The sequence below is a fragment of the Arthrobacter sp. AFG7.2 genome, from assembly GCF_002892835.1.
In the GTDB taxonomy this organism is placed as follows: Bacteria; Actinomycetota; Actinomycetes; order Actinomycetales; family Micrococcaceae; genus Arthrobacter.
This window is the reverse complement of record NZ_PJMB01000011.1, coordinates 57,672-114,296: the sequence shown is the minus strand read 5'-3', so window position 1 is coordinate 114,296 and position 56,625 is coordinate 57,672. Positions and strand designations below refer to the sequence as shown.

Annotated in this window: 54 protein-coding genes and 3 tRNA genes (2 of these 57 running past the window's edge); 16 read left to right on the top strand and 41 right to left on the bottom strand. The window is 65.5% G+C overall.

The window, feature by feature from the left end:
- From CXX84_RS16665 to CXX84_RS16655, 3 genes are all read left to right on the top strand, one after another.
- Positions 1–475: the final stretch of a DUF4439 domain-containing protein gene (locus CXX84_RS16665; protein ID WP_223253131.1), read on the top strand. 668 nt of this gene lie to the left of the window's left edge; 475 of the gene's 1,143 nt are visible here — the last part of the coding sequence; its start codon lies off the left edge, out of view; it ends in the stop codon at positions 473–475.
- A 154-nt stretch (positions 476–629) separates the two neighbouring features.
- A complete protein-coding gene (locus CXX84_RS16660) occupies positions 630–1,331 on the top strand; it encodes a VIT1/CCC1 transporter family protein (RefSeq protein ID WP_223253133.1) in 702 nt (233 codons plus the stop codon).
- Positions 1,332–1,399: 68 nt separating this feature from the next.
- Positions 1,400–2,446, top strand: coding sequence for an aminoglycoside phosphotransferase family protein (locus CXX84_RS16655; RefSeq protein WP_102977836.1), 1,047 nt, complete (start codon positions 1,400–1,402; stop codon positions 2,444–2,446).
- A gap of 34 nt (positions 2,447–2,480) precedes the next feature.
- Here the strand turns inward: CXX84_RS16655 and CXX84_RS16650 are convergent, their stop codons facing one another.
- From CXX84_RS16650 to CXX84_RS16595, 12 genes are all read right to left on the bottom strand, one after another.
- On the bottom strand, positions 2,481–3,872 hold the full coding sequence (locus CXX84_RS16650; protein WP_102977835.1) for a pyridoxal phosphate-dependent decarboxylase family protein: 1,392 nt from the start codon (positions 3,870–3,872) through the stop codon (positions 2,481–2,483).
- A 74-nt stretch (positions 3,873–3,946) separates the two neighbouring features.
- Entirely contained in the window at positions 3,947–4,741 is a 795-nt protein-coding gene (locus CXX84_RS16645) for a sulfite exporter TauE/SafE family protein (RefSeq protein ID WP_102977834.1), read from the bottom strand.
- Positions 4,742–4,748: 7 nt separating this feature from the next.
- Positions 4,749–6,560, bottom strand: a complete 1,812-nt coding sequence (locus tag CXX84_RS16640) for a proline--tRNA ligase (RefSeq protein WP_102977833.1) — start codon at positions 6,558–6,560, stop codon at positions 4,749–4,751.
- Between the two features lie 320 nt (positions 6,561–6,880).
- On the bottom strand, positions 6,881–7,771 hold the full coding sequence (locus tag CXX84_RS16635; protein WP_102977832.1) for a DUF4081 domain-containing GNAT family N-acetyltransferase: 891 nt from the start codon (positions 7,769–7,771) through the stop codon (positions 6,881–6,883).
- Entirely contained in the window at positions 7,734–8,900 is a 1,167-nt protein-coding gene (gene ispG, locus CXX84_RS16630) for a flavodoxin-dependent (E)-4-hydroxy-3-methylbut-2-enyl-diphosphate synthase (RefSeq protein WP_066274770.1), read from the bottom strand. Before ispG ends, CXX84_RS16635 begins: the two co-directional genes overlap by 38 nt.
- Before the next feature lie 36 nt (positions 8,901–8,936).
- Positions 8,937–9,230, bottom strand: coding sequence for a YciI family protein (locus CXX84_RS16625; RefSeq protein WP_102977831.1), 294 nt, complete (start codon positions 9,228–9,230; stop codon positions 8,937–8,939).
- A gap of 97 nt (positions 9,231–9,327) precedes the next feature.
- Positions 9,328–9,843 carry a hypothetical protein gene (locus CXX84_RS16620; RefSeq protein ID WP_102977830.1) on the bottom strand — a complete coding sequence of 172 codons (516 nt, stop codon included), beginning with the start codon at positions 9,841–9,843 and terminating at the stop codon, positions 9,328–9,330.
- Entirely contained in the window at positions 9,840–10,505 is a 666-nt protein-coding gene (locus CXX84_RS16615) for a MarR family transcriptional regulator (protein WP_102977829.1), read from the bottom strand. The genes CXX84_RS16620 and CXX84_RS16615 overlap by 4 nt, the downstream gene beginning before the upstream one ends.
- A gap of 99 nt (positions 10,506–10,604) precedes the next feature.
- Positions 10,605–11,936 (bottom strand): M50 family metallopeptidase, encoded by a 1,332-nt coding sequence (locus CXX84_RS16610; protein ID WP_102977828.1) that lies wholly within the window; start codon positions 11,934–11,936, stop codon positions 10,605–10,607.
- Between the two features lie 17 nt (positions 11,937–11,953).
- Complete coding sequence (dxr, locus tag CXX84_RS16605; RefSeq protein ID WP_102977827.1) at positions 11,954–13,138, bottom strand: 1-deoxy-D-xylulose-5-phosphate reductoisomerase; 1,185 nt, start codon at positions 13,136–13,138, stop codon at positions 11,954–11,956.
- 36 nt (positions 13,139–13,174) lie between these two features.
- On the bottom strand, positions 13,175–14,263 hold the full coding sequence (locus CXX84_RS16600) for an NAD(P)/FAD-dependent oxidoreductase (RefSeq protein ID WP_102977826.1): 1,089 nt from the start codon (positions 14,261–14,263) through the stop codon (positions 13,175–13,177).
- Between the two features lie 42 nt (positions 14,264–14,305).
- Complete coding sequence (locus CXX84_RS16595) at positions 14,306–15,049, bottom strand: TSUP family transporter (RefSeq protein ID WP_102977825.1); 744 nt, start codon at positions 15,047–15,049, stop codon at positions 14,306–14,308.
- Positions 15,050–15,099: 50 nt separating this feature from the next.
- Between CXX84_RS16595 and CXX84_RS16590 the strand changes: the two genes are divergently transcribed.
- Complete coding sequence (locus CXX84_RS16590) at positions 15,100–16,569, top strand: lipase maturation factor family protein (RefSeq protein WP_102977824.1); 1,470 nt, start codon at positions 15,100–15,102, stop codon at positions 16,567–16,569.
- Positions 16,570–16,574: 5 nt separating this feature from the next.
- On the opposite strand, the gene CXX84_RS16585 is transcribed toward CXX84_RS16590, so the two are convergent.
- Genes CXX84_RS16585 through CXX84_RS16555 form a run of 7 tightly spaced genes read right to left on the bottom strand, consistent with a single transcriptional unit; the run spans position 16,575 to position 24,513 of the window.
- Positions 16,575–17,414 (bottom strand): HpcH/HpaI aldolase/citrate lyase family protein, encoded by an 840-nt coding sequence (locus CXX84_RS16585; RefSeq protein WP_102977823.1) that lies wholly within the window; start codon positions 17,412–17,414, stop codon positions 16,575–16,577.
- On the bottom strand, positions 17,411–17,953 hold the full coding sequence (locus CXX84_RS16580; RefSeq protein WP_102977822.1) for a MaoC family dehydratase: 543 nt from the start codon (positions 17,951–17,953) through the stop codon (positions 17,411–17,413). The genes CXX84_RS16585 and CXX84_RS16580 overlap by 4 nt, the downstream gene beginning before the upstream one ends.
- Positions 17,950–18,717 (bottom strand): CoA transferase subunit B, encoded by a 768-nt coding sequence (locus tag CXX84_RS16575; RefSeq protein ID WP_102977821.1) that lies wholly within the window; start codon positions 18,715–18,717, stop codon positions 17,950–17,952. Before CXX84_RS16575 ends, CXX84_RS16580 begins: the two co-directional genes overlap by 4 nt.
- A gap of 2 nt (positions 18,718–18,719) precedes the next feature.
- Positions 18,720–19,520 (bottom strand): CoA transferase subunit A, encoded by an 801-nt coding sequence (locus CXX84_RS16570; protein ID WP_102977820.1) that lies wholly within the window; start codon positions 19,518–19,520, stop codon positions 18,720–18,722.
- Between the two features lie 39 nt (positions 19,521–19,559).
- Positions 19,560–20,723 carry an acyl-CoA dehydrogenase family protein gene (locus CXX84_RS16565; protein WP_102977819.1) on the bottom strand — a complete coding sequence of 388 codons (1,164 nt, stop codon included), beginning with the start codon at positions 20,721–20,723 and terminating at the stop codon, positions 19,560–19,562.
- A 2-nt stretch (positions 20,724–20,725) separates the two neighbouring features.
- Positions 20,726–22,897 carry an acetyl/propionyl/methylcrotonyl-CoA carboxylase subunit alpha gene (locus CXX84_RS16560; RefSeq protein ID WP_102977862.1) on the bottom strand — a complete coding sequence of 724 codons (2,172 nt, stop codon included), beginning with the start codon at positions 22,895–22,897 and terminating at the stop codon, positions 20,726–20,728.
- Positions 22,898–22,905: 8 nt separating this feature from the next.
- Positions 22,906–24,513, bottom strand: a complete 1,608-nt coding sequence (locus CXX84_RS16555; protein WP_102977818.1) for a carboxyl transferase domain-containing protein — start codon at positions 24,511–24,513, stop codon at positions 22,906–22,908.
- 146 nt (positions 24,514–24,659) lie between these two features.
- Between CXX84_RS16555 and CXX84_RS16550 the strand changes: the two genes are divergently transcribed.
- The gene (locus CXX84_RS16550; RefSeq protein WP_189337628.1) at positions 24,660–25,301 is read left to right on the top strand and encodes a TetR/AcrR family transcriptional regulator; all 642 of its coding nucleotides are present in this window, start codon (positions 24,660–24,662) and stop codon (positions 25,299–25,301) included.
- A 76-nt stretch (positions 25,302–25,377) separates the two neighbouring features.
- On the opposite strand, the gene CXX84_RS16545 is transcribed toward CXX84_RS16550, so the two are convergent.
- Genes CXX84_RS16545 through pdhA form a run of 3 tightly spaced genes read right to left on the bottom strand, consistent with a single transcriptional unit; the run spans position 25,378 to position 28,981 of the window.
- Positions 25,378–26,805 carry a dihydrolipoamide acetyltransferase family protein gene (locus CXX84_RS16545; protein WP_102977816.1) on the bottom strand — a complete coding sequence of 476 codons (1,428 nt, stop codon included), beginning with the start codon at positions 26,803–26,805 and terminating at the stop codon, positions 25,378–25,380.
- Positions 26,802–27,812 (bottom strand): alpha-ketoacid dehydrogenase subunit beta, encoded by a 1,011-nt coding sequence (locus CXX84_RS16540; protein WP_102977815.1) that lies wholly within the window; start codon positions 27,810–27,812, stop codon positions 26,802–26,804. The genes CXX84_RS16545 and CXX84_RS16540 overlap by 4 nt, the downstream gene beginning before the upstream one ends.
- Positions 27,812–28,981, bottom strand: a complete 1,170-nt coding sequence (gene pdhA, locus CXX84_RS16535; protein ID WP_102977814.1) for a pyruvate dehydrogenase (acetyl-transferring) E1 component subunit alpha — start codon at positions 28,979–28,981, stop codon at positions 27,812–27,814. Before pdhA ends, CXX84_RS16540 begins: the two co-directional genes overlap by 1 nt.
- 193 nt (positions 28,982–29,174) lie before the next feature.
- On the opposite strand from pdhA, the gene CXX84_RS16530 reads away from it, so the two are divergent.
- Together CXX84_RS16530 and CXX84_RS16525 are read left to right on the top strand one after the other, a co-directional pair.
- Positions 29,175–29,648 carry an Lrp/AsnC family transcriptional regulator gene (locus tag CXX84_RS16530; RefSeq protein WP_102977813.1) on the top strand — a complete coding sequence of 158 codons (474 nt, stop codon included), beginning with the start codon at positions 29,175–29,177 and terminating at the stop codon, positions 29,646–29,648.
- Positions 29,649–29,822: 174 nt separating this feature from the next.
- Positions 29,823–30,377, top strand: a complete 555-nt coding sequence (locus CXX84_RS16525; protein WP_223253129.1) for a hypothetical protein — start codon at positions 29,823–29,825, stop codon at positions 30,375–30,377.
- Positions 30,378–30,480: 103 nt separating this feature from the next.
- Here the strand turns inward: CXX84_RS16525 and CXX84_RS16520 are convergent, their stop codons facing one another.
- On the bottom strand, positions 30,481–32,097 hold the full coding sequence (locus tag CXX84_RS16520; protein ID WP_102977811.1) for a cation acetate symporter: 1,617 nt from the start codon (positions 32,095–32,097) through the stop codon (positions 30,481–30,483).
- Entirely contained in the window at positions 32,094–32,474 is a 381-nt protein-coding gene (locus CXX84_RS16515) for a DUF485 domain-containing protein (RefSeq protein ID WP_102977810.1), read from the bottom strand. Before CXX84_RS16515 ends, CXX84_RS16520 begins: the two co-directional genes overlap by 4 nt.
- Before the next feature lie 182 nt (positions 32,475–32,656).
- Here CXX84_RS16515 and CXX84_RS16510 point away from each other — a divergent pair, with 182 nt between their 5' ends.
- From CXX84_RS16510 to CXX84_RS16495, 4 genes are all read left to right on the top strand, one after another.
- Complete coding sequence (locus tag CXX84_RS16510) at positions 32,657–33,853, top strand: sensor histidine kinase (protein WP_102977861.1); 1,197 nt, start codon at positions 32,657–32,659, stop codon at positions 33,851–33,853.
- A gap of 66 nt (positions 33,854–33,919) precedes the next feature.
- On the top strand, positions 33,920–34,636 hold the full coding sequence (locus tag CXX84_RS16505) for a LytR/AlgR family response regulator transcription factor (protein WP_102977809.1): 717 nt from the start codon (positions 33,920–33,922) through the stop codon (positions 34,634–34,636).
- Positions 34,633–34,983 carry a DUF485 domain-containing protein gene (locus CXX84_RS16500; protein ID WP_102977808.1) on the top strand — a complete coding sequence of 117 codons (351 nt, stop codon included), beginning with the start codon at positions 34,633–34,635 and terminating at the stop codon, positions 34,981–34,983. The genes CXX84_RS16505 and CXX84_RS16500 overlap by 4 nt, the downstream gene beginning before the upstream one ends.
- 7 nt (positions 34,984–34,990) lie before the next feature.
- The gene (locus CXX84_RS16495; RefSeq protein ID WP_102977807.1) at positions 34,991–36,457 is read left to right on the top strand and encodes a cation acetate symporter; all 1,467 of its coding nucleotides are present in this window, start codon (positions 34,991–34,993) and stop codon (positions 36,455–36,457) included.
- A gap of 22 nt (positions 36,458–36,479) precedes the next feature.
- Here CXX84_RS16495 and CXX84_RS16490 read toward each other — a convergent pair whose 3' ends face one another.
- From CXX84_RS16490 to rpsB, 6 genes are all read right to left on the bottom strand, one after another.
- Complete coding sequence (locus CXX84_RS16490) at positions 36,480–37,064, bottom strand: DivIVA domain-containing protein (protein ID WP_102977806.1); 585 nt, start codon at positions 37,062–37,064, stop codon at positions 36,480–36,482.
- Positions 37,065–37,153: 89 nt separating this feature from the next.
- Complete coding sequence (locus CXX84_RS16485; protein ID WP_102977805.1) at positions 37,154–38,077, bottom strand: phosphatidate cytidylyltransferase; 924 nt, start codon at positions 38,075–38,077, stop codon at positions 37,154–37,156.
- Positions 38,077–38,634, bottom strand: coding sequence for a ribosome recycling factor (gene frr, locus CXX84_RS16480; protein ID WP_066274709.1), 558 nt, complete (start codon positions 38,632–38,634; stop codon positions 38,077–38,079). Before frr ends, CXX84_RS16485 begins: the two co-directional genes overlap by 1 nt.
- Positions 38,635–38,761: 127 nt before the next feature.
- Positions 38,762–39,499: a UMP kinase gene (pyrH, locus tag CXX84_RS16475; RefSeq protein ID WP_102977804.1), complete on the bottom strand. Its 738-nt coding sequence runs from the start codon at positions 39,497–39,499 to the stop codon at positions 38,762–38,764.
- Between the two features lie 125 nt (positions 39,500–39,624).
- Positions 39,625–40,461, bottom strand: coding sequence for a translation elongation factor Ts (gene tsf / locus CXX84_RS16470; RefSeq protein ID WP_102977803.1), 837 nt, complete (start codon positions 40,459–40,461; stop codon positions 39,625–39,627).
- 129 nt (positions 40,462–40,590) lie between these two features.
- On the bottom strand, positions 40,591–41,463 hold the full coding sequence (gene rpsB / locus CXX84_RS16465; protein WP_102977802.1) for a 30S ribosomal protein S2: 873 nt from the start codon (positions 41,461–41,463) through the stop codon (positions 40,591–40,593).
- Between the two features lie 455 nt (positions 41,464–41,918).
- On the opposite strand from rpsB, the gene CXX84_RS16460 reads away from it, so the two are divergent.
- Positions 41,919–42,476: a M23 family metallopeptidase gene (locus CXX84_RS16460; protein ID WP_102977801.1), complete on the top strand. Its 558-nt coding sequence runs from the start codon at positions 41,919–41,921 to the stop codon at positions 42,474–42,476.
- Positions 42,477–42,528: 52 nt separating this feature from the next.
- Here CXX84_RS16460 and CXX84_RS16455 read toward each other — a convergent pair whose 3' ends face one another.
- Positions 42,529–43,719 carry an acyl-CoA dehydrogenase family protein gene (locus CXX84_RS16455; RefSeq protein WP_102977800.1) on the bottom strand — a complete coding sequence of 397 codons (1,191 nt, stop codon included), beginning with the start codon at positions 43,717–43,719 and terminating at the stop codon, positions 42,529–42,531.
- Positions 43,720–43,938: 219 nt separating this feature from the next.
- On the opposite strand from CXX84_RS16455, the gene CXX84_RS16450 reads away from it, so the two are divergent.
- Positions 43,939–46,728, top strand: a complete 2,790-nt coding sequence (locus CXX84_RS16450) for an AAA domain-containing protein (RefSeq protein ID WP_102977799.1) — start codon at positions 43,939–43,941, stop codon at positions 46,726–46,728.
- 23 nt (positions 46,729–46,751) lie between these two features.
- Here the strand turns inward: CXX84_RS16450 and CXX84_RS16445 are convergent.
- The 5 genes from CXX84_RS16445 to CXX84_RS16425 form a co-directional block, all read right to left on the bottom strand.
- Positions 46,752–46,825: transfer RNA gene (locus CXX84_RS16445), tRNA-Ile, on the bottom strand.
- 71 nt (positions 46,826–46,896) lie between these two features.
- Positions 46,897–48,093, bottom strand: a complete 1,197-nt coding sequence (locus CXX84_RS16440; RefSeq protein ID WP_102977798.1) for a glycosyltransferase — start codon at positions 48,091–48,093, stop codon at positions 46,897–46,899.
- 124 nt (positions 48,094–48,217) lie between these two features.
- Positions 48,218–49,126, bottom strand: a complete 909-nt coding sequence (locus tag CXX84_RS16435) for a DMT family transporter (protein ID WP_102977797.1) — start codon at positions 49,124–49,126, stop codon at positions 48,218–48,220.
- Positions 49,126–49,749, bottom strand: a complete 624-nt coding sequence (locus CXX84_RS16430) for a CDP-alcohol phosphatidyltransferase family protein (protein WP_102977796.1) — start codon at positions 49,747–49,749, stop codon at positions 49,126–49,128. The genes CXX84_RS16435 and CXX84_RS16430 overlap by 1 nt, the downstream gene beginning before the upstream one ends.
- 89 nt (positions 49,750–49,838) lie before the next feature.
- Positions 49,839–50,690, bottom strand: coding sequence for a phage holin family protein (locus tag CXX84_RS16425; RefSeq protein WP_102977795.1), 852 nt, complete (start codon positions 50,688–50,690; stop codon positions 49,839–49,841).
- A gap of 176 nt (positions 50,691–50,866) precedes the next feature.
- Between CXX84_RS16425 and CXX84_RS16420 the strand changes: the two genes are divergently transcribed.
- The 3 genes from CXX84_RS16420 (at position 50,867) to CXX84_RS16410 (ending at position 52,777) form a co-directional block, all read left to right on the top strand.
- Positions 50,867–52,090: a multidrug effflux MFS transporter gene (locus CXX84_RS16420; protein ID WP_189337627.1), complete on the top strand. Its 1,224-nt coding sequence runs from the start codon at positions 50,867–50,869 to the stop codon at positions 52,088–52,090.
- Between the two features lie 4 nt (positions 52,091–52,094).
- Positions 52,095–52,283, top strand: a complete 189-nt coding sequence (locus CXX84_RS16415) for a hypothetical protein (RefSeq protein ID WP_102977794.1) — start codon at positions 52,095–52,097, stop codon at positions 52,281–52,283.
- Between the two features lie 86 nt (positions 52,284–52,369).
- Complete coding sequence (locus tag CXX84_RS16410) at positions 52,370–52,777, top strand: hypothetical protein (protein ID WP_102977859.1); 408 nt, start codon at positions 52,370–52,372, stop codon at positions 52,775–52,777.
- A 53-nt stretch (positions 52,778–52,830) separates the two neighbouring features.
- Here CXX84_RS16410 and CXX84_RS16405 read toward each other — a convergent pair.
- From CXX84_RS16405 to dusB, 5 genes are all read right to left on the bottom strand, one after another.
- A tRNA-Asn gene (locus CXX84_RS16405) sits at positions 52,831–52,903 on the bottom strand.
- Positions 52,904–53,027: 124 nt separating this feature from the next.
- Positions 53,028–53,100 (bottom strand) — tRNA-Asn (locus CXX84_RS16400).
- Between the two features lie 91 nt (positions 53,101–53,191).
- Positions 53,192–55,129 carry a DNA primase gene (gene dnaG, locus CXX84_RS16395; RefSeq protein WP_102977793.1) on the bottom strand — a complete coding sequence of 646 codons (1,938 nt, stop codon included), beginning with the start codon at positions 55,127–55,129 and terminating at the stop codon, positions 53,192–53,194.
- Positions 55,130–55,196: 67 nt separating this feature from the next.
- Positions 55,197–56,495 carry a deoxyguanosinetriphosphate triphosphohydrolase gene (locus CXX84_RS16390; protein WP_102977792.1) on the bottom strand — a complete coding sequence of 433 codons (1,299 nt, stop codon included), beginning with the start codon at positions 56,493–56,495 and terminating at the stop codon, positions 55,197–55,199.
- Positions 56,479–56,625, bottom strand: partial view of a tRNA dihydrouridine synthase DusB gene (gene dusB / locus CXX84_RS16385; RefSeq protein WP_102977791.1) — the end only. 1,032 nt of this gene lie beyond the right edge of the window; only the last 147 of its 1,179 coding nucleotides appear in the window; the start codon falls outside the window, past its right edge — the gene reads right to left on this strand; its stop codon occupies positions 56,479–56,481. Before dusB ends, CXX84_RS16390 begins: the two co-directional genes overlap by 17 nt.

Below are 56,625 nucleotides of genomic sequence, written 5' to 3'. Positions count from 1 at the left end.
TGCGGAAACCGGGGCCGCGCTGGGCAACATGCTGGCGGCAGCTGTGGCGGCGGAGCAGCAACGCATCTACGCCTACCAGGCGGCACTCTCCCGGCTTGGACCCGATGATGCCCGGGCCGCCGCCACCTTCCTTGGGCAGCACGAGGAACTTGCTGCCGAAGCCGCGGTGCACTCCCGTGCCGCCTGTACTCCCCCGCCGGCGCAGCAGCCGGGCTTTGTGCTGGCTCCGGGATTCCTGGCCGCACCGGTTGACGGGCTGGGAAGCCTGGAACTGGCAGCGTTGCCCGCCTACGGGGACATCGTTGCCCAGGCTGAGGGCCACATGCGCACCTGGGCAATCGCCGCCCTTCAGTCAGGCGCACGGCGCGCTGTCCACTGGGGCAGCGCCCTGGGGCCTGTTCCCGGAGTCGTCCTTGACCAGGGCAAGCTCCCGGAACTTCCACCCGGTCCCACAGCCCGGCCAACTGGAAGCTGACAATCCGGCCGCTGCCGGTGCCGGTGGCCGCGCGTCGTTACTGCCGGAGGTGCTGGTCCGGCGGCGGTTCTGATGGTTTGCTGAAGGCATGGATGCACATGACGCGGCCGAACCTGCAGGAGCGGATGCCCAGAGTCCCGGGCTTCGCCGCCATATGGAGACCGAACCGCACGGCACGGATATTGCCCAGCGGCTGAACTGGCTGCGGGCCGGGGTCCTGGGCGCCAATGACGGCATCGTCTCCGTCGCGGCCATCGTGGTGGGTGTGGCAGGGGCCACCGCCGATTCCGGTCCCATCCTCGCCGCGGGGGCTGCCGGGCTGGTAGGCGGAGCGGTGTCCATGGCACTGGGTGAGTACGTTTCAGTGAGCAGCCAGAGCGACAGCCAGCGGGCTTTGATCGAGAAAGAGCGCCGGGAACTCGCCGAGGAGCCGGAAGAGGAACTGGCCGAACTCACCGCCATCTATCTCGCCAAGGGCCTTACCCCGGCAACAGCAGGCAAGGTTGCTGAAGAACTCACAGCCCACGATGCTCTGGCAGCACACCTCTCCGCCGAGCTCAACATAAACGAGACAGACATCGTGAGCCCCTGGCATGCAGCGTTCGCTTCGGCTGTGGCCTTTGTCATCGGCGCCATCCTCCCCATGCTGGCCATCCTCCTTCCGCCGCCGGACATTCGGGTCCCCTTGACGTTCGCTGCCGTTCTGGTGGCTCTTGCGCTGACGGGAGCACTCGGGGCGTGGATCGGCGGCGGGTCAAAGACCAAGGCCGCAGTGAGGGTGGTAGTGGGTGGCGCCCTGGCTCTCGCCGCCACCTTCAGCGTCGGCACCCTGCTGGGCGCCACGGGGGTGGTGTAGGGAACCCGCCGTCCGGGGGGACGCCTGGCAGAACAGGCAGCAGGGCCATTGCACCTAGGCTGGAACTGATGTTTCCCTCAACGGCAATACCTGTTCCGCCGGACCTCGCGGCGCGCTACACCCGGACTCCGGCAGGGCGGGCATGGCTGGCGTCCCTGCCCGCTATTGCCGGGGACCTGATGGCGTTGTGGCGGCTGGTGCCCGATCTCGCTCCCGGCGCCCTGCCCTGGAACGGCCACGGCGCCATGGTGGTTCCGGTGCTGCAGGAGGATGGCCTTCCCGCGGCCCTCAAAATCGCGTTCCCCCACGAGGAGGCGCGTGTTGAACGCCATGCGCTGGACCTGTGGGCCGGGCGGGGCGCCGTCGCCCTGCTGGCCTCGGATGCCGGTAGGTGCTCCATGCTCCTCGAAAGGCTCGACGGGACACGTTCCCTCGTGACCGCCCCTATGGATGAGGCCGCGGCTGTGTGGGGCGGACTGGTCCGGCAGTTAAGCCTCGTTCCCGATGACCGGCCCCAATGGCGGGAGTTCGATCACATCGCCGCGCGTGCCGAGCAATGGAGCGACGACCTGCCCGCGGATTGGGACCAGCTGGGACGCCCCTTTCCCCGGTGGCTGCTGGAAGCGGCCCTTGAGGTGTGCCAGACCCGGGGCGCGGTAGGGCGCCGCTCGGCACGTGACGTCCTGGTCCATACGGACCTGCACTATCTCAACATCCTTGCCGCGCCGGCCACTGGTGCCACAGCTGAAAGGCCGACGCCGGACGGTTACGCCGCCATTGATCCCCAGCCGATGATCGGCGAACCGGAGTTCGCCGTGGCGCCGCTGTTATGGAACCGCCTGCAGGACCTGCCGCTGAACCAGCCGGAATCCGGGCTGCGCCGGCGCTGCGCTGATTTCAGCACCGCTGCAGGGCTGGACCCTGAGGTTGCCCGGCAGTGGGCCCTGGCGCGGGAAGTGGCCAATGCGCTGTGGTATGCAGGGAACCCGGGCCATCGCGGAGACCTGGCACGGTCGCTGTGGGTGGCCAGCACCCTCGCCGGCCGCACCCTTGAGGGGCTGCCGCCGGCGCATGCCTTGCCGGAGCCCGGGCGGACGTACAGCGACGCAGGCTGAGCGAAGGGCCCTGCCCGGCGCTCCGGGGGCAGGATCAGATCCCGCGCACGCTGGAAAGTGCAGAACTGACCGCGTCCACTGCCGTGCGGACCTCATCCCCCGCAGTGTGCCAGTTGCTCACCGAGACCCGCAGGATATCCCGGTCCTGCCAGCGGGAGCCTGACATCCATACCTTGCCGTCCTTGATGATCTGCGCCGTCACAGCCCTGGTTGTCGCGTCGTCGCCGAACGCCACGCACACCTGGGTGTAGCCGACGTCGTTCAACACCTCCACGCCGTCGAGTCCGGAAAGGCCGGCGGCGATATCCGAAGCGGCCGCAGCCATCCCCCTCACCTGTGCCGCCACACCATCGCTGCCAAGGCTCTTCAGTGCCGCCCAAACCGGCACGCCGCGGGCGCGCCGGGAAAGTTCCGGGACTTTCTCGAACGGATCGCCGGGGCCCTCGGTGTCGTGCACGAGGAAACTGGTGTGCAAGCCCATGGCGGAACGGAGGGCGGAAGCGTCCCGGACGACTGCTATGCCGCAGTCGTAGGGCACGTTGAGTGTTTTATGAGCGTCTGTGCCCCAGGAATCGGCGTCCTCGCAGCCGCGCGTCAGGCCGCGCAGTTCCGGCACTGCAGCTGCCCACAGGCCGAACGCGCCGTCCACATGAACCCAGGCTCCATGCTTCCGGGCAACGCGGACGGCTTCGGGGAAGGGGTCAAAAGCACCGGAATGGAGGTTCCCCGCCTGCAGGCAGACCAATGCCGGCCCTGAACCTCCAGCCAGCGCCGCGTCCAGGGCATCCGGGATCAGGCGCCCCTGGCCATCGGCCGCCACGGCGACGGGCTTGCCCAAGCCCAGATAGCGCAGGCCCAGATCCACGCTGTCATGGCGTTCCCGCCCCACAAAACAGCGGATCCGAGGAGCCCCGAACAGCCCGTCGCGGTCCAGGTCCCAGCCTGCGTCGCTGAGAAGCCGCCACCTGGCGGCGGCCATCCCGGTGAAGTTGGCCATCGTGGCACCGGTCACGAAGCCGACGTCGGATCCCGCCGGCAGTCCAAGCAGCTCCAGGAGCCAGGTGCCGGCGCTCTCCTCGATGGCGGCCATGGCGGGAGTGGCATACCGCAGTCCGGCGTTCTGGTCCCAGGCGCTCACCAGCCAGTCCGAGGCCAGTGCGGCAGGCAACGTCCCCCCGATCACCCAACCGAAGAAGCGGCCGGAGGACATGGCCATGAGTCCTGGTTCGGCCGTTGCTGCCAGCAGGTCCACCACCTCCTCTGCGGGCATGCCGCCCCGTGGCAGCCGCCCGCCAAGGACCTCAGTAAGGTCATGGGCGGCCACTTCCGGCCGCACCGGCCGGCCGGGGAGGCTTTGGAGCCAGGCTGTTGAGTGGCGGGCCGCTGCTGCCAGGGCCTTGGCGTACTCCTCGCCGCCGTGTGACATACCTGCATGCTACGCCTGACCGTCTGCCGCCACGAGCCCTGGTTTCCGTACAGTGTCAGGGCGTTCGGGCGTCGTCAGGCGAAGTTTTCCTGCCAAACGTCGTAACCGAGCTTGATGATGAGCGCAGAAACCACCAGCAGGAAGACCACCCGGACAAAACGGCTCCCCTGCTTCACTGCCGTCCTGGCTCCGAGGTAGCCGCCGGCCATGTTCGCGACCCCCAGCAGCAGCCCCACGCCCCACAGGAGTGAGCCATGAGGCAGGAAAAACAGCAGCGCCCCGGCGTTGGTGGCCATGTTGACGATCTTGGCTTTCGCGCTGGCTTCGAGGAAGGCATACCCCATGGCCGAGACCAGGGCGATGACCAGGAAGGATCCTGTCCCCGGCCCGATCAGGCCGTCATAGAAACCAATGACGGCCCCAATCAGGCACGCCACCACGTAGTGCTTGTGCCCGTCGTGGCGAAGCGCCGTGATGCCCCCGACATCCGGCTTCAGGGCCGTAAAGAGCGCGACGGCGACCAGCGCCGTGACGATGATCGGCTTGAAGACACTGGCGGGCAGGTTTGCCGCAAGAACGGCGCCGCCGAAGCTGCCGGCCAGGGCAATCACGGCCATCGGCAGCGCCGTTTTCAGGTCCGGCCCAACCCGCCGGTAATAGGTCGCAGCGCTGGTGGCGGTGCCGAAGATGGACCCCATTTTGTTGGTGGCCAGGGCCTGGACGGGGGTGATCCCGGGGACCAGCAGCAGGGCGGGGAGCTGGATCAGCCCGCCCCCGCCCACCACTGCGTCAACCCACCCGGCGGCAAAACCGGCCAGCACGATCAAGAGGAGCGTTGCCAGCCCGAGGGATTCGAGTCCGAACTCCACCGTCGCGTCAGTTGCTGCGGACGGCGTTGACTACATAGTCAACAGCCTTGTCCACCGCCACGTTCTCGGCGTCGCCGCTGCGGCGGTCCTTGATCTCCACGACACCGTCCACCAGGCCGCGGCCGACGGCCAGGATGGTGGGAACGCCCACCAGCTCCGCGTCCCCGAACTTGACGCCGGGAGAGACCTTGGGCCGGTCGTCAAGGAGAACGTCAAGCCCGGCTGCTTCAAGATCGGCCGCCAGGCGCTCGGCGGTGGCAAAGATCTCTTCGCCCTTACCCACTGCCACCACATGGACATCAGCCGGAGCAACAGCCCGCGGCCAGACGAGGCCCCTGGCGTCGTGGTTCGACTCGGCCAGCGCTGCTACGGCGCGGGTGACCCCCACACCGTAGGAGCCCATAGTGACCGTAACCTGCTTGCCGTTCTGGTCCAGGACCTTCAGTTCCAGGGCTTCCGCGTACTTGCGGCCCAACTGGAAAATGTGTCCCATCTCGATGCCGCGGGCAGTCTCCAGCGGGCCGGAACCGTCCGGGGCAGGATCCCCTTCGCGGACTTCGGTGCACTCGATGATGCCGTCCCAGGTGAAGTCCCGCCCGGCCACCAGGCCGTAGACGTGCTTGCCGGCCTCGTTGGCGCCGGTGATCCAGGCCGAGCCGCGCACCACGCGGGGATCCACCAGGTACAGGAGCTTCGTTGAGCTTTCGGCCCCCAGCAGCGGCTCGTCAACAGACAGGCCGGGCCCAAGGTAGCCCTTGACGATGAGGGGCTGCTTCCTGAGGTCGTCGTCGTTGGCGGCCTCCAGGCCGATTTCGCCGCCAATGGGCAGGAACGCCCCGATGTTGGCCTCAACTCGTTTCAGGTCCACGCCGCGGTCGCCCGGAACGCCGATGACCACCAGCTGGCGTTCCCCGGTGGGCAGGGTGACGGCGAGCACTACATTTTTGAGTGTGTCAGCGGCAGTCCACGCGCCGCCGTCGGCCTCGCTCCTCGGTGCAAGTTCGTTGGACGCTGCCACCAGGGTGTCGATGGTGGGGGTGTCCGGGGTGTCCCGGACGACGGCGGACGGGGCACTGCTGAAGTCGGTCTCTGCCGGAACAACGGTGGTGACTGCCTCGACATTGGCTGCGTAGCCGCCCGCGGAACGCACGAAGGTGTCCTCGCCGATGTCCGTGGGGTGCAGGAACTCCTCGCTCCTGGACCCGCCCATGGCGCCGGCCGTCGCCGTGACGGGAATGACCTCCAAACCCAGGCGTTCGAAGATGCGCAGGTAGGCGCCGCGGTGGGCGGCGTAGCTGGCGTCCAGCCCGGCGTCGTCCACGTCGAAGGAGTAGGAGTCCTTCATGATGAATTCGCGGCCGCGCAGGAGGCCCGCGCGGGGACGCGCCTCATCGCGGTACTTGTTCTGGATCTGGTAGAGGCTCAACGGCAGGTCCTTGTAGGAGGAGTACAGGTCCTTGACCAGCAGCGTAAACATTTCCTCGTGGGTGGGGGCCAGCAGGTAGTCGGCGCCCTTGCGGTCCTGAAGCCTGAAGAGGCCCTCGCCGTATTCCGTCCAGCGGTTGGTGGCCTCGTACGGTTCGCGCGGGAGGAGGGCCGGGAAGTGGACTTCCTGCGCCCCGATGTTCGCCATTTCCTCGCGGATGATGGCTTCGACCTTGCGGAGGACGCTCAGTCCCAGCGGCAGCCAGGTGTAGATGCCCGGGGCGGCGCGGCGGATGTATCCCGCGCGGACCAGGAGCCGGTGGCTTGCCACCTCGGCATCGACGGGATCTTCACGCAGGGTGCGCAGGAACAGCTGGGACAGTCTTGTAACCACGGGTGGGTTTCCGTTTCTGGGGAGGTGCTGGAGCAACAGCAGGCCGGGCATTTCGTCTGGGTACTAATCTACCGGCTGGCGGAGCCATTGCCGGCGGCCGTTCCCTGATGCCGCTGCCCGGAGGACAGCACTCCGAAAGCAGTTGAGCCACGCCCGGACATGCAAAGCCCCTGGCCCCCCAAGAGGCTGGTCATCGCATCCGGGCGTGGCTCGACGCCGTTATCGCCTAAGTACTGGTGAGGACTGGTGAGACCGCCCACGCCACTCCAGCGCAGCTAGATCGAACCTATGTGATGCTGCGCACGTTGACAAGTGGCGGGCTAGAAAAGAACAGTCGCGAAGGTCCCTACCTGGCGGAATCCCACCCGCTCATAGGTGGCCCGCGCGCGGGTGTTGAAGCCGTTGACGTACAGGCTTGTGACGGGGGCAATCTTCCGCGCCTGCTCCACCACTGCAGCCATGTAGCCGGGGCTCAGCCCCTGTCCCCGGTAGGCCGGATTCATCCAGACGCCCTGGATCTGGGTGACGCCAGACGTGACGGCACCGAGTTCGGCCTTGAACACCACGTCCCGGGCTTCGTTCAGATGCACCAGGGAATGGCCCTGGCGGATCAGGCCTTCCACGCGGCGGCTGTAGAACTCCCTGCCCCCCAGGAAAGGTGAGTAGCCCACTTCCTCTTCAAACATGGCCGCGCATGCCGGCAGGATACGGTCAAAGTCTGCAAGGTTCCCCAAGCCCAGCCCCGGGTTGGGCTCCACGGACGGCGCCTGGTCAATCGTCATCAGAGGCTGGTCCGGCCGCACCTCATGTGCCCGGTGCCCCAGGTCAGTGAGCTCGGCATGCAGGGCCAGCACCGCAGCGGCCGGCCCGAAAGCTGACGCGTAGCGGCGTCCCGAGGTGTTGGCGGCGGCAGCCACCACGCCGGCAAAGGCTGGATCCAACTGGACGGGGACCAGATTGGCGCCGGCCCAGCACGCACCCGCCAGCACGCCGTCGTCGAACACTCCAAGCACTCCGGCGCCACCGCTGGTGGGAGCGGCGGTGCCGGCAGCCCGCAGGTGGGCGAGGATGAAGACGTTGGAGACCGGATCCTGCTGTGCGAGCAGCCGAAGGGCGGCGGTGTCGTCCCCGTCCAGGGTGCGGACGGAAATCCCGGGAGGAGCGGGGACGTCCTTACGAGACGCTAACCACGGGGCTACCCTTGACAGCATCTTCGCCATCGGCCTCCCCCATCTCTTCAGCGATACGCATGGCCTCTTCGATCAGTGTCTCAACAATTTGGCTCTCGGGGACAGTCTTGATGACTTCGCCCTTCACAAAGATCTGGCCCTTGCCGTTACCGGAGGCAACACCAAGGTCCGCTTCGCGGGCCTCACCGGGTCCGTTCACCACGCAGCCCATAACCGCCACGCGCAGCGGGATCTCCATGCCTTCCAGTCCGGCGGTGACCTGCTCGGCCAGCGTGTACACATCCACCTGGGCGCGGCCGCAGGAGGGGCAGGAAACGATTTCGAGCTTGCGCGGGCGCAGGTTGAGGGACTGCAGGATCTGGTTGCCCACCTTGATTTCCTCTACCGGCGGAGCCGAAAGGGAGACCCTGATCGTGTCGCCAATGCCCTTGGACAGGAGGGCGCCGAAGGCCGTGGCGGACTTGATGGTCCCCTGGAATGCCGGTCCCGCCTCCGTGACACCGAGGTGCAGGGGCCAGTCGCCTTTTTCTGCCAGCATCTCGTAGGCCGCCACCATGATGACGGGGTCGTTGTGCTTGACAGAGATTTTGAAGTCGTGGAAGCCGTGCTCTTCAAAGAGGGACGCCTCCCAGACCGCGGATTCCACCAGTGCTTCAGGTGTGGCTTTGCCGTACTTCTTCAGGATGCCGGGCTCGAGGGATCCGGCGTTGACGCCGATGCGGATGGACGTCCCGTGATCCCTGGCGGCTGCAGCGATTTCCTTGACCTGGTCATCAAACTTGCGGATGTTTCCCGGGTTTACCCGCACTGCGGCACAACCGGCTTCGATCGCCGCGAAGACGTACTTGGGCTGGAAGTGGATGTCCGCGATCACCGGAATCTGGGACTTCCGCGCGATGATGGGCAGCGCCTCGGCGTCGTCAGCGGAAGGGCAGGCCACGCGCACGATGTCACAGCCGGAAGCCGTCAGTTCGGCAATCTGCTGCAGGGTGGCGTTGATGTCCGTGGTGGGGGTGGTGGTCATGGACTGCACGCTGATGGGTGAGTCCGATCCCACTCCCACGGATCCAACTTTGATTTGCCGCGTCTTGCGGCGAGGGGCAAGAACGGGGGGCGGTGCTGAGGGCATTCCCAGGCTGACCGAGGTCACGAGGACTCCTAGAGATTGAAAAGGATTGTGAAGAGGCTACGCGGTGAGGCCCGCGAGCACGCCGATGATGGGTGACCACTCCGTGATACGGGTCCCGGCGATGACTCCGGCGGCGGCGAAGGGATCCTGCTTGAGGATCGAGTTGAGGGCAGCCTCGTCTGCTGTCTTGAAGATCAGGAGCGCTCCGGCGCCGTCACCGTATGGACCGCTCGCAAGGACGGCACCGTCCTCCGCAAGGCCCGCGAGCCATTCGCGGTGCGCTGGCCGGGCCCCGTTGCGGGCTTCGGTGGAATCGGCGGCATAAACGTACTCAACGGCAAAAACTGTCATACCGCTACCCTATCGCCCTGCCTGCCCCCGCACCCATCCGGCGGAAGGAAGAGCCCGTGCAGCCGGCGGGTTTGCACCCGAAGGCCTGCGCAGGCGGTCAGGCCATGAAGAGCACCTTGATGGCGGCAGCTGTCCCGGCCGCCCAGAGCATGGACGTCAGGGTTCCGATAATGAAGCGCTCAGCCGCCACAGGTGTTTCCTTAAGCTCCGCGAACCTGCCCAGACCCTTGATGGCCACGATGTAGGCAATGGCCACTGGCTGGCCGGTGAGGATGGCAAGGCAGACCCCCAGCCGCTCCAGGATCCCGATGATGGCACCGCCCCGAAGGATCCGCTGGGTGGGAACGGGCGGCGCGTGGCCTGCACCCCCCGACGACGGCGGCTCCGCAGCAGCGGTCAGCTCACCGTTGACGCTCTGGGCTTCGTCCCCCGCCGGCAGGTCCACGGTCACATCGGCAGAAGGATCTTCGGCCGCTCTTTTGGCCTCCGCCGCTGCCTTGGCGGCGTCGGCTTTGTCATCGATGGTCTTGGCCAGCCGGAACACCAGTGCGGTCACGGGCCACCCGGCGAATCCTGCCACCAGCAGTGCAACCGCGATCCAGACTGCGTTCACCGGGTTCCTTCCATCGGGGCGGCCAAAGAATGCGCGTACTCCAGGAGCATTGCCGCCGCCGGCCTTGCCGCCCATTCTTCCTGCCAGCCGGACCTGAGCAGGGCACGGCTCACCGATTGCTCCGATATTCCCAACTCCCGGGCCACCTGCTTCTGGGTCCCATGCCTGCCCTCGCCGTCGATTGCCCGCAGCCGGTCCACCACCCGCCATTGGGCCTCCGTGCGCTGTTGCACCAGGCGTCCGATCAGGCGGAGCACTGCCTCTGCGTTTGCACAGGCCACAACGCTTTCCTGCTGCTGAACGTCCCTTCCGCGGACCATAGTGCCGGATACCACCGACAGTGGCACCTGGCCTGCCGCTCCCTTGGCACGTTCCACGGCTTTTCGGGCCGCCACAAAACCGCTTCCGGAGCCTTCGCGCGGGCTGTCCCCCGGGAGAAGCCGGACCGCGCCGATCCCTATCCCCACATACCAGTGCCCGCTGCGGAGTGCGTGCAGTGCGATGTCCACCACCTCGTGGGGATGATCCACCACGCCTTGGAGTTCGTCCCCTACCGTCCGGTCAAAGGGCACTGGAGCCAGATCCCCCAGCGCGGCGGTCAGTTCCGGAACGCGGTCGATATCGGACCTGCTGCCCTGCTGGTCAATCGTGAGAACGTACATTCCCCAACCATACGCAGGTGATCCATCATAATCAATCATAAACGGCTGATAACTAATAATCAGCCAATGCGGGCTGATCGATCAGAAGCGTCAGCGGCCTCAGCCGAAAAGGTTCACCGGCTTCACAATGTCCGCATAGATAAGCAGCGCACTCATGCCCATCAGCAGCACTGCCACCACGTAGGTGACCGGCAGGAGCTTGGCAATGTCAAAGGCGCCCGGGTCCGGCTTGCCGAACAGCTTGGCCACCCGGCGCCTGGCGCCCTCGTAGAGGGCACCGGCAACGTGTCCGCCGTCCAGTGGCAGCAGCGGGATCAGATTGAAGACGGCGAGGGCGAAGTTCAGCCCGGCCAGCAGCCCGATCAGTGCGGCCAGCCGCGACTGCACCGGGATCTCTTCCATAGCGGCCACTTCCCCGGCCACCCGGCCTACCCCCACCACGCTGATGGGTCCGTTGGGGTCACGGGGTTCCTCGCTGAAGGCAGCCTTGGCCACGCCAACAACGCGTGCGGGCAGGTTGAACACCACCCCTGCCACCTGCCGGATGTTCTCGCCCGCCATGGGCAGGACGGACGACGCCGGCTGGGCCACCAGTTCGGTCCGGGAACCGATGCCCAGGAAGCCGACGTCCTGGTATAGGAGGGTGCCGGCGTCGTCAGTTTCCTGGCGCCCGTCAGCCCCGACAACCGGCCGCGCAGACAGCACCGGAGTTACGGTGGTGGACACCTGCGTGCCGTCCCGCTCCACGGTAATTCCTACCTCCCGCCCGGCGGAGGCCCGGATCCATTCCGTCAGCTGGTCCCAGCCGGTCACGGTCTTTCCATCAAAGGAGGTGATTTTGTCATTGGGCTTGAGGCCGGCCGCTGCGGCCGGCGTCAGCCGGCAGTCCGCGGAATCCGGGTCTACCGTCTCCCCCGCCGCAACCTGGCACTTGGAAACGTCGGAGATGGTGGTGGTGGCCGTGGCCACGCCGAAGCCCATCAGCAGCACGGCGGTGAGGAACACGCCAAGGACCATGTTCATGGCCGGCCCGCCCAGCATCACAATGACCTTCTTCCAGACAGGAAGCCGGTAGAACACCCGGTTTTCGTCGCCCGGCCCCACTTCCTCGTGCGCCATGGACCGGGCCTCGGTGGCCAGGGTCTGGAACATTCCGGTACTGGAGGGACGGACGGAACCATCGTCCTGATTGGGCGGGTACATACCGATCATGGACACGTAGCCGCCCAGCGGGATGGCCTTGACGCCGTACTCGGTCTCGCCCTTCCGCCGGGACCACAGCGTAGGGCCGAAGCCGATCATGTACTTGGTCACGCGGACCTTGAAGAGTTTGGCGGGCACGAGATGGCCCACTTCATGGAGCGCGATGGCGGCAGCGATGCCGACGGCCACAAAGACGACGCCGAGGATAAAGAGGAGAACGGGGGTCATGGAGGTGCTGCTGCTTCCTAGAGTCTGCTGACTGCTAAACGTTCGTGGGCGCGGGCACGTGCCCACCCCTCAGCATCCAGGACAGACTCCACGGTCAGCCCGGAGGAACCTGAGTGTTGGCTGAGGACGGCCTCGACGGTGTCCACGATGTCGGTAAACCTGATGCGTCCGGCGTGGAAGGCTGTCACGGCTTCCTCGTTGGCGGCGTTGAACACGGCGGGAAAAGTACTGCCCTGCCTCGCAGCGTCCTTGGCGAGGCCTACAGCGGGAAAAGCTTCGGTATCCAGCGGCTCAAACGTCCAGGTTGCGGCCTTGCTGAAGTCGCAGGCCGCCGCCGCCCCGGGCACCCTGTCCGGCCAGCCCAGCCCGAGCGCGATGGGAAGCCGCATGTCCGGCGGGGACGCCTGGGCAATGATGGACCCGTCCGTGAACTGCACCATCGAGTGCACCACGGACTGGGGATGCACCACCACGTCGATCCGGTCCAGCGGAATATCGAAAAGGAGGTGCGCCTCGATGACTTCCAGGCCTTTGTTGACCAGGGTGGCGGAATTCGTGGTGACCATGACACCCATATCCCAGGTGGGATGGGCCAGGGCCTCCTGTGGGGTTACCCCGTGCAACTCCTCCCTGCTCCTGCCCCGGAACGGACCGCCGGACGCGGTGAGGATGAGTTTTTCCACTTCAGCTGCCGAGCCCGAGCGCAGGCACTGGGCTATGGCGGAATGCTCGGAGTCCACGGGCACAATCTGGCCTTCACGTGCGGCTGCCTTGACCAGGGCTCCGCCAACAATCAGGGATTCCTTGTTGGCCAGGGCCAGGGTGGCGCCGGACTGCAAGGCCGCCAGCGTGGGGGCCAGTCCGATCGAACCGGTGATTCCGTTGAGCACCACGTCTGCCTCAACTGCGGCGATCCGGGTGGACGCGTCTTCTCCGGCGATGATCTCCGGCCGGTAGCCCGGTTTTCCCGCTGCGGCAGCAGCTTCGGCCACCAGTGATGCCAGCTTCCGGGGATCACCGCCGGCGATGCCAATAACGGCGGCTCCCGTGTGCACTGCCTGGCGGGCCAGGAGTTCCAGGTTCCCTCCGCCGGCGCTGAGGGCCACTACCTCGAAAAGGTGCGGGGCGCCGTCGACGACGTCAATCGCCTGGGTGCCGATGGAACCGGTGGATCCAAGGAGGACGATTCTGCGTGGCTGCATTGCTTAAGTATCCCGCACGTGCCGGGCTCAAAGCGTTCATGATTTTCCCAGGTGCGAGCCAGGCCGCAGGATAGGTGGCACGACGCCGGTCAACGCAGTTTCTGCCAGCGCCCCGCCCAGCGCCGGCGCCTGCTTGAAGAGGTTGTGCCCGGCAACGGCGCTGACATTGCCCGCTGACCAGATGCCGACTCCGTCATCACCCCAGGGCAGGCGCGTTACCCAGCAGTGGACATAGCCGGCCGGTTCGGGGTCCAGGCCGGGGAGTGCCCGCCGGACATAGGCGGATGCGCGGGCTGCAAGGGAATCCAAGGCAGCGGAGTCCGCGAGACTCCCGTCCTGCCGCACGGCGGTTGTTTCGCTCAGGCCAACGGCATAATGACGGTTGTCAGCCGAGGGCGCCGCATAGACGCCGGTTTCTCCGAACTCCCCGCTGCCGTCCTGGAATGTGGGCAGCGGAACACCCGCGTCCTGCCGCACCCGGAACGTCACGCGGGCATGCGCGGCGAGCTCAACGGGAATGTCCAGCCCCGCGCCCCTGGCCAGGGCCGCCGTGCCTCGCCCGGCGCACAGGACAACATGGTCGAACCGGTCCGCACTTGACCCGGCGCGGACTTCCGCGCCGCCCTCGGGGATGTGTTGGACAGCCAGCACGTGGTCCTGCACCAAAGCACCTTCAAGGCTCCGGGTCAATGCCTGGAACGCGGCACGCGTCCTGATGGCACCCCCGTTGGCGTCAAGCATCGCCTTGCCCCGGAAGCCCGCAAGGATCGGCAGCGCGGCGGCGAGTTCGGCAGGCGCGAGCAGGGCCACAGGGATGTCCGGCAGGCTGCTGAGGACGCGGAGCTTGCCTTCCACGCCGTCGCCAATGGCTACCGCTCCGGCCCCGGACACCAGTTCCACGCCGAATTCTTCCTCCCAGCCCCGCCAGAGGGCACGGCTCTCGCTCACGAACGCAGCGAGCCGGACGTCGTCGTGCGCATGCCTGAAGATCCTGGACTCACCGGCTGACTGCCCTGAACCCGGGGCCCCGGACTCGTAGACGGTTACGTCCGCGCCTGCCTTCCGGAGGGCATGGGCTGTGGACAGTCCGACGATTCCTGCACCTATTACCGCAACACGTGTCATGGTTCCAGCAAAGCATGTTTCGCCCTGGCGGAGTCGCAGTCCTCAGGCAGCAGCCAGCTCCAGCAGGCCCTTGGTGAGGGTGGCCACTGCTCCCAGGTAGGCGATGACGGTGACGATGCGGCGCGCAGCTGCAGGACGAACCCGGCCGGACAACAGGTCACCGGCCACGATTCCGGTGATCATCGCCGCCAGGATTGCCAGCCACTGCCAGCCTTCGAGTCCCGGGACGTGCCCGCCGGACAGCACGTACTTACTGATCAGCGAGGTAAAACCGGTGGTGATGAAGTACGGCTGAAGGGTGGCGCTGAAGCTCTTCTGCTCCCACCTGCTCGCAATGGCGTATGCGGTGATGGCGGGACCGCCAACACCGGCGGCGGCATTCATCAGTCCGCTGGTAAAGCCGAGGGATGCCATGGGGGCGGGTCCGCTGGCACGCCATGAGCTCCTGGTCAGCCGTTGGGAGGCCAGCAGGGCGATGATGAGCAGGACGCCAATGCAGATCTCCAGCGGGGCCTCCGGCACATTGCTCGCCAGCCAGGCCCCGGGCAGCACGCCGGCCAACGCGGCGAGGGCCAGCCCGAAGTACTTCTTCCAGGCCACGTGCCGCCAGACCCTGGAGAGGATAAGAAGCGAGGACGTGGCGCCGCAGAGGTTGATAATCATCACGCCGTCGAAAGGACCCAGCAGCACCACCAGTACCGGGGACACGAGCAGGCCGAAGCCCAGGCCTGCGACCCGCTGGGCGAGCGCGCCTGCAACGACGGCGATCAGCACCAGCACAAACATCCCTCGATCCTAGTGGCATCGCCGCCGACGCCGGGCGTAACGTGGACTGCGTGGACTGGCTCTCCTGGTTTGACGCGCCGGAATACGAATTCGCCCGGCAGGTGCTGCAGCGGGGTGTGGCGGCACTGTATTTCGTTGCGTTCCTGTCCTCGCTGAACCAGTTTCCGGCGCTGCTGGGTGAGCGTGGCCTGCTCCCGGTACCCGAATACCTTTCCGGTTTCAGCCGCCTGCGCCGGCCCACCCTGTTCCGCTGGCGGTACTCGGACCGGCTGCTGCGCTGGGTGTGCGCGGCAGGGCTCGTGGTGTCGGCGCTGCTCGTGGCCGGCATCCCCCAACAGGGACCGCCATGGGTCCCGCTCATTGCGTTCCTGGCCCTGTGGCTGCTGTACATGTCCATCGTGAATGTGGGGCAGACGTTCTATGGTTTCGGCTGGGAGATGCTGCTCCTGGAGGCCGGCTTCACAGTGGCTTTCCTGGGTTCGGACCAGACCGATCCGCCGCGGACCATCCTGCTCCTGATCGTGTGGCTGGTGTTCCGGCTCGAGTTCGGCGCTGGGATGATCAAGATTCGGGGCGGGCGCGAATGGCGTGACCTGACAGCCCTGAACTACCACCACGAGACCCAGCCCATGCCGGGACCGCTGAGCCGGCAGGCGCACCTGCTGCCAAAGCCCCTGCACAAAGTGGAGGTCCTGGGCAACCACTTCGCCCAGCTGGTGGTGCCCTTCTTCCTGTTTGCTCCCCAGCCGGTCGCCGGCATCGCCGCCGGCATTGTGATCGGCACCCAGTTGTGGCTTGTGGCCAGCGGCAACTTCGCCTGGTTGAACTGGATTGCCATCGTGCTGGCTTTTGCCGCGGTCAGCGACCCCGTTGCGCACGCCGTGCTGCCGGTGATCCCCCTGGACTGGCACGGCGCGTCCGGTGCAGCCCGGGAGACCCCGCTGTGGTGGCTCGCCATCACGCTGGCTGCCACCCTGCTGCTGGTGGTGCTCAGTTACTGGCCGCTGCGCAACCTGTTCTCCCGCCGCCAGCTGATGAATGCCAGCTTTAACCGCTGGCAGCTGGTCAACACCTATGGCGCGTTCGGCAGCGTCACCAAGCAGCGGATCGAGATTGTGGTGGAGGGAACCCTCGACGACGATCCGGACGACTCCTCCGACTGGCGGGAGTACGGTTTCAAGGGCAAGCCAGGCGATGTCCGCAGGCTCCCCCGGCAATGGGCCCCGTACCATCTGCGGCTGGACTGGCTGATGTGGTTCCTGCCGCTGCGGACCGTCCACGAGGAGTGGTTCTACGCCTTCCTCGGCAAGCTGCTGGAAGCGGACCGCCAGGTTCTGCGGCTCCTCCGCGATGACCCGTTCGACGGCGCCGCCCCGCGTTGGGTGCGCGTGCGCAGCTACCGGTACCGGTTTGCCACGCGCAAGGAATTCAGGGAGACCGGGGACCGCTGGGTACGGACCCTCCTGTATGAGCCGATCCCCCCGCTGTCACTGCGGCGGTCACCGGGCCGCCGGGGTTAGTACCGCTAGACGTGCTCCCCTGCCCGCCGGATGACGGCTTCCGCGTGTTTGAGGATGGGTCCGTCAACCATTTTCCCGTTGTACTGGAACACCCCCGCGCCGGCAGTTGCTGCGGCCTGCAGCAGAGCGGCGGCGGCTGCCACGTCTGCTTCCGAGGGAGCATAGGCGCCCCGCACCACGGCAGCCTGGCTGGGGTGGATGCAGGCTTTGGAACTGAAACCGGAGGCCACCGCGTCCGCGGCTTCCTCCGCCAGGCCCGTGAGGTCCGGGATGTTGGTGTAGACGGCATCCACTGCTTCCTTGCCGAGAGCCCGGGCGGCGAGCAGCACGGAGGAACGGGCGTGCAGTGCCACGGCCCGGTAGCCGCCGTCGTCCTTCCTGCTGGAGGTACCGCCGAGCGTTGCCAGCAGATCTTCTGCTCCCCACATCAGCCCCACGACGTTGGGAGCAGCGGCAATCGCGGGGGCGTTCAGCACTCCCAGCGCTGTCTCGCAGAGCGCGATCACCTGGTATCCCTCAAGGGCTTCCAGCTGCCGGGCTGACTCCGCCTTCGCCAGCATGACCGTGCGGTAGGGCGTGTGCGCCAGGCAGTGCAGGTCCTTCCCGAATTCCTCGGTCCCGGCCGGGTTGACCCTGATGATGGTCCTGCTGGGGTCCAGTTCAGGCTCGTCACCTGTGGTCCCGACCTGGGCCAGGATGGCACCGCGGGCACGCTGTTTGTCCGCCGGTGCCACCGCGTCCTCCAGGTCCAGGATGACGGCGTCGGCCCGGGCGGCTGCCTTCTGGTAGCGTTCGGGCCTGTCGGCAGGGCAGAACAGCAGGGCGGGGCCCATTACAAACGTCATACCGGCATTGTCTCCTGTCCGTTGCGGGGCTGACTCACATGAGCCTCCCGCGTCCACATCAGGCAGCTCCGGGTGGCCAGTGCCACCACGGCGCCGTCCTGGTTCCTGCCCGTGTGCTGCATGGTGACGACGCCCTGCCCCGGCCGGGAGCTTGAAAGGCGCTTCCCGCTGATGACCGTCTCCGTGTAGAGCGTGTCGCCATGGTAGAGCGGATGCGGGAACGACACATCAGTCAGGCCGAGCTGGGCGATGATCGTGCCCTGCGTGAGCTGGGAAACGGACTGGCCCACCATCGTGGCCAGGGTGAACATGGAATTCACCAGCCGCTGTCCGAAGGGCTGCCCGGCGCTCCAGGCCGCATCCAGGTGCAGGGCCTGCGTGTTCATGGTGAGTGTGGTGAACAGGACGTTGTCCGCTTCCGTCACCGTGCGGCCGGGGCGGTGGGCGTACACGGCTCCCTCCTCCAGCTCCTCGAAGTACAGCCCGCGCTGCTCGATGACGCGCCTGCCGCCGTCGTCCTGCCTGTCACCGCCGCTCATACGGTAAGTTCCCGGTCCTCTTCGAAAAGGTCCGCCCCCGTGGCGGCGGCAACGTCCTCCACCGAGACATTCGGTGCCAGTTCGCGCAGGACCAGCCGGGATGACGCGGAATCGTCCGCTACGACGTCGATGACGGCCAGGTCCGTGATGATCCGGTCCACACAGCCCTTGCCGGTCAGCGGCAGGGAGCACTCCTGCACGATCTTCGGATTTCCGTTGCGGTCCACGTGCTCCATCATCACGATCACCTTCTTGGCGCCGAACACCAGGTCCATGGCACCGCCCATGCCCTTGACCATCTTGCCCGGGATCATCCAGTTGGCCAGGTCACCGTTGGCGGCGACTTCCATGGCGCCCAGGACTGCCACGTCCACATGCCCGCCGCGGATCATGCCGAAGGAGGAGGCCGAGTCGAAGAACGCAGCCCCGTTGTTGACTGTCACCGTTTCCTTGCCGGCATTGATCAGGTCCGGATCAACGGCGTCCTCCGCAGGATACGGGCCGACGCCGAGGATTCCGTTCTCCGAGTGGAGCACCACTTCCACGCCGTCAGGGATGTAGTTGGGGATGAGCGTGGGCATGCCGATGCCAAGGTTGACGTACTGGCCGTTGCTGAGCTCCTGGGCCACCCGCGCGGCCAGTTCGTTACGGGTCCAGCCTTTGGCGATGGTTCCGTCGGCCTGCGCCTCGTGCTGCTGGGCCGCGCGGCGGTATTCCGGCCTGACGCCTTCGGGCCGGGGAGCGTAGGGGCTGTTGGGATCCATGGCTATGCTCCTGCCTTGCCGGCGTCAATACCGCGCGTTTCCTGTCCGGGCCGGGCCAGGGCCACGGTCCGCTTTTCAATGCGTTTCGCCGCATGCGGGGCGAGGACCACCCGCTGGACGAAAATGCCAGGGGTATGGATGTGTTCCGGGTCCAGCTCACCCGGCTCCACCAGTTCCTCCACCTCGGCAATGGTGATCCGCCCCGCCATGGCACAGAGCGGGTTGAAGTTCATGGCAGTGGCGTGGAACACCAGGTTCCCGTGGCGGTCACCTTTCCAGGCATGGACCAGGCCGAAATCCGGTGTCAACGACTCCTCCAGCACGTAGTCGACCCCAGCGAAGGAACGGACCTCCTTGGGGGCGGAGGCGATTGCGATGCCGCCGTGGGCGTCGTACTTCTGCGGCAGGCCGCCGTCGGACACCTGCGTGCCGACCCCCGCTTTGGTGTAGAACGCCGGTATGCCCGCACCGCCGGCGCGCAGCTTTTCGGCCAGTGTTCCCTGCGGGGTCAGCACCACCTCGAGTTCCCCGGCCAGGTACTGGCGGGCAAACTCCTTGTTTTCACCCACGTAGGAGCTGATGGTGCGGCGGATGCGGCCGTCGCGGAGCAGGATGCCCAGGCCCCAGTCGTCCACGCCGCAGTTGTTGCTGACAGTTTCGAGGTCCGATGTTCCTGCCCGGTGCAGGGCGTCAATGAGGGTGACCGGGATCCCGCAGAGTCCGAACCCGCCCACGGCCAGGGAAGCTCCGTCCGGGATATCCGCTACGGCTTCCTCAGCGCTGGCAACAACCTTGTCAATCATCTGTGATCCTCTCAGGCCGGCTTACAGTCCCCGTTACTACTACAGACCCAGTTCGCGGGCGATGAGCATCAGCTGGACCTCCGTGGTGCCTTCCCCCACTTCAAGGATCTTGGAGTCGCGGTAGTGGCGTGCCACGGTGAACTCGTTGATGAAGCCATAGCCGCCGAATACCTGGGTGGCATCCCGCGCGTTGTCCATGGCCGCCTCGCCTGCGACCATCTTAGCGATGGCCGCCTGGGTCTTGAACGGCTTTCCGGCGAGCATGCGGAACGCGGCGTCGTAGTAGGCAAGGCGGGCTGTGTGGGCCCGGGATTCCATGCGGGCGATCTTGAAGGAAATGGCCTGGTACTTGCCGATCTGGTGGCCGAAGGCGCTGCGTTCCTTGGCGTACTTCACCGAGAGGTCCACGCAGCCCTGGGCTGCGCCGGTGGCCAGGGCTGCAATGGCAATCCGGCCCTCATCCAGGATGGACAGGAAGTTGGCGTAACCGCGGCCTTCCACGCCCAGGAGGTTCGCCTCCGGGACGCGGACGTCCTTCAGGGTCAGGGGGTGGGTGTCCGACGCGTTCCAGCCCACCTTGTTGTACGGCTTTTCCGCCTTGAAACCGGGGGTGTCCGTGGGCACCAGGATGGTGGAAATCTCCTTCTGCTGTGTGCCGTCCCCGCGTTCCTTCTGGCCGGTGACGGCGGTGACGGTCACCAGCCGGGTGATGTCAGTTCCGGAGTTGGTAATGAACTCTTTGTTGCCGTTGATCACCCAGCTCCCGTCCTCGCGCTTGGCGTGGGTCTTGGTGCCGCCGGCGTCCGATCCTGCTTCCGGTTCAGTCAGTCCGAACCCCGCGAGCGCCTGGCCGGACGCCAGCACGGGCAGCCACTCCTGCTTCTGCGCGTCCGTGCCGAAGCGGTAGATGGGCATGGCTCCCAGGGAGACGCCGGCCTCGAGGGTGATGGCGACGGACTGGTCCACCCGGCCCAGCTGTTCCAGGGCGAGGGCCAGGGCGAAGTAGTCGCCACCCATCCCGCCGAACTCCTCGGGAAACGGCAGGCCGAACAGCCCCATGTCGGCCATCTGCTTGACCACCTCGTAGGGGAAGCTGTGTTCCTCATCGTGCTTGGCGGAGACCGGCGCCACCACCGTGTCCGCGAAGTCCCGGACGGTGTCGCTGAGGTCCTGGTACTCCTCGCTCAGTTCAAAACCTGCCATGTCTAGGCTCCTTCGCCGTTCGGTGATGCTGTGTCGTTGTTTATGGCTTGTGTGCCAGTGCCGGGACGGATGGTGGCCACCACCTGGTCCGCCTTCACCAGGTCTCCGGGGCGGATGGTGAGATGGACTGTGCCCTCCAGGGGCGCCAGCAGCTGGTGCTCCATCTTCATTGCCTCCACCGAGACGAGAAGCTGGCCGGCCGCCACGGTGTCGCCGTTGCTGACCGGAACAGCCACCACTGTTCCCGGCATGGGTGAACGCACGGCGGGATCTGTGGCGCCCTCTTCCCGCTGGAGAGCCGCGAGTACCCGCTCAAGGCGCGATTCCCGGGTAAGTACTTCCAGCCGGCAGGACCAGCCCCCGTTGCCCAGGAACAGTTCGGCAGGCACAGGATTCTCAGGTCCTGCCGGAGCCGGTCCGCACTGCCTCCTGATTAAGGCGTAGGTCGTGGCGTCGCCGTCAAGGGTGACCTCTGCGTGGTCACGCCGGGGGAACCGCAATGTGGCGATGCGCCGGGGTCCGCCGTCCACGGCAATTGTGACCGCCCCCTGCGTCACTAGTCCGAAGACCTGCACAGCCGCGACACCGCCGTCGGGCGTTCCCAGGCTGATGCGGAGCGGCGCCGGCGCCCCCAGGCGCCAGCCGTTCCTTGCCTGCCAGGGACCCGGCGGCAGGGGCCGATTGTCCGGCTCCCCAGCGGCGATGGTGAAGAGCGCAGCCGCCACAAGCTCGGCCTCCCCCGCCCGCCGGAAGGAGAGCCCGGGCAGTTTGCGTTCGATCAGCCCCGTCTCCAGCCGTCCTGCCCGGACATCGGAGTCGTTGATCAGCAGCCGCAGGTATTCCACATTCGTGTCCAGCCCCAGCGCGGTGTAGCCTGCGAGCGCCGCATCCAGGGTATCCAGGGCAGTTGCGCGGTCCTCCCCCCAGGCGATGACCTTGGAAATCATGGGGTCGTAGCTGGACGATACCTCCAGGCCTTCCACCAGGGATGAATCCACCCTCACCCTGCCGGCCGCCGTCCCGGGCAGTTCGTCCAGCAACAGCACCGTCCCGGTGGAGGGCAGGAAGTTTTTCTCCGGAACTTCCGCGTAGACCCGCGCTTCCACGGCATGGCCGTGAAGTTCGACGTCGGTCTGCCGGACCGTGAGTTCCTCACCGGCTGCGATGCGCACCTGCCACTCGACCAGGTCGATGCCGGTCACCATTTCGGTGACCGGGTGCTCCACCTGCAGCCTGGTATTCATCTCCATAAAGAAGAACTGGTCCGGCGCATCGTCAGAGACGAGGAATTCCACCGTCCCCGCCCCGCTGTAGTTCACGCTGCGGGCGGCGCTGCAGGCTGCTTCCCCGATGCGCGCGCGGATGCCGGCACCGTCCGGCAGGGCCTCAAGCAGCGGCGACGGCGCCTCTTCGATGACCTTCTGGTGCCGTCGCTGCAGCGAGCACTCACGCTCGCCCAGGTGGATAACGTTGCCGTGGTTGTCCGCGAGCACCTGCACTTCGATGTGCCGGGGGGCAGTCACCAGGCGTTCCAGGAACAGGGTGTCATCGCCGAAAGCGCTCGCAGCCACCCGCCGGGCGGTGGCCAGCGTGGCCTCAAGGTCCTCCGGGCGCCGGACCACGTGCATGCCCTTGCCGCCACCGCCCGCCGATGGCTTGATGAGCAGCGGGAATCCCACGTCCGCAGCCGCGGCGACCAGCTGCCCATCCGTCATTCCGGGCTCGGCCACGCCTGGCACCACAGGCACGCCGTAACCGGCCACGTGGTTCTTGGACCGGATCTTGTCCCCCATGATGTTCAGGGCCTCCACCCCGGGGCCGATAAACGCAATCCCTTCGTCCTCCAAAGCGCGGGCAAACTCAACGTTCTCGCTGAGGAAGCCGTAGCCCGGGTGCACGGCTTCCGCCCCGGTCCCGCGGCAGGCGTCGATCACCGCCCCGATCTTGAGGTAGCTCTCGGTTGCCGCGGCAGGGCCAATCCGCACTGCTGTGTCTGCTTCGCGCACGTGCCGGGCGCCGGCGTCGGCATCGCTGTACACGGCGACGGACCTGATGCCCAGGGTGCGGAGGGAGCGGATGACACGGCAGGCGATCTCTCCGCGGTTCGCCACCAGGACTGTGCTGAACCTCGGCCTGCCGGCCGTGGAGGTGCCGGTCAGGGAAGGGGTAGTCATGTGCATGCTCACATCCTGAAGAGGCCGAAGGAGGTTTCAGGCAGCGGGGTCCGGGACACCACGTCCAGCGCAAGGCCCAGGACTGTCCGGGTATCGGCGGGATCGATCACGCCGTCATCCCAAAGGCGGGCCGTGGAGTAGTACGGGCTGCCCTGGTCCTCGTACTGCTCGCGGATGGGAGCCTTGAACGCCTCCTCATCCTCCGTGGACCACTCCTGGCCTGCGGCGTCGTACTGGTCACGCTTGACGGTGGCCAGGACGCTGGAGGCCTGGTTGCCGCCCATCACCGAAATCCGGGCGGCCGGCCACATCCACAGGAAGCGGGGCGAATAGGCGCGCCCGCACATGGAGTAGTTGCCGGCGCCGAAGGAACCACCAATGATGACCGTGAGCTTGGGCACCCGGGCAGTGGCGACTGCGGTGACCATTTTGGCCCCGTTCTTGGCGATACCGCCCTGTTCCGAGTCCCTGCCCACCATGAAGCCGGAGATGTTCTGCAGGAAGATCAGCGGGATGCCGCGCTGATCGCAGAGTTCGATGAAGTGGGCACCTTTGAGGGACGACTCGCTGAACAGCACTCCGTTGTTGGCCACGATGCCCACAGGGTGGCCATGCAGCCTGGCGAACCCGGTCACCAGGGTGGTTCCGTACTCCTTCTTGAATTCGTGGAACCGGCTGCCGTCCACCAGCCGTGCGATCACCTCGTGGACGTCATAGGGGGCATTGACGTCCGTGGGCACGGCGCCGTACAGCTCGGCGGGCTCCGCGGCTGGTTCGACGGCGGCCTGGACCTGCCATGCGGGCGGCGCCGGAGGCGGGAGCGTGGAGACGATATCCCGGATGATCTGGAGGGCGTGCTCGTCGTTGTCGGCCAGGTGGTCTGTCACGCCGGAGACCCGTGAGTGCACGTCCCCGCCGCCCAGTTCCTCGGGAGTCACGATCTCGCCGATCGCGGCCTTCACCAGCGGCGGGCCGCCCAGGAAGATGGTGCCCTGGTTCCGGACGATCACCGTTTCGTCGCTCATGGCCGGGACATAGGCGCCGCCGGCGGTGCAGGATCCCATGACCGAGGCGATCTGGGGAATCTTTGCGGCCGAGAGGCGGGCCTGGTTATAGAAGATGCGGCCGAAGTGGTCCCTGTCCGGAAACACCTCGTCCTGCTTGGGCAGGAAGGCGCCGCCGGAGTCCACCAGGTAGATGCACGGCAGCCTGTTTTCGAGGGCTATCTCCTGCGCCCTCAGGTGCTTCTTCACCGTCATCGGATAGTAGGTGCCGCCCTTGACCGTGGCGTCATTGGAAATCACCAGCACGTGGCGCCCGTGGACCAGTCCGATGCCGGCAATGACGCCGGCGCCGGGTGCCTCGTCGTTGTACATCCCGTTGGCTGCCAGCGGCGCTATTTCAAGGAACGGGCTGCCGTCATCCAGCAGCTGATCGATGCGCTCGCGGGGCAGGAGCTTCCCCCTTGCGGCGTGCCGCTGCCTGGATTTCTCAGGCCCGCCCAGGGCAGCGTCTGCCAGCCGATTCCGAAGGTCCTCCGTCAGCGACAGCTGCGCTTCACGGTTCGCCAGGAAAGCCCCGCTGGCGGGGTCGATCCTGCTGGCAAGGGTCTCCATTGACGCATCCTGTTCCTGTTGCCGCCGGTGGCGTGTAAAGCCAACTCGGTTAGTGCCCAATAACTGAAATTCAGGTTAGTCTCGATTAACTGTGATGTCCAACACAGGAGCTGCCTTGCTAGACTCTCGGGGTCCGAGGAGGAATTGTGCCAAGCACTGACACCGCGCCGTCCGGCGGGCCCGCGTCAACCCTTCGCAGCAAGGCGAAGGAGAACCGCCGCCAGGCCCTGCTGTCTGCCGCCGCTTCGCTGTTCGCGCTGCACGGGTTCAACCGCGTCTCCCTGGAGGATCTTGGCGCTGCTGCTGGTGTCAGCGGCCCGGCTGTTTACCGTCACTTTCCCGGCAAACAGGCTGTCCTGGCGGACCTGCTGGTAACCGTCAGCCAGGAACTCCTGGAGGGCGGCCGGCAGGTGGTGGCAAGGAACGCCGATCCCCTGGCCGCCCTGCAGCGCCTGGTGGAGTTCCAGGTGGATTTTGCCCTGGTCAAACCGGACGTTATCCGGGTCCAGGACAGGGACTTCAGCAGTCTTTCCGAGCAGGACCAGGCGGCGGTACGGGCACTCCAGCGCAGTTATGTGGAGGTATGGGTGGACGTCCTCACCCGCCTCCACCCAGGGACGGACGCTTCCGAACTCCGGATGCGGGCGCACGCCACGTTCGGGCTCATCAACTCCACTCCCCACTCCGTCCGCAGCCACGGCCGGAAGATGGCATCGGGTACGGCCCGCCCCCTCCTTGAGGGAATGGCGCTCGCTGCCCTGCTGGCCGGCTCCCGGACCACGCCCTGAAGCCCGGAGTTTTTGTCCAGGGTATGAAAAACCGGGACCGCTCGGACCCGCGTACCTGGACAAAAACTCCAGCTGCTTAGACCATGGTCAGGACCATACCGGGATCGGCCAGGATGGCGCCCACGTCCGCAAGGAACCGTGAGCCCTGTTCGCCATCCACCAGCCTGTGGTCGAAGGACAGGCTGAGCGTCATGACCTGGCGTAAAGCAATCTCCCCCCGGTACTCCCACGGTGTCCTCCGCACAGCTCCCAGCGCCAGGATGGCCGCTTCCCCCGGATTGAGGATGGGGGTGCCGGCGTCAATACCGAAGACACCGATGTTGGTGATGGAAATTGTCCCGCCCGACAGGTCCCCGGGCGCGGTCCTGCCGGCACGGGCTGTTTCTGCGAGCGCCGCCAGAGCTTCCGCCAGCTGGACCAGGGACAGGCCATCCGCGTCCTTGATGTTGGGCACTGTCAGCCCCCTCGGTGTTGCTGCCGCTATGCCGAGGTTGACGTAGTTGTAGGCGACAATTTCCTGGTTCTCCCCGTCCCAGCGCGAGTTGAGGGCGGGACTGCGCCGCAGGGCAATAAGCACCGCCTTCGCCGCGAGCGTCAGCGGGGTCAGCTTGACGCCGGCGAACTCCCTGCTGTCCCGAAGCTTGGCCAGCAGCTCCATGGCGGGAGTGACGTCGACGGTGAGGAATTCGGTGGCATGCGGCGCGGTAAAGGCACTCTGCACCATCGCAGCGGCCGTGAACTTGCGGACGCCTTTGATGGGGGTCCGGGTTTCCCGCACCGAAGCGTCCTGGCGGGAACCAGGGACCGTCTGCCCTGGATCCGCTGGCTCCGTTCCTGCGGGCGCGGCCAACGGGTGAAGGAATTCCTGGACATCCTCGCGGGTGATCAGGCCCCGGGGTCCGGTCCCGTGGACTTCGGCCAGGTCCACGCCCAGGTCCCTGGCAAGCTTCCGGACAGGCGGAGTGGACCGGGGACGTTCGGTGGTGGTTTCGGCAGGCTTCGCCGCGGGCTTGGTTTCAGCAGGCCCCGCCACCGGTGGTGCGGCCTGGGCAGCATTGGTTTCCGCTGGCCGGCCCCCGGGAAGGTTCCGCTGGCGCCGGGCCGGCCGGCTGGTACTTTCGACGACGGCCCCGTAGCCCACCAGGTTTGGCTCCCTTTTCGGCGCATCAGCCACGCCCTGGCCCACGAGCTGCGCCGGCTCCCCCGCCCCGGCGGAAAGGTTGGCTGGTCCAGAAGCTGCCTGCCCGGCGTCGTCCGCCACCTCGAACGAGACGATCGGCTTGCCGACCTCCACAACGGTGCCCGGCTGTTCGTGGAGTTCCTTGATAACCCCGGCGAAAGGAGACGGAAGTTCCACCACTGCTTTGGCCGTTTCGACCTCCGCGATCACCTGGTTCAGGGTAACGGTATCCCCCACCCCTACCCTCCAGTTGAGGATCTCCGATTCGGTCAGTCCCTCGCCCAGGTCCGGCAGCCGGAATTCCTTGATCATGGTGCCGCTCATCCTTCCAGCCCGCTGAGTGAGTTCGGCCGGCCCAGGGCACGGTCCACGCCGTCCAGGATCCGGTCCAGGCCCGGCAGATGGTGCATTTCCAACTTTGAGTAAGGGTACGGAATGTCAAAACCGGTAACCCGGACAGGGGCGGCTTCCAGGTGGTAGAAGCACCGTTCGGTGATGCTGGCCGCCACTTCGGCGCCCAGGCCGCCCGACTGTCCGGCCTCGTGGGTAATGACCAGGCGGCCCGTCCTGCGGACGGAAGCCACCACCGTGTCGTAGTCCACCGGCGCCAGCGAGCGCAGGTCAATGACCTCGATGGAAATCCCCTCGTCACTGGCAGCCGCGGCCGCATCCAATGCTGTCTTGACCAGCGGGCCGTAAGCCACCAGGGTCACATCGGTGCCATGGGTGAGGACGCGCGCCTGGTCCATGGGTACAGCCGTGGCCGGGTCCAGGGCGTCGTCCACGTCCCCCTTGTCGTGGTAGCGCCGCTTGGGTTCGAAGTAGAGGACGGGGTCGTTGCAGGAGATGGCCTGCTGGATGACGGTGAAGGCGTCCTGGGGATTGGCGACGGTCACCACGCGAAGGCCGGAGGTGTGCGTGAAGTAGGCCTCCGGTGATTCCGAGTGGTGCTCGGGTGAGCCGATACCGCCTCCGAAGGGAACCCTGATGGTGATGGGCATGCTCACCGCTCCCCGGGTCCGGTAGTGCAGCTTGGCCACCTGGCTGACGATCTGGTCAAACGCCGGATAGATAAACCCGTCGAACTGGATCTCCACCACCGGGCGGTAGCCGCGGTAGGCGAGGCCGACGGCGGTGCCCACAATGGCCGATTCCGCCAGCGGCGTGTCCACCACCCGGTGTTTTCCGAAGTCCTTCTGCAGCCCGTCAGTCACCCGGAAAACACCGCCGAGGGCGCCGATGTCCTCACCCAGGAGGACCACCTTGGGATCGTTTTCGAGGGATTTCCGCAGCCCGGCATTGATCGCGCGGGCAAAGGTCATCTGGGTCATCAGCGTGCACCTTCTTCTGAAACGGCCCCTGCGGGATCACCGAAGGAGGCCAGGTAACGGGCATAGTGGTCCTGTTGCCGGTCCAGCCAGGAATTGGGGGTGCTGTAGACGTGCTTGAAGACGTCCAGCGGCTCAGGATCCGGCATGGTGGTGCAGCCGGTCCGCATCCCGCGGGCCACGGCGTCGGCCTTGTCCTTCACCTGCTGCTGCAGCCCGTCGGTCAGGAGCCCCTTCCGCTCCAGGAGGGCGGCGATGCGGCTGATGGGGTCCTTCGCCGCCCAGTCCTCAAGTTCGTTGGCGTCGCGGTACCGGGTGGGGTCATCCGCCGTCGTATGCGGACCCATTCGGTAGCTGACCGCCTCGATAAAGGTGGGACCGCCGCCCCGCCGTGCCCGGTCCAGGGCCACGCGGGTGGCTGCCATGACAGCCAGGACGTCGTTGCCGTCCACGCGCAGGCTGGGGATCCCGAACCCTGCGGCCCGGTCTGCCAGCTGGATGTGGGACTGGAGCCGGACGGGCTCGGAAATGGCCCAATGGTTGTTGGTGCAGAAAAACACCACGGGGACCTGGAAGCTTGCGGCGAAGACCATGGCCTCGTTGACGTCGCCCTCGCTGGTGGCACCGTCTCCGAAGTAGGTGACGGCAACGGAATCGGCGCCGTCGTTCTGGATGCCCATTGCATAGCCTGTGGCGTGGAGGGTCTGGGCACCGATGATGATCTGCGGCGTGGCCATGTTGATGGCGTACGGGTCCCAGCCAGAGGACGCATTGCCCCGCCACACGCGCACTATGTCCGTCAGGTCCACTCCCCGGCAGTACGCCACGCCGTTCTCGCGGTAGCTCGAGAAGACGAAGTCGTCAAGCCGGAGTGCGCGGCCTGAGCCGATCTGTGCGGCCTCCTGCCCCAGGAGCGGCGGCCACAACGCGAGTTCGCCCTGCCTCTGCAGGGCGGTTGCTTCGACGTCGATGCGCCGGATGACCGTCATGTCCTCAAAGAGGGAGCACAACTGCTCGTCGGTGATGTCCCGAACCCAATAGTCGAACTCCGGATGGCTGACCCGCTCCCCGGAAGGAGTAACCAGCTGGACCAGGTCCCGCCCCTGCCCATGGGGGTGCCGGGCGCTGTTGGGGGCGGCTGTTCCGCCCTGGCCCGTTTCGTCTATAGACACGATAGCCCGCAACCTTCTCACGTCGTTGACCCGCGGTTTCAGGACTTGTGGTCCGCCGGCCGCCGGCCGCCCGGGCGCCGTTGCCCCGGATAATGTGACCCTACTCACAATGCTCAGGAGGTACAACCACCGGCGCGATCACTGAGCAAAATGCTCCGCGGGACGGCCCGGGACCGTGCTAGCGTTGCGCATTATGCAAGCCCTGGATGGCACCGACACCCGCCTGCTCTCAGCCCTGGCCCAGGATCCCCGGAAGACAGTGGTGGCGCTCGCCCAAAAGCTCGGCCTGTCCCGTAACACCGTGCAGGCCCGCATGGCCCAGCTCGAGAAGAAACACGTCTTCCTGTCCTTCGAGCGGCGGATCAACCCGGCAGCTTTGGGCTACCCGCTGATGGCGTTCATCTCCGTCCATGTCCAGCAACAGCGGCTGGCCCGGCTGGCGAAGGAGCTTGCGGATATCCCCGAGATTCTTGAAGGCTACGGATTGACCGGTTCGGCCGACCTCCTGCTCCGGGTGGTGGCACTGGACGCTGAAGACCTGTTCCGGATCAATGGAAAAATCCTGGCGTGCGAAGGCGTGGACCGGACCGACACGGCGTTGGCCATGGGAGAGCTCATCCCCTTCCGCGTCCAGCCCCTGCTTGACCGCGGTTCCGGCCACGGCTAGAGCCGGCCACCTTTCCACGTTGACGGCGGGCAAGCGATGCGCGACGGCGGCGGGCAGGCTGAAAGCGCGACGGCGGCGGCCTCCGCTATAGGCTGGGTCCCAGTTAATTCCCGGGCCGGCAACGGTTCCCGTCCAGACGGTGCGACGCACCACGTATTCCGGAAAGGCTCCATCTTGGGCGCTCCTCAGGACCCTCATCAGCCCGGCCATCCAGGCCCGGCACATCAGCAGTTGTCCCGGCCGCCCCAATGGCAAAGCCCTGGCTCCGCCCCGTTTGGGCTTCCGGGACAGCCCCCGCCCAGGAGCAGGCGGAAGCTGTGGATTATTCTGGCCGGCGTCGGCGGCGTCCTGCTGCTGGTGGTCCTCGGCATCCTTATCCTGATCAACATCGTGGGCAGCGCCACCAACCAGGCACGGGGCCTGGCCGACGACTTCACCACGCTGGTCCTCGCCGGGGACAGCTCCAGGGCGTACGACGAATACCTTGACCCCGCCCTGCAGGAGCAGCTGTCCAAGGAGGCCTTCATTGCAGGTATCGAGAGCCTCGGCATGGATGAAAACTGCACGCCGGATTACAGCGACCTCAAGGTCAACACCGAGAACGGCATCAAGTCCGCGGACATAGCAGGGCTCATCACCTGCGAAGGCAAGGAAGTGGACCTCGCCTACCGTTTCCAGGGTACCGACGAACTGAAGATGACCAACATCAAACTGCGGCCCGCAGCCTAGGGGCAACACGGCACCCGGGCGCCGCCGCGGACACCAAAAGAGCCTCCGTACCGGGAAACTGATTTCCCGGTACGGAGGCTCTTCGCGTTGGTGGTGCCCGGTATTAGTGGTCGACGGCCTTCTCGGCGCCCACTCCGGTCAGGGAACGGACTTCCATTTCGGCCTGCTTGGCGGTGTCCTCGCGCTTCTTGTCGATCGTCGTTCCGAGCCAGCCCAGGAAGAAGGCCAGCGGGATGGAAACGATGCCCGGGTTGCTCAGCGGGAACAGTGCGAAGTTGGCGTCCTTGATCATCGATGTGGCTCCGCCGGAAACCACCGGCGAGAAGATGATCAGGATGATCGCGGAACCCAGGCCGCCGTACATGCTCCAGACCGCGCCCTGCGTGGTGAACTTCCGCCAGAACAGGGAGTAGACGATCGTGGGCAGGTTGGCGGAGGCGGCAACGGCGAAGGCGAGCGCCACGAGGAAGGCGACGTTCTGTCCGTTGGCGAGGATGCCGCCCAGGATGGCCAGGACGCCGATGACCACAACGGTGCGCCGGGCCACCTTGACCTCTGTGTCGGCGTCGGCCTTGCCCTTGGAGATGACGCTGGCGTAGATGTCGTGGGCGAAGGAGGCGGCAGCTGTAATGGTCAGGCCGGCAACAACGGCGAGGATGGTGGCGAATGCGACAGCCGAGATGAAGCCCAGCAGCAGCGGCCCGCCCAGGTAGAAGGCCAGCAGCGGGGCAGCGGAGTTCACGCCACCGGGTGCATTCTTGATGGTTTCGGCACCAACCAGTGCAGCGGCACCGTAGCCAAGCACCAGGGTGAAGAGGTAGAAGAGGCCGATCAGCCAGATGGACCACACCACGGACTTGCGTGCTTCCTTGGCGGTGGGGACCGTGTAGAAGCGCATGAGCACGTGCGGCAGTGCTGCGGTGCCCAGGACGAGGGCAAGGCCCAGTGACATGAAGTCGATCTTGGAGGTTTCCGTCTTACCGTACTGCAGGCCCGGATTCAGGACAGCCGGATTGTTGGCCGTCTCAACTGCGGCGCCCAGGAGGCTGGAGAGGTTGAAGCCGTAGATGGCCAGGACCCAGAGGGTCATGACGGCTGCACCGGCGATGAGCAGGATAGCCTTGATGATCTGCACCCAGGTGGTGCCCTTCATGCCGCCGATCAGGACGTACATGATCATCAGGGCGCCGACGACGATGATGACCAGGGCCTGTCCGCCCCAGTCGCTGATGCCCAGCAGCAGGGAGATCAGGCTGCCCGCGCCTGCCATCTGGGCCAGGAGGTAGAAGAAGCAGACGGCGAGGGTGGAGATGGCGGCGGCGATGCGGACGGGCCGCTGCTTCAGCCGGAAGGACAGCACGTCGGCCATGGTGAACTTGCCCGTGTTGCGCAGGAGCTCCGCAACGAGCAGCAGTGCCACGAGCCAGGCCACCAGGAAGCCGATGGAGTACATAAAGCCGTCATAGCCGTTGATGGCGATGGCGCCGGTGATGCCCAGGAATGAGGCCGCGGAGAGGTAGTCGCCTGCGATGGCGGTTCCGTTCTGGGAGCCCGTGAAGGAACGGCCCGCCGCATAGTAATCCGCGGCGGTCTTGTTGTTCCGGCTGGCGCGCAGCACGATCACCATGGTGACGGCCACGAAGATGCCGAAGATGCCCATGTTGAGCAGCGTGGTTTCTTTCAGTGCGGCAACGTCCACTGCTGTAGCGATAGTGATCATTTGGTGGCTCCGCCTACTCGGTTGCCGTGCTTATCGAATTCGTGGCCCTCGATCTCATCCCGGATCTCCTTGGCGATGGGGTCGAGCCGCTTGTTGGAGTAGTGGACGTACCAGCCGGTGATCGCGAACGTCGACACGAACTGGAGCAGGCCGAGGATCAGGCCCACGTTGATGTTGCCCCAGACCTTGGTGGACATGAAGTCCACGGCGTAGTCGGCGAGCAGGACGTATGCGAAGTACCAGAGCAGGAATGCGACTGCCATGGGGAAGACAAAGCTGCGGTGACGCTTGCGCAGTTCCTTGAACTGCGCCGTCGATTGGACCTGCTCGAAGTCCACGGACGCCGCTGCGTCCGGAGTGTGGGCATCGTTACCCATCGTTCCTCCTCGTTGAGACTTGCCTGAACACACCCAACGGCAGGCCCGGAAACGGGGTACCGCAAATGTGACTGCAATCACTCTGCTTGCTGCCGGCCACCAGTTTCCAGACCTTTCCCGCCCGTGGTCGCTCAACGGTCGGGATGCTGCGACAAACGGCAGCCGCGGTTACGCTGGGCACCATGCCGGACTCTCCCCTCCTGACTGCCGCGGCCGTGGCCGTCATCGCCATGGCCATCGCCGTCGTCGTCGGTGTGGGGCTCAAGGTGCTCCGCTCCTTCCGGGACCTTGGCACCGACGCCGAACGCGCCACGTACCACACCCTGCACGCCGCGTCGCAGGCAGGCCAGCACCTCCGCCGCGGCCTCAACCCCGCGGGAGCGGCCAAGGCCAGCCGGCAGCTGCGCACCCTCCTGGGCTGTGACGCACTGGCCGTCATGGACACCTCCGGCGTCCTGGCGTGGGACGGAGCACGCGAGGACCTGAAACCCCGGATGATGGACCTTGCTGCGGGCGTCCTGGCGAGCGGCCGGACAACTGTCCTTCCCGCTGGTGAAGCAGGGGCCGGCACGGACACCACTGGCGGACCGCTTGCAGCCGTGATCGCCCCCGTGCGCGCCGGCACCCGGGTAGTGGGCGCTGTCGCTGCCTTCGCGCCAACTGCCGGCGCAGGACTGGTCCGCGCCACCAGCGAAGTGGCTGACTGGGTCGCCGTGCAGGTGGAACTCGCGGAACTGGACGCCTCCCGCACCCAGCTGATGGAGGCCGAGGTGCGGGCCCTGCGCGCACAAATCAGTCCGCACTTCATTTACAACTCGCTCAACGCCATCGCGTCGTTCATCAACACCGACCCCGCCCGCGCCCGGGAGCTGGTGGTGGAATTCGCCGATTTCACCCGCTATTCCTTCCGGCGGCACGGCGACTTCACCACGCTCGCCGAGGAGCTCCGCTGCATCGACCGCTACCTGCTCCTGGAACGCGCCAGGTTCGGTGAACGCGTGCAGGTCAGCCTGCGGGTGGCGCCGGAGGTGCTCAGCACTGTGATCCCGTTCCTGAGCCTGCAGCCGCTGGTGGAGAATGCGGTGCGGCACGGGCTCGAAGCCAAGGAAGGTCCGGGGCACATCAGCATCACCGCCAACGACGCCGGCGCGTTCGCCGAGGTGACCATTGAGGACGACGGGGTGGGCATGGACCCGGCACAGCTCCAGTCGATGCTGGCCGGCCACACCGACGGTGAGCACGTGGGCCTGCGCAATGTCGATGCTCGACTGCGGCAGGTCTACGGCAACGACCACGGGCTGGTGATCGACACGGCCCCCGGAGAAGGAACCCTGATCACCATGCGCGTTCCCAAGTCCCAGCCGGGCCATGATGCCTGACCCGCGCCGGACCCGGTCGGGCAGCTCCGGCACGTTACCCGGGCGGCGGAAAGCTACCCTAGGAGCATGATTAACGTCCTCGTCGTCGACGATGAGCTGCCCGCCGTTGAGGAACTGGCATTCCTGCTGGGCAAGGACGAGCGCGTCGGCAGGATCCTTCGGGCCACCTCGGGCAGCGAAGCCCTGAAGGCGCTCGCGTCGGCCACGGTCGACGCGGTTTTCCTGGACATCCATATGCCTGCAGTGTCCGGCCTGGATATTGCCCGTGCCATTGCCGGCAACAGCCGCCCGCCCGCCGTCGTGTTCGTGACGGCGGACGAGGACCACGCCCTGGATGCTTTCGAACTCGCTGCGGTGGATTACCTCCTCAAACCGGTGCGGGCAGAACGCCTGGCCCGCTGCGTGGGACGCATCAGTGAACTGCGCGACGGCGGCGCCGCCCCGGAGATGATCACGGTGGACCAGGGCGGCACCACCAAGATGATCAGGCGCGACGACGTAACGTACGTCCAGGCCCAGGGAGACTATGCGCGGCTCCACACCGCCGAGGCCAGTTACCTGATCCGGGTTCCGCTTGCTGACCTTGAACAGCAGTGGGCGGATGCAGGCTTCATTCGGACCCACCGTTCCTACCTGGTGGCCCTCAAGCACGTTTCCTCGATGAAGCTGGCGGCGGACGGCCCCAGCGTCACGGTGGCGGGTGCCGGACTTCCCATCAGCCGGCGGCACCTCCCGACGGTACGGGAGAAGCTCGAGGCCACCCGGATCAGGCCGAACACGTGACCAGGGTGCGGGTGACGGCTCCGCGGACTGCCGCGCGGCCGGCGAAGGAGACGCGGGAGGCGGCGCAGGACTCAGAGGTGGGCCAGGTCTTCGTCAGGTCCCTGATCAGGTCCCAGCTGCGGCTGGCTTTGGTGGTGGCTGCGGGTTTCCTGCTGATCCTTGGCGCCTTCCCGCTGCTGCTGGCCGTTGTCCCTGGCCTGGCGGAAACCCGTGTTGCGGGCGTTCCGTTCGCCTGGCTCCTGCTGGGGGTGGGCATCTATCCGGTGATCGGGCTCAGCGCCTGGCTGTATATCCGGACGGCGGCCCGCAACGAGGCGCGCTACCGGGACCTGGCGGAGGACCAGTGATGGCGCAGTGAATCCGGGCGTGGCCCTGGCTGCCCTGGTCGGGGTCTCCGTCGCAACCGCAGTGATCGGTTTCTACGGCCTGCGGATTTCACGGACCACCGGCGATTTCTATGTCGCTTCCCGGACGGTCCGGCCGTGGTGGAATGCTTCGGCAATTGGCGGTGAGTACCTCTCCGCTGCCAGCTTCCTGGGTGTTGCCGGCCTGATCCTGCTGTCCGGGACGGATGCGCTGTGGTTTCCGGTCGGGTACACGGCGGGATACCTGATGCTGCTCCTCTTCGTGGCGGCGCCGCTGCGCCGGTCCGGGGCCTACACCATTCCTGACTTCACCGAGGCCAGGCTGGACTCGCGGCCGGTCCGCAAGGTCACGAGCCTGGTGGTGGTGCTGGTGGGCTGGCTGTACATCGTGCCGCAGCTCCACGGTGCTGCCCTCACCATCCGCATCACCACCGGACTGCCGTCCTGGGTGGGTTCGGTGGCTGTGGTGATCGTGGTGTGCCTCACCGTGGTGGCAGGCGGCATGCGTTCCATTACGTTCGTCCAGGCGTTCCAGTACTGGCTGAAGCTCACGGCGCTGGCCGTTCCCATCCTCTTCATCATCTTTGTCCTCGCCGGCAGCGGATCCGCGCCGCTGGCACCGCCGGCGGTTAATCCCACCGGTGTGGCCCCCGCCGGGCTCTACCAGAACGTGTCTCTCCTGGTGGCCCTCCTGTTCGGAACCCTGGGCCTGCCGCATGTGCTGGTGCGCTTCTACACCAACCCGGACGGGCAGTCGGCCCGCCGCACCACGCTGATCGTCCTGGGCCTGCTGTCCGTGTTCTACCTTTTCCCCACCGCTTACGGGCTGGTGGGACGGATGTTTGCTCCCGGCCTGGCGCGCGCCGGCCAGGCCGACGCCATGGTATTGCTGCTGCCCGGGGAACTGGTGGGCGGGACGGCCGGCGACCTGTTGTCCGCGCTGGTGGTCGCCGGGGCCTTCGCCGCGTTCCTGTCCACCACCTCGGGACTGGTGGTTTCCCTCGCCGGGGTTATCAGCCAGGACGTCCTGGGCGCAGGCGTTAACGGCTTTCGGCTGGCAGCCGTTATCTCCGCCGTCGTGCCGCTGGGTTTTGCCTTCATGACTGACTCATTCGCCCTCGCCGGGAGCGTGGGGCTGGTGTTCGCCTTCACGGCTTCCACCGTCTGCCCCGTGCTGCTGCTGGGCATCTGGTGGCGGGGCCTTACCGACGCCGGTGCCATCGCCGGCATGCTGACAGGCGGGGTCCTGTGCGGAGGGGCGATGATTGTTGGCGCCTTCGCCGGCGTCGCCACCACGCCCGGCTGGCTTGCCCAGCCGGCAGCATGGACAGTACCGGCTGCCTTCGCGGTGATGGTCATCGTGTCCCGCGCAACCGAGCAGCGGATCCCGAAAACGATGTCCAAGGTGATGACCCGCCTCCACACCCCCGAACGGCCGCTGGCCACCGAACGCTGAGGCGCAACCGGGGCAGCCCGGATCAGTCGATGGCGGCCATAAGCTCAACAACGCGGTCCAGGAAGGCGTCCACCTGGGCTTCCTCGTACCCGTCCTGCCCCACGGCGGGCCGGAAGGCCGCACGGCGGACGCTGTCGACGCTGAGCGGTTTGTCCTGCTCAAGGTAGGCAATCAGCTCGCGGCACAGCCGGTCGACGTCGGCCGTGTTGTAGCTGCGCACCTTCTTTTTTGCGGGACGGCGGAAGCGGTCGCCGTCGGGACGGTGCAGGCGGCCGCGAAGGATGCCGGACAGGTTTCCGATCTCGCGCAGCCAGGCTTCTTCACCACGGGCTGCGATCAGCTCATCCCGTTCCCGGCGGGCAAATGCGTCTTCCAGCCGGTCCAGGGCGGCGTCCACCACGTTTGCGGAGTAGCCGCCCTTGACCGGATCGAACGAGACGGCCCTGACGTCCGCACTGTTGACGGGTTCCGCCGCTGCCTCTGGGGTCTCCAATGACACGCGCGCACGCTGCAGAAACTGGTCCACCTGTTTGGCGTTGTAGCCATACTCACCGCGCTGTACGCGCTCAAAGGACGCAGGGATCTGCCGATGAATGTCCAATGCCACTTTGCTTCCTTCAATACTCTTCAGCCGTAGTGCTTCAGCACCAGCTTATGTGTGCCACGGGTTCCCTGCCGCTCCGGCAGGCGTTTGCGTCAGGCGCCCGCCACCAGTCCGTACAGGACAAACGCGGCAGGGGATGCAAACACGATCGAATCGAGCCTGTCCATCACACCGCCGTGCCCCGGCAGGATGCTGCTCATGTCCTTGATGCCCAATTCACGCTTGACCATGGATTCCGCCAGGTCCCCCGCTGTGGAAGCCGCTACCAGTCCAACTGCCAGCACCACGCCCACCCACCAGGGCTTGTCCAGCACAAAGAGGCAGGCAAGGACGCCAATGAGCATGGCCCCGCCGATGGACCCGGCGAATCCTTCCCATGACTTCTTGGGGCTGATCTTGGGAGCCATGGGATGTTTGCCCAGGGACGCCCCCACCAGGTATCCGAACGTGTCGTTGGAAACCACCAGCAGCAGCATTACGGCCACCTGCCAGGCACCGTGGGGAATTGTTCCTCCCGGCCACAGCCCCAGAGGTGTTGCACCGCCGGCAGCATGCAGCGGCAGCACTGCGAAACTGATGAAGAACGGCACCCAGCCAAGCGTGAAGACGCCGGCAAAGATGCTGTTGGCTGATCCTGCCGCACTTTCGATGGACCGCCACAGGAGCACGGCCACTGAGCTCAGCAGCATGGCCAACAGCTGGCTCTCGATACCTCCAAGGTAGGCGGCAAACGGTATGGCTACGGTACCGGTCATCACCGGCACAATGGGCATCCTTGTACCGTTCGCTTCCAGCGCGCGGTAGATCTCCCATACGCCGAAAACGGCGAAGGCCGTGGTTACCGCTACGAAGCCCAGCGGGAGCAGCAGCAGTCCGCCGAGGACGGCAAACAACATGGCCAGGCCCACCACCACTGCGGCCGGAAGATTCCTCCCGGCCTTCGGCGTCGGGTTGCCCCTGGGCTGCTTCCCCCGTACGCGCGTCCCGGGAACCGGGGCCTGATCTGCCTGGCCCATCAGACTTCGAGCAGCTCTGCTTCCTTGCGCTTGAGCAGCTCATCGATGCCGTCGACGTGGGCCTTGGTGAGGCTGTCCAGTTCCTTTTCCGCCCGGGTGCCTTCGTCTTCACCGGCTTCGCCGTCCTTGACCAGCCGGTCCAGGGTTTCCTTGGCCTTGCGCCGGATGTTGCGGATGGAGACCTTTGCGTCCTCGCCCTTGGTCTTGACGATCTTGACGTATTCCTTGCGGCGTTCCTTGGTCAGTTCCGGGATGGTGATCCGGATGACGTTGCCGTCGTTGGACGGGTTGGCGCCCACCTCGGAGTCGCTGAGCGCGCGCTCAATGTCGCGCAGCGCCGTCTTGTCGAAGGGGGTGATAAGGATGGTGCGCGCGTCCGGGATGGCGAACGACGCGAGCTGCTGCAGCGGAGTGGGTGACCCGTAGTACTCCACCAGGACCTTGTTGTAGAGGCCCGGGTTGGCACGTCCGGTGCGGACGGAAGCGAAGTCTTCCTTGGCTACCTCGACGGCCTTGTCCATCTTTTCTTCGGCTTCGAGCAAGGTTTCTTCGATCACGGTCTCTCCTGAGGATTATGGTGCGGTCCGGGGCGCCGGGTCCATGCACAAACGTGGTTCTTTGTTGCCGGCCCGCCCCTGCCGCCAGGGGCAGGGACGGAATGTCCTGAAATCATCCTAGCCGCAGCTAGGTGGTGACCAGCGTGCCCAGCTTTTCGCCGAGGATGGCCCGGGTGACGTTGCCTTCGCCTTCCATGCCGAAGACCACCATGGAAAGGTTGTTGTCCTTGCACATGGTCATGGCCGTCTGGTCCATGACGCGGATGTCGCGGCGGAGCGCGTCGTCGTAGCTCAGGGTTTCCAGCCGCTCGGCAGCGGGGTCTTTCTTGGGGTCGGCGGTGTAGACGGCGTCCACGCCGCTCTTGGCCATCAGGACGACGTCGGCATGGACTTCGAGGGCGCGCTGGGCGGCAACGGTGTCGGTGGAGAAGTACGGCAGGCCGGCGCCCGCACCGAAGATCACCACGCGGCCCTTTTCCATGTGGCGGATGGCGCGGCGGGGAATGTAGGCCTCGGCCACCTGCCCCATGGTGATGGCACTCTGGACACGGGTTTCCACACCGGCCTGTTCCAGGAAGTCCTGCAGCGCCAGGCAGTTCATTACCGTGCCGAGCATGCCCATGTAGTCAGCCCGCGAACGGTCCATGCCGCTCTGGGAAAGCTCCGCGCCGCGGAAGAAGTTGCCGCCGCCAACCACGATGGCCACCTCCACCTGGGGGACGGCTGCGGCGATCTGCTTGGCGACATCGCGGACAGTCTCCGGGTCAACGCCCAGCTTTCCGCCGCCGAAGACCTCGCCCGAAAGCTTCAGGAGGACGCGGCGTCGGCTTTTCTCTGGCTGGATTACAGTGTTGACGGCTTCCATGATGCCTTCCCGTTGGTGAACTCTCAAAAGGTTATCCTGCTGCGCGGCCAAAGGTCCTATTCCTGCCTGGTCCCGCGCATGCAAAAGGGGCGGCCACCAAAGTGGCCACCCCCTTGCAGTTTCGGCTAGGAGCCGACGCGGAAACGCGTGAACGCGGTTCCCTTGACACCGGCCTCGGTGAGGACCTGTGCCACGGACTTCTTGGCGTCCTTCGCGAATGCCTGGTCAACCAGGACCTCACCCTTGTAGAAGCCGGTCACGCGGCCTTCCACAATCTTGGTGAGTGCGGCTTCGGGCTTGCCCTCGGCCTTGGCGGTCTCTTCAGCGATGCGGCGCTCGGACTCAACCAGGTCGGACGGGACGTCCTCACGGGTCAGGTAGTTCGGGGCCATTGCAGCAATGTGTACTGCAACATCGTGGGCTGCGGTGGCAGCGGCTTCGCCTTCACCGTCAACGGCGAACAGTACGCCGACCTGGGCCGGAAGGTCCTTGGAGGTCTTGTGCAGGTAAGCGTCAACCGTTGCGCCCTCGACGCGGGAGATGCGGCGGACCACAACCTTTTCGCCCAGGATGGCGCCTTCTTCGACGACGACCTCGGAGAGAGGCTTGCCGTCAACATCGGTGGCGAGCAGGGTCTCGAGGTCGGCTGCGCCGGACTCGATGGCAACGGCCAGGACCCTGTCTGCCAGCTGGATGAACTTGTCAGCCTTGGCGACGAAGTCGGTCTCGCAGTTGACTTCGATCATGACGCCGACGCCGTTGCTGACCTTTGCGGCCACCAGGCCTTCAGCGGTGGAGCGGCCTTCGCGCTTGGTAGCACCCTTGAGGCCCTTGATGCGAATGATTTCGATGGCCTTCTCGGCGTCACCGTTAGCTTCGTCAAGAGCCTTCTTGACATCCATCATGCCGGCGCCGGTGCGCTCGCGCAGGGCCTTGATGTCCGCGGCAGTGTAGTTCGCCATGTGAACCCCTCTGTCTAGAAATTTGGTGTGGTGTACGGACTGACAGGACGGCAGCCCATGATGCGGGCCGCCATCCTGTCAGTAGCTCCGGCGCTGCAGGCAGCGCTGGAAAATCCGGATGTACTTGTGTTACTTGGCTTCTTCGGCGGGAGCAGCAGCTTCTTCTGCCGGGGCAGCATCAGCAGCGGCCGGGGCAGCAGCCTCTTCTGCCGGAGCAGCAGCAGCTTCTTCAGCCTTGCTGCCTTCGAGGAGTTCGCGCTCCCACTCAGCCAGCGGCTCTTCCGGAGCTTCGGTTGCACCGGTGCCACGGCTGTTGCGGGCGATGAGGCCCTCAGCAACGGCGTCGGCAACAACGCGGGTCAGGAGGTTCACGGAGCGGATGGCGTCGTCGTTGCCCGGGATCGGGAAGTCGACTTCGTCCGGATCGCAGTTGGTGTCCAGGATGGCCACAACCGGGATGTTCAGCTTCTTGGCCTCGTCAACGGCGAGGTGCTCCTTCTTGGTGTCCACGATCCAGAGCACAGAGGGCGCCTTGGTGAGGTTGCGGATACCGCCGAGGTTGGACTCGAGCTTGGTGAGTTCACGCTTGAGGAGCAGCAGCTCCTTCTTGGTGTACGCGGAGCCGGCGACGTCGTCGAAGTCGATCTCTTCGAGTTCCTTCATGCGCTGGATGCGCTTGGCGACCGTCTGGAAGTTGGTCAGCATACCGCCGAGCCAACGCTGGTTCACGTACGGCTGGCCAACGCGGGTTGCCTGCTCGGCAATTGCTTCCTGGGCCTGCTTCTTGGTGCCAACGAAGAGCACGGTGCCGCCGTGTGCAACGGTGGCCTTCACGAACTCGTAGGCACGGTCGATGTAGGACAGCGACTGCTGAAGGTCGATGATGTAGATGCCGTTGCGCTCGGTGAAGATGAAGCGCTTCATCTTCGGGTTCCAACGGCGGGTCTGGTGTCCAAAGTGGACGCCGCTGTCAAGCAGCTGGCGCATAGTTACGACGGGCATGCCGACGCTCCTTCCGGCAGGTCATTCATGAGAGAGCCCGGAGGCTTCTTACCCTGCCAATAGTTGACGGTTGAATAGCGTGGCCCAGGCTGGGCCGTGCTCCTGGCATCCATCATGCTTCTCATCAGGACCATGGTCCTGACCGCAAGAGGCCTGATCCTCCGCCTGCGAGGCCGGAGCGTCGCGTGCAGGAGGGCTGGATGCGCGTAGTCAGCCACCGCTCCCCCACACTCCTGAATGAGATGTGCCGACGCATTCCGGACAGGGGCATATGCCGTAGCAAAAACCACGGGGATATCCGCCGGACGGAAAGCATTGAGGGCGCAGCAAACTGCTCCATCAAGTGTACTACAGGCACCTGCGCCGGAAGGACAGCGGCGTTGGCACCTGCGACTTTTCCACATAGGTCCAGACGGACCTCCCGAGCCACTTTTTCCAGGGAGCATGCTGAGCAGATGAAACCCACACTTCTCCTGGCAGCCTTCCTGCTCCTGCCCGCGTCAGTGGCTTCAACCACGCAGCCGCTGCCCTACCTCCGCGTCCCTTCCGCCCCCGCAGCAATGACGACGGCGGCCCGGGCGGCGGGTGGTCAGATGGCTTCGCCCTCCTGGCAGTGGCCGCTTGCGCCCCGCCCGAAGGTGCTCCGGGATTTCGATCCCCCGCCAAAGCCCTGGCTCAGCGGTCATCGGGGTGTTGATCTGGGAGCAGCGGCCGACGGCGCACAGGTCACTTCTCCGGCGGCGGGCACCGTCAGCTTCGTCGGAGTCGTCGTGGACAGGCCGGTGATCACCATCGACCACGGCAATGGACTCCGGAGCAGTTTTGAACCGGTCAAGAGCTCCCTGGCTGCCGGCGCCCAGGTATCTGCAGGACAGGTAGTCGGCACGTCACTCCCGGGGCATTGCCCAGCCGCCTGCGTCCACTGGGGTGTCAGGCGCGGCGAGGACTACGTCAACCCGCTGCAGTTTGTGCTGGACCTGCGGCCATCCGTCCTGCTGCCCCTGTTCGGATAGGCGCCACCTGGGTCAGGAGACAGCTGCCCGGCGCCTGGCGTTCACACGGGGTTCACACGATGGCGGAGATTCCGGTGATGGCCCGGCCCGTCACCAGCGTGTTGATCTCGTGCGTTCCTTCGTAGGAATAGATGGCTTCTGCATCCGCGAAAATCTTCGCCATCCCGTAGTCCGTCACAATGCCATTGCCGCCCAGAAGGCTCCGGCCGATCGCCACGCTCTCGCGCATCCGCGCCGTGGTGAAGGCCTTGGCAAGGGCGGACTGCTCGTCTTTTGCCTCGCCGGCGTCCTCCAGTTGGGAGAGCCTGACCATCATGCCCATGGAGCTGACGGCGTTGCCCAGGATCTGGACCAGCTGGCTTTGCACCAGCTGGAAGGAGGCCAACGGCCGGCCGAACTGGTGGCGTTCCACCGCATAGCGCCGCGCAACGTCGAACGCTGCCAGCTGCTGGCCTACCGCCTGCCAGGCGACTCCGAGCCGGGTTACCTTCAATACCTTGTTGACGTCGCGGAAGCTGTTGGCGTTGGCGAGCTTAAAGAAGTCCGGCACCACCACGTTCTCCAGGGTGATGTCAGCGTTCTGGACTGTCCGGAGTGCGATCTTGTTCTCGATCCTGGCGGCGCTGAACCCCTCAAGGGAGGTGTCCACCAGGAAGCCTTTGACCTTATTGTCCGCGAGATCCCGGGCGTAAATCACCACCCAATCGGAAAACGTTGCATTTCCGATCCAGCGCTTGGCTCCGTTGAGGATCCAGGAGTCCCCGTCCCTCCGGGCCGTCGTGCGGGTTCCGCCGGCAACGTCAGATCCGCCCAGAGGCTCCGTCAGGCCAAAAGCGCCGATCTTCTTCATGCTGTAGATCTCCGGGAGCCAGGCATCCTTCTGCTCCTGTGAGGCGAGGGCTTCAATGGAACCGGTGAACAGCCCGTCATGGACACCCATAAAGGTGGCGATGGAAGCATCCGCCCGGGTTACCTCAGCGTGCATGAGGCCTGCGAACAGGTTGGAAAAGCCCTGCCGCCGAACCGGGCTGACGAGGTCGATGTCTGCGAGCTTTGGAATGAGGTCCATCGGGAATTCGCCACGGTTCCAGAAGTCCACAGCAATGGGCTGCACTTCCCGCGCCAGGAACTCCCTGACCTCGGCCAGCCGGTCCTGCTCCTTTCCGGTCAGCAGCTGCTCGAAGGCGAAGAAATCACCGTCAGCGTAGGGAAGGTCGTTGATGGCATGGGATGTGTTGGACATTGTTTCCTCACAACGATCAGGACAGTCGGCAGGGTCCCGGGTGGAACCACCGGACCCACTAAGTTACTGGTGAGTAACTTACCGCAACTCCATCCTTGCCGCAATGGCTGGCCAGGCAGTGCCCGGGCCGCAGTGGTTGCCCCTGCTGGATGAATCGTGCGGGGAAGTTCTGTAACGTCAAAGCGCAACGGAGCAACCACTGCACTTGGGGGAACTGACATGATTGATCCGCGCCGCGAGGCCGTCCTGATCCGGCGCCGTGACCAGTCAGGCGTTGAGGACAAGACCCCGGAAGTGCTGGAGTACAGGGTCGACGGGGACGCCGTCCACATCACTTTCCGGTCGGCCGGCGGACCCCGCACGTACAGATACTCGGCGAGGAACGTCACGGTCCTCCGCGACCCCGTCAGCACAAGCATTGACGACAGGACCTGCATCAGCCTCCGCGGCCGGGCGGTCCATGGGGTTACAGACCTGTTGTGCTTCCGCGGCCCTGCCGGAGCATGGTGGCGGGCTTTCTTCCCGGACAGCGATGGCGAAAGCTACCGGACATGCCGCGAGGAAGAAATCAGCATTGAACGAAGCCCTGCCCCCGGGACTGAAGCATCCGAGGTGCTGAACTACTGGCACAACGTGGTCTCGCATCTGTCCCAGGACGACCCACTGCGCCGGCCGTACGCGAACTTTCGCACGATCCCGCAGGAGAGCGTCCTCGATCTGTATCTTCGGGGCCATTCTCCTGACCCGGAACCGGAGCTGGACGAGTATATCTTCCCCTTCTCGTCAAACCTCAGCCAGCGGGAAGCCCTCAGAATGGGCCTGGCACACCGCATTTCAGTGATTGACGGGCCGCCCGGCACGGGAAAAACGCAGACGATACTCAACCTGGTGGCAAACATCATCCGATCACCCGGGAAAAGTGTCGCCATTGTGTCCTCCAACAACGCCGCTGTCGAAAACGTTCGGGACAAACTAGCCAAAGAGGGCTTCGGGCACGTCGTCGCGGACCTGAGGCGAAACGACCTGAAACGTGAATTCTTCGAGAAGAAACATGTCGGGAATATGGATATACAACGGAGGGCGGGAGCTTCACCGGTTGCCGCACCGGAGGCCGGCACGATTTCAAGCCTTGACGGCCAATTGCAGCAACTGCAATTCACGGCCCGGGAGCTGGCGAAGAAACGTCAGGAATTGGATGCCTTCAGGCTCGAACAGCGCCACTTCAGCCGCCATATCGCCCATCACGATCCGGCTCCGCTGCCGGCTTTGACCCTCCTGCAGGGGCCTTCCAGCCGGATCCTTGAGTTCCTGGCGGAGGCAGCATGCATTCCAGCAGACGAGCGCCCCCTGCGCCGGCTTTTCCGCCGGATCCGGAGCCGTTTCCGCTACGGATCAACCCGCGACCTGGATTCCGGTGACACGGACGTCGTCATGCGCCTTCAGGCTGCCTACTACGCCGCCAGGATCGCGGAATTGGAAAAGCAGATTGAGCAGGCCGCCGCCCATCTCGCCGGGAACGATTTTCCTGCTCTCGAAGACGAACTGCGGCAGCTCTCGCAGCAGTCCCTGAAGGCCGGCCTGTACCAGCGCTACGCCGGCCTCCGGCCGCAAAGCTACACCGACGGCTCCTACCTCCGGCAGTTCGCAGCATTTACCACGGGCTACCCAGTGGTCTTAAGCACATGCCATTCCCTGCGGCGGAGCGTCCCTTCCGGATACCTGTTCGATTACCTGATTATCGATGAGGCGTCCCAAGTGGACCTGTTGGCCGCGGGCCTTGCACTTTCCTGCGCCAGGAAGGTGATCGTCGTCGGGGACCTGCGGCAGCTTCAACACATCGCAGTCCAGGAAGCCGCCAGGCGTGCCGGACCAGCGCCGGCGCCCAGCTACGACTACGGCCGGCAGAACATACTGTCCTCCATCATCGAGCGCTTCGGTGCAGCTGTTCCCCGGACCATGCTTCGCGAGCACTACCGTTGCGACCCTGCAATCATCGAGTTCTGCAACAGGAAGTTTTACGGCGGGCAGCTCATTCCCTACACAGAGGGTGACCCGGAACGTTCCGCACTTGCAGTAGTACGAACAGCACCCGGAAACCACATGCGGCAACACCTGGGAGGAGGACGGACCAACCATCGCGAAGCCGACGTCATTGCGAAGGACGTACTTGAACGCTTCTGCTCAGGCACCCGTCACGAAGACATCGGCGTGGTCACGCCGTACCGCCGGCAAGTGGACAAGGTGGCGGAGGCCCTGCTCAACAGCATCCAGGCCGACACAGTCCACAAATTCCAGGGCCGGGAAAAAGAGGTCATCATCATGAGCACGGTCCTGGATGAGACCAGGGACGGGAACTCCGGCGTTGATTTCGTGGATAACCCGCAGATGGTGAACGTGGCGGTGTCCCGGGCTATCAAGCAGTTTGTCCTGGTGACCAACCACGAGATGATGCCTGCCAGCCGGCACCTCAGGGACCTGGTCGAGTTCATCCGCTACCACAATCCCGACGACGGCATCTCCGACAGCGGAGTCGTTTCAGTTTTCGATCTCCTCTACAGGGAATATTCAGCAGTCCTGCAACCCCTGGCCGAACGAATGCAGACACCGTCAGCATTCGCTTCGGAAAACATCATCTGGACAGTGCTGCTGGAGATACTTGCAGAGGAGCTGTTCAAGGACTTGGCTGTTGCCCGGGAAGTCCACATCCGTAACCTGCTGCCTGGCCTGTCCAGGCTCACCACTGCACAGGCAGCCTACGTGCGGAACGGTGCCAGGTTCGACTTCCTGGTCTACAGCCGCATCACCAACAGACCGTTCCTGGCCGTAGAGGTTGACGGATTTGCCTTCCATGAAAATGACGGAAGACAACAAGCCAGGGACAGCCTTAAAGACGAAATCTGCCGGGCACACGGCATCCGGCTGCTGCGGCTTCCGACCACCGGGAGTGGGGAGCCGCACCTGATTCGCCAGGAACTCCGGGCTGCGACAGGCCCGAAGGCACTGTGCTGACGGAGGTGGCCGAAACAGAAAAGTAGGGCTACTCGGACTTGAACCGAGGACCTTAGGATTATGAGTCCCGCGCTCTAACCAGCTGAGCTATAGCCCCTAGCGCCCGGAACCTCCGTGATCGGTGCACGGTGGCAGGGCAAAATTACTCTAGCAAACCACGGAAAGCGTTCAGACCACTTTGTCCTCGAAGCCCGCACCGCGGTAGAGGTCTTCAAAGGTCTGGAGGGTGCCCTCGATGCTGTGGGGTTCCACCATCTCCCGGCTCACCTGGCCCATGGCAGCGCGCAGGTCGGCAGGCAGCTCCAGGATCATGGTGATCTTCTTGGCAAGGTCATCGCTGTCATTGGGCGTGAACAGGTAGCCGTTTTCGCCGTCGCGCACCAGGTGCGGCAAGGCCATGGCGTCTGCCAGCACAACCGGGGTGGAAGCGGACATCGCTTCGAGGGTGACCAGCGACTGCAGTTCTGCCGTTCCGGGCATGCAGAACACGTCAGCCCGGATGTAGGCCTCCCGCAGTTCCTCGTCGCTGGCAAGGCCCAGGAACTTGACCCGGTCCGCCAGCCCGAGGCGGCGCACCAGCTCTTCGAGCGGGGAGCGCACCTCGCCGCCGCCAACGATCTCCAAATGCACATTGAGTTCGGGCGGAGTCTTGCTGATGGCTTCGATAAGCACATCCACGTGCTTTTCTTCGGCCAGGCGCCCGGCAAACATCACGGTGGGGTGCGGGTGCGGTTCGATCTGCTCTCCGGGCTGGAGTTCATAAGCGGCGGAGTCGATCCCGTTGGACAGCGGCAGAACTTTGCGCAGGAAGGCGTGCTGGTGCATCGCCTTGGCTGCCAGCGGCGTAGGAGTGGTCACCACGTTCGCCTTGCCCATGACTTTGCCCATGTCCTTCCAGGAAATCCGGCCGATGACGGCCTTGAACCACTCCGGAAACGGCAGGAACGGATTGAGGTTTTCCGGCATGAAGTGGTTCGTGGCCACAACCCGGATGCCGCGCTTCACGGCCTCGTACAGGACGTGTTCGCCAATCATGTAGTGGCTCTGGATATGCACCACGTCGGGTTTCACGCGGTCGAAGAGAAGGCTGATTTCCTTCTTGATTTCCCAGGGAAGGCAGATCCGGAAGTACTCGTGCGTGGGGACACCGTGCGAACGGAGCCGGTGGACAGTCCCTTCGGGACGGAACTCCGTAAAGCTCTTTCCGTTGTCCGCGCGGCAGGCCAACACATGGACATTGTGCCCCCGCCCGGTCATCCCCTTGGCCAGACGGTAGCCGAACTGGGCTGCTCCGTTGATGTGGGGCGGATACGTGTCCGCGGCGATCAGGATGGTCAGGGGTCGCTGGTCTGCGGGCGTGGTCACGTGGAGAGCTCCTGATGGTCACGGTGCGGACAGCAGTACTGGCAGCACGGTTGGCCTCTGGCGCCCTGGCGCCCGGCCTCGTGGTGAATCTTGCTTGCGGATTGCGGTGGACGTGTTGCTGTAACTAACGGGCCGCCCTGCCCACGGCTTTCCGGGCATCCTTCTTGCGCTTGGTTACCTCCGGATGGTGCCGGGAAAGGGCGATTACCCCAACGATAGCAAGGGAGGCGGCCGTTCCCATGGCAATGGCCATCACGGCGTGGACATCCGGGCGGAGTTCGCCGAGGATCACGATGCCGATGGCTATGCCCACCAGCGGATCAATGACGGTGAGCCCTGCGATCACAAGGTCCGGCGGACCCGAGGAGTAGGCGCTTTGGACAAACCACGAGCCGAGTCCGCCGGCAGCGATCAGGGCCACCACCGAATACCACTCCACGTTCAGCAGGAAAAGTCCGTTCGGGTCGAGCAGGTGCTTGCCGATGATCCTGGTGAGGACGGCCACGAACCCGAAGAGGACCCCGGCGCCCAGTATGTAGACGAAGGCGTTGATCCGGTGCCTGAACATGACGGCCAGTGTCCCGAAGACCCCGACGGCGACGGCCAGCAGCAGCACGATAGTGAGCTCATCGGAGAGGCTGACGTGGTGGTTTTCCTGCGTGACGTTGACTGCCAGGAGGACAAAGAGCGCGGAGCCCGTCACGCAGGCGGCTATCGCCACGACCGTTGCCCGGTTGATGGTGAGGTCCTGGTCCCTGGCATTGATGATGGTGGTGATCACCAGGGCAATGGCGCCAATGGGCTGGACGACCGTGAGCGGAGCGGACACGAGTGCCACGGCGTTCATGGCCATGCCGGCGCACAGCAGCAGGAGGCCGAACACCCACCGGGGGTTCCGAAGCAGGCGCAGGAAGTTGTTGGAACTGAGGGCCAGGCCACCCGTATCGGCCTTAACGGCGCTCCCCTGGCGTTGGGCACCAAGTGCCAGGCAGAAGGCGCCCAGCAGGGCAAGCACAACTGCCACCCAGACCATCAGGCGGTCCCGTCGTCGTGATGTGCCCGCATCCTGCCCTTCCGCAGAATGGCCCAGAAGTAGTTGTAGGCAGCGATCCAATGGCCAACCAGACCCAGGCCAAGCACTATCCACGCGGCGGTGAACAACTCATCGGAAAACGAAGTCTCCAGCCGTGAGAGGACAAGCATCGGCGTCCCCAGCAGCAGGAGGCCGGTGCGCACTTTGCCCACCACACTCACGGGAAGGTCCGGATGGCCCCGGAAGTAGGACAACGTCAGGGTCAGCAGTATGGCGTCCGGGATCACCAGCGCCGCCAGGTACAGCCAGTGGACGACGCCGGCGATCACCAGCGTGACAGCGACGGCTATCAGTGCCAGGCGGTCTGCGATCGGGTCCAGGACCCTGCCAAGTTTTGAGGTCTGGTCGAAGCGGCGGGCGATGTAGCCGTCAATCCAGTCGGTGCCGGCCATGACGGTGAGGACCACTACTCCGGCACCGTATTCCTTTTCGGCCAGGACAAGCCACATGAAGAGCGGCACGCCCATGAAGCGGACCACTGTGAGGAGGTTGGGAATGGTGAACACCAGGTCGTGGTGCACCTGGGGGCGTCCGGGACGGGATCCGGCACCAATGAACTTCACCCCGTCCCCCTTTCCTTCCTGCTGCCCCTGTGGGCGTTGCCGTTACGTGAATCCAGCTCCGGCCGTCGGACAGCCAGCCCCAGTCCTGCCTAATACGTCCGGAGGAGCTTCCGCGCCAGCACCAGGAAGACGGTGCCCGCTGCTATGAAGGCTGCCAGCGGCTTCCAGCGTTTTTCGAGGTCGGCAGAGCCGGACAGTTCTGCAAACTTTTGCCCTGCGGCGTCCCGGCCATGGCTGGCGAGGGCCTGGCCCTCACGCAGCTTCTCCCGGGTGGCGGCGAGAAGGTGCCTTCCCTGCGTCTTGACGTCCAGCTCGGTGCCGAGTTCGTCGCGGACTTCTGTGAGGTGATGGCGGCGCTGGTTGAGCCGGCGGGCCAGTTCCGGTTCGGAAGCGTGCGGGAATTCTTTGTCGTGCTCGGCCGCCTTCGCGGCCTTCTCAGCCTTGGCCTTTGCGGCGGCTTCGTCTTTCGCGGCCTTGGCTGCCTTGGCTTCCGGGCTCTGCGGGTCAAGGACTGCCGGGTTGAAGGCGGAGCCTTCCCTGGCGATTCCGATGTCGTGCCTGATGCCGCGGATGGTCTCCTCCGGCATGAGCGGCATGGCCTTCTTGAACTTCCGGGCGCCAATCAGGGCGCCGATAAGCGCTATCAGGAGGAATGCCGCGGAAACCAGGAGCGCCGCCAGCCAGGCGGGCATGATGGTGGCCAGTCCCATGATGGCGGCCACGATGAGGCCCACCACAAGGAACAGCAGGAAAACCAGTGCTACAGCGAAGAAGGCAGCGGCGACTCCAACCTGGATTCCCTTGCGTTTCAGCTCAATCTTCGCGAAGGCGATTTCGTCGTTGAGCTGGCGCGGCGCCAACCGGAAAAGGAGTTTTAGCGTCCTGGGCAGCGCAGTGATGCGCAATCCCTGGCTGGTACGCCCGCTGTGACGTCCGCTCATCGGTTCCGCCTTACTGGTTATGGGTCGAATCGGCTTCCTGTGCTGCAGGAAAGTGCAGCTGCACAGTCCCCGCACCAAAACTATCATTCAGGTTAAGGGCGAACTTCGGGGCTTGCCGCGCGACGTGCCCTACAACGCTGCAAATTTCCGCGGCGCCGGGCCTAGGATTGATCTCCGTGACCATCCCCAGCAATCCAGGCGACCTGTTGAGCCGCCGCCGGAAACTTCTGTACATCCTCCTCCTCGGCGCCCTGACGGCGTTGGGTCCGTTCACGATCGACCTTTACCTTCCCGCATTCCCGGCCCTTGAGGAGAGCCTTGGAGTCACGGAGGCCCAGGTGCAGCTGACCCTTGCCGGCACGACCGTCGGCTTTGCGGTCGGCCAGCTGGTAGTGGGCCCCTTCAGCGACAGGTTCGGCCGCCGGACCCCGCTCATCCTGGCCACTGCTGTACACATAGCAGCGTCAGTGGGTGCAGCCGTGTCCACTGACATCACCACCCTGGGCATTTTCCGCGTCCTGATGGGTGTGGGCGCGGCGGGCGGCGGCGTTGTGGCCATGGCCATGGTCCGGGACCTGTTCTCCGGTTATGCCATGGTCAAGATGTTTTCGCGCATGTCGCTGGTCAACGGGCTGGCTCCCATCCTGGCTCCCGTCATCGGCTCACAGCTGCTGCTGGTCATGGCGTGGCCGGGCATCTTCGTGTTCCTTGCCGCCTACGGCACCCTGGTGATCGTGGCCGCGCTGTTCCTGGTGCGTGAGACGCTGCCGCCCGAGAAGCGCCGGCAGAGCGGGATGACTGCCCGCCAGCGCTACCGGATCCTCTTCAGCGACAGGGTGTTTGTTGGACTGCTGCTGGTGGCGGGCCTGAACTTCGGTAGCCTGTTCACCTACCTGTCAGCTTCCCCGTTCCTGTTCCAGGATGTTTTCGGCTTCTCCCCGCAGGAGTACGGCCTGCTCTTCGGCATCAACTCCCTGGGCATCGTTGCCGGCATCCAGACTAGTTCCCGTCTCATCCGGCGGGTCCCGCCGCAGTGGATTCTCGCAGCGGCCACTGCCTGGATGCTCCTGATGGCTGCGCTGATCGTCGTGTTCGACGCGCTTGGGTTCGGCCTCTGGGGCGTGCTGGTTCCGTTGTGGTTCTACATCCTTGGCACGGGCTTCATGTTCCCCTGCGTGCAGGTCCTGGCCCTTGCCGGCCACTCCGGCCAGGCCGGCACAGCAGCCTCCCTGCTGGGGTTCTCGACCTTCATGATGGCCGGACTCATCTCCCCGGTGGTCGGCTGGCTGGGCATCACCAGCGCCGCGCCCATGGGCGCCGTGCAGGGCTCCTGCATCCTGCTGGCCATCGCCGCACTGTGGCTGGTGGTCCGGCCCCGCACCGTTCCGTCAATCCACTGACGCCGTGAAAACTGCCGGGCGTAAACCGCACCGCAACCGCCGGGGACTTTTCCTCGGTGCGGTGCTTGGCGCCGTCATCGGTTACTTCGCCGGCCGCGCCCTGGGCAATCCTGCAATGGGGATGATCCTGGGCATGGTGGCAGCCTCAGCGCTGCTCTACAGGGTGAATCCCGGCCCCTGGAACCGGCCGTGACCCTGCCGCACCGGGCTTGAGCCCGGTCCAAGGGCGGGTGTCCAGCATCTGCCGCCGGACGCCGCTCCCGGGATAAAATGGTGTACGTGCCCCGCTGGCAGGAACAACCGCAGCTTCCGGCCACATGGCAACGGTGCGATCACCGGATCCTGCCACTGTGGTGGGAGCGGTTATGTGCCCAGACCGGGGAGCAGTCGGCCGCGCTTTATGCAGCGGGGCTCTTCACGGAAGACCGCCGCCGTCCCATTGCCCAGTGGTACAACCCGGCCTTCAATGCTGCGCTGCTGGTTGCCCCGGAAACGTCCCCCGAGTGGCCAGTGCAGCGTTTCGGCATCTTCTATGCACCTCCTGACGCCGGAGTGGTGCGCGTCCACTCCGCTCCGCATGAGTGGAATCCGCGCCAGCCGCGCACGTCGCCCACGGAGAAGGAGGCATTCCTCGCAGCCATAGCTGAGGCGGAACGTTTCCTGCAGGTGGAGATGGACTTCGTCTGACAACGTGAAATCCCCGCTCCTCACAAGCGAGGAACGGGGATTTTCCGTGTTTGCTCCTCCTGCTGGACTTGAACCAGCAACCCTTCGATTAACAGTCGAATGCTCTGCCAATTGAGCTAAGGAGGAATGAAGCAGGTATGACATTAGCAAAGGTTTCGAGCCAAAGTGAAATCGGCGTCCCTGCGGGCTGCAACGGCGGGTTTCAGACATAAAAAATCCCCGTTCCGGAGGCCGGAACGGGGATTGTGCGCTCCTCCTGCTGGACTTGAACCAGCAACCCTTCGATTAACAGTCGAATGCTCTGCCAATTGAGCTAAGGAGGAATGAAGCGGGTATTAGCCTAGCAAATACCCGGGCTGGAAGCGAAATCGGCAGACGGTCCCGACCTTTCCGGCTCCTATGGACAGGAACGCGTCAGGCATCCGACCTCAGCGCCCGCCGTTCCATTTCCAGCATCATCAGTTCCCGGTTGAGCCGCTGGTAGGTTTCGGGATCAGCCGCGGGGTCAAGCCGCTGGAGCTGGCCCATCTTGTCCGCCTTGACCCGCGTGATCTGGAGCTCGAACAAACGTGACAGGATGTCCCGGCAATACTTCCGGACGGCTTCCTCGGTGCTGGCCGGCAACGGGACGACCGCCAGCTCGGAGACCAGTGGCCTGAGCGGTTCCGGAACCTCATGCATCACCTGCTCCACCCATCGGACCGGATCTGCGGTGAGCGCCGGATCCGTCGCCCGCATGGCATCGTGCACAGCCTGGAAGGCAGGGGTGACGAACCGCGCGGCTGAAAAGCGCTCCCAGATGCCCCCGCCAAGGAGTGACGGTTCCTGCAAGGCCACTTCCAGCGCCTGCCGCTCCATGGACGCTACCGGGTCGCGCGGATCGGGCCGGTGGTAGGACGGCACAGCTCCCGACGGCGGCCCTGCAGCGACGCCTGGGCCGCCGGGTGCGGCCGCCGGGGCGGTAGGCGCGGAAGCCCGGGGAGTCACGGCAGGAGCTCCTGCCTGGTCGCCGCGCTTGGCGGCGTTCTTGACTTCTGCCGTGACCAGCCGCAGGACTTCGTTGGGGTCGGGCATGCCCAGCCAGCCGGTCAGGGCCTGGCAGTAGCCGGTACGGGTGGAAGCGTCCCGGATGGCGGCCACCACCGGCACCGAGGCTTTGAGGCCTTGGACGCGTCCCTCCACCGTGTCCAGGTTGAACTGCTTCAGAGTGGTGCGGATGGCGAACTCGAACAGGGGCCGGCGGGACTGGACCAGGGCGTGCACAGCTTCGTCGCCCTTGCTTTGCCGAAGGTCGCAGGGATCCGCGCCGCTGGGCTCTACGGCCACGTACGTCTGGGCCGTGAAGCGCTGGTCCTCCTCAAAGGCCCGCAACGCGGCCTTCTGCCCGGCGGCGTCGCCGTCGAAGGTGAAGACCACCTCTCCCCCGGTTCCGTCATCGGACAGCAGGCGGCGGGCGATCTTGATGTGCTCGGTGCCGAACGCCGTGCCGCAGGTGGCAACCGCCGTCGTAATACCGGCCAGGTGGCACGCCATGACGTCCGTGTAGCCTTCCACCACCACCAGCTGCCGGTCCTTGGCGATGCTTCGCTTGGCAAGGTCGATCCCGTACAGCACCTGGGACTTCTTGTAGAGCGCAGTCTCGGGGGTGTTGAGGTATTTGGGGCCCTGGTCGTCCTCATAGAGTTTTCGGGCGCCGAAGCCGATAGTGTCCCCGGCGATGTCCTTGATGGGCCAGATGAGGCGGCCACGGAAGCGGTCGTAGATCCCGCGGTTACCCTCGGAAAACATGCCCGTGAGCTTCAGCTCGGCGTCGGTGAAGCCCCTGCCGCGCAGGTGCTTCAGGAGGGCGTCCCAGCCCTGCGGGGCATAGCCCACACCGAAGTGCTCGGCGGCAGCCCGGTCGAAGCCCCGGCCATGCAGGAAGGTCCTGCCCTCGGCGGCTCCGGGCGTCAGGAGCTGGGCCCGGAAGAATTCGTCCGCGATTTTGTGGGCGTCCAGCAACCGCTGGCGCCGTCCTACTTCCTCGCGGTTGGGGCCGGTCCCGCCGTCCTCGTACCGAAGCTCGTAGCCGATCCTGGCCGCCAGCTTCTCGACCGCCTCCTGGAAGGAGCTGTGGTCCTGTTTCTGGACGAAGGCAATGACATCGCCGTCCTCGCCACAGCCGAAGCAGTGGTAGCGGCCCACTTGCGGCCGGACGGTGAAGGAGGGGGAACGCTCATCGTGGAAGGGGCAGAGCCCCTTGAAGGTCCCCAGCCCGGCGCCCTTGAGCGTGACGTACCCGTCTACCACTTCCTTGATGTCCGTGCGCTGGCGTACTTCGTCAATATCTTCGCGTTTGATCAGCCCGGCCACAGAGTCATCCTAGCCTTGGCGTACGACGGCGATGGGCGCCTTATGGGATACCTCACCACGGCGTTCATCACCACAGGGACGGCAGGCTCCCTACCAGCCGTTCATACATGGCCAGCGCGGAACCGTCCGTCAGCGACGCCACCTGGTCTATCACCACGCGAAGGCGGGCACCGTCGTCGGGCGCCTCCCTCCAGTCTGCCGCGAACATCGGTTCCAGGTGCCGGTCGCCGGTGGCGCTCAGCGCCGTCACCAGGGCGTGGAGCACCTCCCGCTGGCGCTCATAGATGGGCTGGCGGTGCTCGGTGGTCATCACGAAGGTGGTGGCCAGCCCCTTCATGACCGCGATCTCCATGACGGTTTCGTCCGGAACCATGAGCTCGGCGTTGAAGCGCGTCAGGTTCTCCGGGCCGTACACGGCGCGGGTGGTTTCCAGCGCGCTCTGGCAGAACCGGCCGATCAGCTGGCTTGTCATGTTCTTCAGTGCGGCCATGGACTTGCGGCTGCCGTCAGCTTCACGCACCCACACGTCCGTGGCCTCAAGCCGGGCCAGGGCGGCGTCGATGGCGGCAGGATCGTTGTGCGGCAGGTACCACTGCCTGGCATAGCCCACCACCCGGGCTCGGTGGTCCGGGTTGTCCATCCAGCGCAGCTGGAAATGCCCGGCCACGATTGCGTCCTCGACATCATGCACGGAATAGGAGATGTCATCGGCGAGGTCCATCACCTGGGCTTCCAGGCAGGAGCGGCGTTCGGGGGCACCTTCCCTGATCCAGGTGAAGATCGGCAGGTCGTCCTCGTAGGCGCCGAACTTGCTGGTCCGCTGCCCGTGGATCACCGGGGCTTCCAGTGCCGACCACGGGTATTTTGCCGCCGCATCCAGGCTTGCCCGGGTGAGGTTCAGGCCTGCGGGGAGGCCGTCCGGCGTCAGCACCTTGGGTTCCAGCCGGGTCAGCAGCCGCAGGGTCTGGGCGTTGCCTTCGAACCCGCCAATGGCATGGGCCACTTCATTCAGTGCCGATTCCCCGTTGTGACCGAACGGCGGATGGCCAAGATCATGGCTCAGGCAGGCGGTATCCACCACATCCGGGTCGCAGCCGAGGGAGCGGCCCAGTTCCCGGCCCACCTGGGCCACTTCCAGGCTGTGGGTGAGGCGGGTACGGACGAAGTCGTCCGTATCCGGTGCCACTACCTGGGTCTTGGCGCCGAGCCGGCGAAGCGCTGAGGAGTGCAGCACCCGGGCGCGGTCCCGCTCAAAATCGGAGCGGTAGACGTTCTTGGGCGGCTCCTCCACCCAGCGGGCGGAATCATGGGTGTCATAGCCCGGCAGCACGGGCGCGGCAGTGCGCGTTTCAGCCACCGGAGACATCCAGTTCCGCCGCGGAGATGTCCCGCGACTGGTCGTCGTTGAGGGCCCGGGATTCGAGCCAGTCCTTGGGCAGCGCGGGCCGCTTGGGAGAGCCGGCGCGGCCGCGGGGGCCCTCGGCGTCACCGCCGGG

Excerpts from the sequence above, each read along its gene's own strand:
- rpsB (WP_102977802.1), bottom strand. The coding sequence starts at position 41,463 with ATGCCCGTCGTAACTATGCGCCAGCTGCTTGACAGCGGCGTCCACTTT.
- CXX84_RS16555 (WP_102977818.1), bottom strand. The coding sequence starts at position 24,513 with ATGGAGACCCTTGCCAGCAGGATCGACCCCGCCAGCGGGGCTTTCCTG.
- CXX84_RS16515 (WP_102977810.1), bottom strand. The coding sequence starts at position 32,474 with ATGGGTAACGATGCCCACACTCCGGACGCAGCGGCGTCCGTGGACTTC.
- CXX84_RS16425 (WP_102977795.1), bottom strand. The coding sequence starts at position 50,690 with ATGAGCGGACGTCACAGCGGGCGTACCAGCCAGGGATTGCGCATCACT.
- CXX84_RS16530 (WP_102977813.1), top strand. The coding sequence starts at position 29,175 with ATGCAAGCCCTGGATGGCACCGACACCCGCCTGCTCTCAGCCCTGGCC.
- CXX84_RS16585 (WP_102977823.1), bottom strand. The coding sequence starts at position 17,414 with ATGACGTTTGTAATGGGCCCCGCCCTGCTGTTCTGCCCTGCCGACAGG.
- pyrH (WP_102977804.1), bottom strand. The coding sequence starts at position 39,499 with ATGGAAGCCGTCAACACTGTAATCCAGCCAGAGAAAAGCCGACGCCGC.
- CXX84_RS16610 (WP_102977828.1), bottom strand. The coding sequence starts at position 11,936 with ATGACCCCCGTTCTCCTCTTTATCCTCGGCGTCGTCTTTGTGGCCGTC.
- CXX84_RS16510 (WP_102977861.1), top strand. The coding sequence starts at position 32,657 with ATGCCGGACTCTCCCCTCCTGACTGCCGCGGCCGTGGCCGTCATCGCC.
- CXX84_RS16600 (WP_102977826.1), bottom strand. The coding sequence starts at position 14,263 with ATGACACGTGTTGCGGTAATAGGTGCAGGAATCGTCGGACTGTCCACA.
- CXX84_RS16520 (WP_102977811.1), bottom strand. The coding sequence starts at position 32,097 with ATGATCACTATCGCTACAGCAGTGGACGTTGCCGCACTGAAAGAAACC.
- CXX84_RS16505 (WP_102977809.1), top strand. The coding sequence starts at position 33,920 with ATGATTAACGTCCTCGTCGTCGACGATGAGCTGCCCGCCGTTGAGGAA.
- CXX84_RS16455 (WP_102977800.1), bottom strand. The coding sequence starts at position 43,719 with ATGTCCAACACATCCCATGCCATCAACGACCTTCCCTACGCTGACGGT.
- CXX84_RS16570 (WP_102977820.1), bottom strand. The coding sequence starts at position 19,520 with ATGATTGACAAGGTTGTTGCCAGCGCTGAGGAAGCCGTAGCGGATATC.
- CXX84_RS16660 (WP_223253133.1), top strand. The coding sequence starts at position 630 with ATGGAGACCGAACCGCACGGCACGGATATTGCCCAGCGGCTGAACTGG.
- CXX84_RS16485 (WP_102977805.1), bottom strand. The coding sequence starts at position 38,077 with ATGGGCCAGGCAGATCAGGCCCCGGTTCCCGGGACGCGCGTACGGGGG.
- CXX84_RS16615 (WP_102977829.1), bottom strand. The coding sequence starts at position 10,505 with ATGTACGTTCTCACGATTGACCAGCAGGGCAGCAGGTCCGATATCGAC.
- CXX84_RS16575 (WP_102977821.1), bottom strand. The coding sequence starts at position 18,717 with ATGGATCCCAACAGCCCCTACGCTCCCCGGCCCGAAGGCGTCAGGCCG.
- CXX84_RS16460 (WP_102977801.1), top strand. The coding sequence starts at position 41,919 with ATGAAACCCACACTTCTCCTGGCAGCCTTCCTGCTCCTGCCCGCGTCA.
- CXX84_RS16595 (WP_102977825.1), bottom strand. The coding sequence starts at position 15,049 with ATGTTTGTGCTGGTGCTGATCGCCGTCGTTGCAGGCGCGCTCGCCCAG.
- CXX84_RS16560 (WP_102977862.1), bottom strand. The coding sequence starts at position 22,897 with ATGACTACCCCTTCCCTGACCGGCACCTCCACGGCCGGCAGGCCGAGG.
- CXX84_RS16435 (WP_102977797.1), bottom strand. The coding sequence starts at position 49,126 with ATGGTCTGGGTGGCAGTTGTGCTTGCCCTGCTGGGCGCCTTCTGCCTG.
- CXX84_RS16625 (WP_102977831.1), bottom strand. The coding sequence starts at position 9,230 with ATGACAGTTTTTGCCGTTGAGTACGTTTATGCCGCCGATTCCACCGAA.
- CXX84_RS16540 (WP_102977815.1), bottom strand. The coding sequence starts at position 27,812 with ATGACCCAGATGACCTTTGCCCGCGCGATCAATGCCGGGCTGCGGAAA.
- CXX84_RS16450 (WP_102977799.1), top strand. The coding sequence starts at position 43,939 with ATGATTGATCCGCGCCGCGAGGCCGTCCTGATCCGGCGCCGTGACCAG.
- tsf (WP_102977803.1), bottom strand. The coding sequence starts at position 40,461 with ATGGCGAACTACACTGCCGCGGACATCAAGGCCCTGCGCGAGCGCACC.
- CXX84_RS16580 (WP_102977822.1), bottom strand. The coding sequence starts at position 17,953 with ATGAGCGGCGGTGACAGGCAGGACGACGGCGGCAGGCGCGTCATCGAG.
- CXX84_RS16650 (WP_102977835.1), bottom strand. The coding sequence starts at position 3,872 with ATGTCACACGGCGGCGAGGAGTACGCCAAGGCCCTGGCAGCAGCGGCC.
- CXX84_RS16565 (WP_102977819.1), bottom strand. The coding sequence starts at position 20,723 with ATGGCAGGTTTTGAACTGAGCGAGGAGTACCAGGACCTCAGCGACACC.
- CXX84_RS16545 (WP_102977816.1), bottom strand. The coding sequence starts at position 26,805 with ATGAGCGGCACCATGATCAAGGAATTCCGGCTGCCGGACCTGGGCGAG.
- CXX84_RS16635 (WP_102977832.1), bottom strand. The coding sequence starts at position 7,771 with ATGCTGTCAAGGGTAGCCCCGTGGTTAGCGTCTCGTAAGGACGTCCCC.
- CXX84_RS16655 (WP_102977836.1), top strand. The coding sequence starts at position 1,400 with ATGTTTCCCTCAACGGCAATACCTGTTCCGCCGGACCTCGCGGCGCGC.
- CXX84_RS16390 (WP_102977792.1), bottom strand. The coding sequence starts at position 56,495 with ATGTCTCCGGTGGCTGAAACGCGCACTGCCGCGCCCGTGCTGCCGGGC.
- dxr (WP_102977827.1), bottom strand. The coding sequence starts at position 13,138 with ATGCAGCCACGCAGAATCGTCCTCCTTGGATCCACCGGTTCCATCGGC.